Annotated in this window: 57 protein-coding genes (2 of these 57 running past the window's edge); 24 read left to right on the top strand and 33 right to left on the bottom strand. The window is 64.7% G+C overall.

The window, feature by feature from the left end; all coding sequences use genetic code 11:
- Together QQK18_RS14945 and QQK18_RS14950 are read right to left on the bottom strand one after the other, a co-directional pair.
- Positions 1-1,218, bottom strand: the 5' portion of a protein-coding gene (locus QQK18_RS14945) for a sensor histidine kinase (RefSeq protein ID WP_284341154.1). 252 nt of this gene lie to the left of the window's left edge; the window shows 1,218 of its 1,470 coding nt (coding positions 1-1,218); it begins with the start codon at positions 1,216-1,218; its stop codon lies off the left edge, out of view.
- 148 nt (positions 1,219-1,366) lie between these two features.
- On the bottom strand, positions 1,367-2,143 hold the full coding sequence (locus QQK18_RS14950; protein ID WP_284341155.1) for a Crp/Fnr family transcriptional regulator: 777 nt from the start codon (positions 2,141-2,143) through the stop codon (positions 1,367-1,369).
- Between the two features lie 132 nt (positions 2,144-2,275).
- Here QQK18_RS14950 and QQK18_RS14955 point away from each other — a divergent pair, with 132 nt between their 5' ends.
- Positions 2,276-2,659: a response regulator gene (locus QQK18_RS14955; RefSeq protein WP_284341156.1), complete on the top strand. Its 384-nt coding sequence runs from the start codon at positions 2,276-2,278 to the stop codon at positions 2,657-2,659.
- Here QQK18_RS14955 and QQK18_RS14960 read toward each other — a convergent pair.
- Both QQK18_RS14960 and QQK18_RS14965 read right to left on the bottom strand, forming a co-directional pair.
- On the bottom strand, positions 2,647-3,198 hold the full coding sequence (locus tag QQK18_RS14960; RefSeq protein WP_284341157.1) for an RNA polymerase sigma factor: 552 nt from the start codon (positions 3,196-3,198) through the stop codon (positions 2,647-2,649). The two genes, QQK18_RS14955 and QQK18_RS14960, sit on opposite strands and share 13 nt — an antisense overlap.
- A gap of 8 nt (positions 3,199-3,206) precedes the next feature.
- On the bottom strand, positions 3,207-3,410 hold the full coding sequence (locus tag QQK18_RS14965) for a NepR family anti-sigma factor (RefSeq protein ID WP_284341158.1): 204 nt from the start codon (positions 3,408-3,410) through the stop codon (positions 3,207-3,209).
- Between the two features lie 160 nt (positions 3,411-3,570).
- Between QQK18_RS14965 and QQK18_RS14970 the strand changes: the two genes are divergently transcribed.
- Both QQK18_RS14970 and QQK18_RS14975 read left to right on the top strand, forming a co-directional pair.
- A complete protein-coding gene (locus tag QQK18_RS14970; RefSeq protein WP_284341159.1) occupies positions 3,571-4,365 on the top strand; it encodes a response regulator in 795 nt (264 codons plus the stop codon).
- 114 nt (positions 4,366-4,479) lie between these two features.
- Positions 4,480-4,644 (top strand): DUF1328 domain-containing protein, encoded by a 165-nt coding sequence (locus QQK18_RS14975; RefSeq protein WP_284341160.1) that lies wholly within the window; start codon positions 4,480-4,482, stop codon positions 4,642-4,644.
- A gap of 78 nt (positions 4,645-4,722) precedes the next feature.
- On the opposite strand, the gene QQK18_RS14980 is transcribed toward QQK18_RS14975, so the two are convergent.
- Positions 4,723-4,920, bottom strand: coding sequence for a CsbD family protein (locus QQK18_RS14980; protein ID WP_284341161.1), 198 nt, complete (start codon positions 4,918-4,920; stop codon positions 4,723-4,725).
- A 220-nt stretch (positions 4,921-5,140) separates the two neighbouring features.
- Between QQK18_RS14980 and QQK18_RS14985 the strand changes: the two genes are divergently transcribed.
- From QQK18_RS14985 to QQK18_RS15005, 5 genes are read left to right on the top strand one after another with little or no spacing between them, the layout of a single operon-like run.
- A complete protein-coding gene (locus QQK18_RS14985; protein ID WP_284341162.1) occupies positions 5,141-5,938 on the top strand; it encodes an ABC transporter ATP-binding protein in 798 nt (265 codons plus the stop codon).
- Positions 5,939-5,973: 35 nt separating this feature from the next.
- Entirely contained in the window at positions 5,974-6,726 is a 753-nt protein-coding gene (locus QQK18_RS14990) for a transporter substrate-binding domain-containing protein (protein ID WP_284341163.1), read from the top strand.
- Positions 6,727-6,776: 50 nt separating this feature from the next.
- Positions 6,777-7,625, top strand: a complete 849-nt coding sequence (locus tag QQK18_RS14995) for an ABC transporter permease subunit (RefSeq protein WP_284341164.1) — start codon at positions 6,777-6,779, stop codon at positions 7,623-7,625.
- The gene (locus QQK18_RS15000) at positions 7,625-8,359 is read left to right on the top strand and encodes an ABC transporter permease (RefSeq protein WP_284341165.1); all 735 of its coding nucleotides are present in this window, start codon (positions 7,625-7,627) and stop codon (positions 8,357-8,359) included. Before QQK18_RS14995 ends, QQK18_RS15000 begins: the two co-directional genes overlap by 1 nt.
- Entirely contained in the window at positions 8,347-9,507 is a 1,161-nt protein-coding gene (locus QQK18_RS15005; RefSeq protein ID WP_284341166.1) for a succinylglutamate desuccinylase/aspartoacylase family protein, read from the top strand. The genes QQK18_RS15000 and QQK18_RS15005 overlap by 13 nt, the downstream gene beginning before the upstream one ends.
- A gap of 3 nt (positions 9,508-9,510) precedes the next feature.
- Here QQK18_RS15005 and uxuA read toward each other — a convergent pair whose 3' ends face one another.
- The 3 genes from uxuA to QQK18_RS15020 form a co-directional block, all read right to left on the bottom strand.
- Positions 9,511-10,725 carry a mannonate dehydratase gene (gene uxuA, locus QQK18_RS15010; RefSeq protein WP_284341167.1) on the bottom strand — a complete coding sequence of 405 codons (1,215 nt, stop codon included), beginning with the start codon at positions 10,723-10,725 and terminating at the stop codon, positions 9,511-9,513.
- A gap of 75 nt (positions 10,726-10,800) precedes the next feature.
- Positions 10,801-11,418 carry a trimeric intracellular cation channel family protein gene (locus tag QQK18_RS15015; RefSeq protein ID WP_284341168.1) on the bottom strand — a complete coding sequence of 206 codons (618 nt, stop codon included), beginning with the start codon at positions 11,416-11,418 and terminating at the stop codon, positions 10,801-10,803.
- A 7-nt stretch (positions 11,419-11,425) separates the two neighbouring features.
- Positions 11,426-11,881, bottom strand: coding sequence for a hypothetical protein (locus QQK18_RS15020; protein WP_284341169.1), 456 nt, complete (start codon positions 11,879-11,881; stop codon positions 11,426-11,428).
- A 114-nt stretch (positions 11,882-11,995) separates the two neighbouring features.
- Here QQK18_RS15020 and QQK18_RS15025 point away from each other — a divergent pair, with 114 nt between their 5' ends.
- Positions 11,996-12,628, top strand: coding sequence for a hypothetical protein (locus QQK18_RS15025; protein WP_284341170.1), 633 nt, complete (start codon positions 11,996-11,998; stop codon positions 12,626-12,628).
- A 3-nt stretch (positions 12,629-12,631) separates the two neighbouring features.
- On the opposite strand, the gene QQK18_RS15030 is transcribed toward QQK18_RS15025, so the two are convergent.
- Both QQK18_RS15030 and QQK18_RS15035 read right to left on the bottom strand, forming a co-directional pair.
- Positions 12,632-12,976, bottom strand: coding sequence for an antibiotic biosynthesis monooxygenase family protein (locus QQK18_RS15030; protein ID WP_284341171.1), 345 nt, complete (start codon positions 12,974-12,976; stop codon positions 12,632-12,634).
- The gene (locus QQK18_RS15035; RefSeq protein WP_284341172.1) at positions 12,973-13,302 is read right to left on the bottom strand and encodes an NIPSNAP family protein; all 330 of its coding nucleotides are present in this window, start codon (positions 13,300-13,302) and stop codon (positions 12,973-12,975) included. Before QQK18_RS15035 ends, QQK18_RS15030 begins: the two co-directional genes overlap by 4 nt.
- 73 nt (positions 13,303-13,375) lie before the next feature.
- Between QQK18_RS15035 and QQK18_RS15040 the strand changes: the two genes are divergently transcribed.
- The 4 genes from QQK18_RS15040 (at position 13,376) to QQK18_RS15055 (ending at position 16,471) form a co-directional block, all read left to right on the top strand.
- Positions 13,376-14,056 carry an ArsR/SmtB family transcription factor gene (locus QQK18_RS15040; protein ID WP_284341173.1) on the top strand — a complete coding sequence of 227 codons (681 nt, stop codon included), beginning with the start codon at positions 13,376-13,378 and terminating at the stop codon, positions 14,054-14,056.
- Positions 14,057-14,266: 210 nt separating this feature from the next.
- Positions 14,267-14,908: an IMP cyclohydrolase gene (locus QQK18_RS15045; protein ID WP_284341263.1), complete on the top strand. Its 642-nt coding sequence runs from the start codon at positions 14,267-14,269 to the stop codon at positions 14,906-14,908.
- A 109-nt stretch (positions 14,909-15,017) separates the two neighbouring features.
- Positions 15,018-15,875 (top strand): bifunctional 5,10-methylenetetrahydrofolate dehydrogenase/5,10-methenyltetrahydrofolate cyclohydrolase, encoded by an 858-nt coding sequence (locus QQK18_RS15050; RefSeq protein WP_284341264.1) that lies wholly within the window; start codon positions 15,018-15,020, stop codon positions 15,873-15,875.
- A 17-nt stretch (positions 15,876-15,892) separates the two neighbouring features.
- The gene (locus tag QQK18_RS15055) at positions 15,893-16,471 is read left to right on the top strand and encodes a cyclodeaminase/cyclohydrolase family protein (protein ID WP_284341174.1); all 579 of its coding nucleotides are present in this window, start codon (positions 15,893-15,895) and stop codon (positions 16,469-16,471) included.
- Between the two features lie 12 nt (positions 16,472-16,483).
- On the opposite strand, the gene QQK18_RS15060 is transcribed toward QQK18_RS15055, so the two are convergent.
- On the bottom strand, positions 16,484-16,819 hold the full coding sequence (locus QQK18_RS15060) for a cupin domain-containing protein (RefSeq protein ID WP_284341175.1): 336 nt from the start codon (positions 16,817-16,819) through the stop codon (positions 16,484-16,486).
- Positions 16,820-17,045: 226 nt separating this feature from the next.
- Here QQK18_RS15060 and QQK18_RS15065 point away from each other — a divergent pair, with 226 nt between their 5' ends.
- The 4 genes from QQK18_RS15065 (at position 17,046) to QQK18_RS15080 (ending at position 22,828) form a co-directional block, all read left to right on the top strand.
- Positions 17,046-18,146, top strand: a complete 1,101-nt coding sequence (locus tag QQK18_RS15065) for a microcin C ABC transporter permease YejB (RefSeq protein WP_284341176.1) — start codon at positions 17,046-17,048, stop codon at positions 18,144-18,146.
- A complete protein-coding gene (locus QQK18_RS15070) occupies positions 18,143-19,276 on the top strand; it encodes an ABC transporter permease (protein WP_284341177.1) in 1,134 nt (377 codons plus the stop codon). Before QQK18_RS15065 ends, QQK18_RS15070 begins: the two co-directional genes overlap by 4 nt.
- On the top strand, positions 19,273-20,880 hold the full coding sequence (locus QQK18_RS15075; RefSeq protein WP_284341178.1) for an ABC transporter ATP-binding protein: 1,608 nt from the start codon (positions 19,273-19,275) through the stop codon (positions 20,878-20,880). The genes QQK18_RS15070 and QQK18_RS15075 overlap by 4 nt, the downstream gene beginning before the upstream one ends.
- A gap of 127 nt (positions 20,881-21,007) precedes the next feature.
- A complete protein-coding gene (locus QQK18_RS15080; protein ID WP_284341179.1) occupies positions 21,008-22,828 on the top strand; it encodes an extracellular solute-binding protein in 1,821 nt (606 codons plus the stop codon).
- A 343-nt stretch (positions 22,829-23,171) separates the two neighbouring features.
- Here the strand turns inward: QQK18_RS15080 and QQK18_RS15085 are convergent, their stop codons facing one another.
- Positions 23,172-27,527 carry a translocation/assembly module TamB domain-containing protein gene (locus QQK18_RS15085; RefSeq protein WP_284341180.1) on the bottom strand — a complete coding sequence of 1,452 codons (4,356 nt, stop codon included), beginning with the start codon at positions 27,525-27,527 and terminating at the stop codon, positions 23,172-23,174.
- Positions 27,527-29,398, bottom strand: a complete 1,872-nt coding sequence (locus tag QQK18_RS15090) for an autotransporter assembly complex protein TamA (protein WP_284341181.1) — start codon at positions 29,396-29,398, stop codon at positions 27,527-27,529. Before QQK18_RS15090 ends, QQK18_RS15085 begins: the two co-directional genes overlap by 1 nt.
- A gap of 374 nt (positions 29,399-29,772) precedes the next feature.
- Here QQK18_RS15090 and QQK18_RS15095 point away from each other — a divergent pair, with 374 nt between their 5' ends.
- Positions 29,773-30,546 (top strand): SDR family NAD(P)-dependent oxidoreductase, encoded by a 774-nt coding sequence (locus QQK18_RS15095; protein ID WP_284341182.1) that lies wholly within the window; start codon positions 29,773-29,775, stop codon positions 30,544-30,546.
- A gap of 94 nt (positions 30,547-30,640) precedes the next feature.
- On the opposite strand, the gene QQK18_RS15100 is transcribed toward QQK18_RS15095, so the two are convergent.
- On the bottom strand, positions 30,641-31,255 hold the full coding sequence (locus QQK18_RS15100) for a DnaJ domain-containing protein (RefSeq protein ID WP_284341183.1): 615 nt from the start codon (positions 31,253-31,255) through the stop codon (positions 30,641-30,643).
- Between the two features lie 107 nt (positions 31,256-31,362).
- On the opposite strand from QQK18_RS15100, the gene QQK18_RS15105 reads away from it, so the two are divergent.
- Positions 31,363-32,406 carry a LacI family transcriptional regulator gene (locus QQK18_RS15105; protein WP_284341184.1) on the top strand — a complete coding sequence of 348 codons (1,044 nt, stop codon included), beginning with the start codon at positions 31,363-31,365 and terminating at the stop codon, positions 32,404-32,406.
- Between the two features lie 186 nt (positions 32,407-32,592).
- On the opposite strand, the gene QQK18_RS15110 is transcribed toward QQK18_RS15105, so the two are convergent.
- The gene (locus tag QQK18_RS15110) at positions 32,593-34,026 is read right to left on the bottom strand and encodes a M81 family metallopeptidase (RefSeq protein ID WP_284341185.1); all 1,434 of its coding nucleotides are present in this window, start codon (positions 34,024-34,026) and stop codon (positions 32,593-32,595) included.
- Positions 34,027-34,224: 198 nt separating this feature from the next.
- Between QQK18_RS15110 and QQK18_RS15115 the strand changes: the two genes are divergently transcribed.
- The 4 genes from QQK18_RS15115 (at position 34,225) to QQK18_RS15130 (ending at position 37,525) form a co-directional block, all read left to right on the top strand.
- Complete coding sequence (locus QQK18_RS15115; protein ID WP_284341186.1) at positions 34,225-35,367, top strand: ROK family transcriptional regulator; 1,143 nt, start codon at positions 34,225-34,227, stop codon at positions 35,365-35,367.
- A 10-nt stretch (positions 35,368-35,377) separates the two neighbouring features.
- Positions 35,378-36,292, top strand: a complete 915-nt coding sequence (locus tag QQK18_RS15120; protein WP_284341187.1) for an ROK family protein — start codon at positions 35,378-35,380, stop codon at positions 36,290-36,292.
- Complete coding sequence (locus QQK18_RS15125) at positions 36,289-37,056, top strand: copper homeostasis protein CutC (RefSeq protein WP_284341188.1); 768 nt, start codon at positions 36,289-36,291, stop codon at positions 37,054-37,056. The genes QQK18_RS15120 and QQK18_RS15125 overlap by 4 nt, the downstream gene beginning before the upstream one ends.
- A gap of 91 nt (positions 37,057-37,147) precedes the next feature.
- Positions 37,148-37,525: a YciI family protein gene (locus QQK18_RS15130; protein ID WP_284341189.1), complete on the top strand. Its 378-nt coding sequence runs from the start codon at positions 37,148-37,150 to the stop codon at positions 37,523-37,525.
- A 61-nt stretch (positions 37,526-37,586) separates the two neighbouring features.
- Here QQK18_RS15130 and QQK18_RS15135 read toward each other — a convergent pair whose 3' ends face one another.
- From QQK18_RS15135 to QQK18_RS15175, 9 genes are all read right to left on the bottom strand, one after another.
- Complete coding sequence (locus QQK18_RS15135; RefSeq protein ID WP_284341190.1) at positions 37,587-38,786, bottom strand: hypothetical protein; 1,200 nt, start codon at positions 38,784-38,786, stop codon at positions 37,587-37,589.
- 173 nt (positions 38,787-38,959) lie between these two features.
- Entirely contained in the window at positions 38,960-39,718 is a 759-nt protein-coding gene (cobM, locus tag QQK18_RS15140; protein WP_284341191.1) for a precorrin-4 C(11)-methyltransferase, read from the bottom strand.
- Positions 39,715-40,929, bottom strand: coding sequence for a precorrin-6y C5,15-methyltransferase (decarboxylating) subunit CbiE (cbiE, locus tag QQK18_RS15145; RefSeq protein ID WP_284341192.1), 1,215 nt, complete (start codon positions 40,927-40,929; stop codon positions 39,715-39,717). Before cbiE ends, cobM begins: the two co-directional genes overlap by 4 nt.
- Positions 40,926-41,690: a precorrin-3B C(17)-methyltransferase gene (locus QQK18_RS15150; protein WP_284341193.1), complete on the bottom strand. Its 765-nt coding sequence runs from the start codon at positions 41,688-41,690 to the stop codon at positions 40,926-40,928. The genes cbiE and QQK18_RS15150 overlap by 4 nt, the downstream gene beginning before the upstream one ends.
- Positions 41,687-42,424 carry a precorrin-2 C(20)-methyltransferase gene (locus QQK18_RS15155; RefSeq protein WP_284341194.1) on the bottom strand — a complete coding sequence of 246 codons (738 nt, stop codon included), beginning with the start codon at positions 42,422-42,424 and terminating at the stop codon, positions 41,687-41,689. The genes QQK18_RS15150 and QQK18_RS15155 overlap by 4 nt, the downstream gene beginning before the upstream one ends.
- A complete protein-coding gene (locus QQK18_RS15160; RefSeq protein WP_284341195.1) occupies positions 42,421-43,053 on the bottom strand; it encodes a precorrin-8X methylmutase in 633 nt (210 codons plus the stop codon). Before QQK18_RS15160 ends, QQK18_RS15155 begins: the two co-directional genes overlap by 4 nt.
- 1 nt (position 43,054) lies before the next feature.
- The gene (locus QQK18_RS15165; RefSeq protein WP_284341196.1) at positions 43,055-44,320 is read right to left on the bottom strand and encodes a precorrin-3B synthase; all 1,266 of its coding nucleotides are present in this window, start codon (positions 44,318-44,320) and stop codon (positions 43,055-43,057) included.
- Between the two features lie 51 nt (positions 44,321-44,371).
- Positions 44,372-45,127, bottom strand: coding sequence for a precorrin-6A synthase (deacetylating) (cobF, locus tag QQK18_RS15170; protein ID WP_284341197.1), 756 nt, complete (start codon positions 45,125-45,127; stop codon positions 44,372-44,374).
- 43 nt (positions 45,128-45,170) lie between these two features.
- On the bottom strand, positions 45,171-45,782 hold the full coding sequence (locus tag QQK18_RS15175; RefSeq protein ID WP_284341198.1) for a LysE family translocator: 612 nt from the start codon (positions 45,780-45,782) through the stop codon (positions 45,171-45,173).
- Positions 45,783-45,963: 181 nt separating this feature from the next.
- Between QQK18_RS15175 and QQK18_RS15180 the strand changes: the two genes are divergently transcribed.
- Positions 45,964-46,920 (top strand): GNAT family N-acetyltransferase, encoded by a 957-nt coding sequence (locus QQK18_RS15180; RefSeq protein WP_284341199.1) that lies wholly within the window; start codon positions 45,964-45,966, stop codon positions 46,918-46,920.
- A gap of 9 nt (positions 46,921-46,929) precedes the next feature.
- On the opposite strand, the gene QQK18_RS15185 is transcribed toward QQK18_RS15180, so the two are convergent.
- The 9 genes from QQK18_RS15185 to QQK18_RS15225 all read right to left on the bottom strand — a co-directional run.
- Positions 46,930-47,721 carry an AraC family transcriptional regulator gene (locus QQK18_RS15185; protein ID WP_284341200.1) on the bottom strand — a complete coding sequence of 264 codons (792 nt, stop codon included), beginning with the start codon at positions 47,719-47,721 and terminating at the stop codon, positions 46,930-46,932.
- A complete protein-coding gene (locus QQK18_RS15190) occupies positions 47,718-48,368 on the bottom strand; it encodes a glutathione S-transferase family protein (protein ID WP_284341201.1) in 651 nt (216 codons plus the stop codon). Before QQK18_RS15190 ends, QQK18_RS15185 begins: the two co-directional genes overlap by 4 nt.
- Positions 48,365-50,086, bottom strand: coding sequence for a Rieske 2Fe-2S domain-containing protein (locus QQK18_RS15195; RefSeq protein ID WP_284341265.1), 1,722 nt, complete (start codon positions 50,084-50,086; stop codon positions 48,365-48,367). The genes QQK18_RS15190 and QQK18_RS15195 overlap by 4 nt, the downstream gene beginning before the upstream one ends.
- A 199-nt stretch (positions 50,087-50,285) precedes the next feature.
- A complete protein-coding gene (locus QQK18_RS15200) occupies positions 50,286-51,146 on the bottom strand; it encodes an aromatic ring-hydroxylating oxygenase subunit alpha (RefSeq protein ID WP_284341202.1) in 861 nt (286 codons plus the stop codon).
- Between the two features lie 297 nt (positions 51,147-51,443).
- Positions 51,444-52,208: a 2-dehydro-3-deoxy-D-gluconate 5-dehydrogenase KduD gene (kduD, locus tag QQK18_RS15205; RefSeq protein WP_284341203.1), complete on the bottom strand. Its 765-nt coding sequence runs from the start codon at positions 52,206-52,208 to the stop codon at positions 51,444-51,446.
- Positions 52,208-53,050, bottom strand: a complete 843-nt coding sequence (kduI, locus tag QQK18_RS15210) for a 5-dehydro-4-deoxy-D-glucuronate isomerase (RefSeq protein WP_284341204.1) — start codon at positions 53,048-53,050, stop codon at positions 52,208-52,210. Before kduI ends, kduD begins: the two co-directional genes overlap by 1 nt.
- 16 nt (positions 53,051-53,066) lie before the next feature.
- Positions 53,067-53,822, bottom strand: a complete 756-nt coding sequence (locus QQK18_RS15215) for a FadR/GntR family transcriptional regulator (RefSeq protein ID WP_284341205.1) — start codon at positions 53,820-53,822, stop codon at positions 53,067-53,069.
- Positions 53,819-55,111, bottom strand: coding sequence for a TRAP transporter large permease (locus tag QQK18_RS15220; protein ID WP_284341206.1), 1,293 nt, complete (start codon positions 55,109-55,111; stop codon positions 53,819-53,821). Before QQK18_RS15220 ends, QQK18_RS15215 begins: the two co-directional genes overlap by 4 nt.
- Positions 55,111-55,577, bottom strand: the 3' portion of a protein-coding gene (locus QQK18_RS15225) for a TRAP transporter small permease (RefSeq protein WP_284341207.1). Its footprint extends 82 nt past the window's final position; only the last 467 of its 549 coding nucleotides appear in the window; the start codon falls outside the window, past its right edge; its stop codon occupies positions 55,111-55,113. The genes QQK18_RS15220 and QQK18_RS15225 overlap by 1 nt, the downstream gene beginning before the upstream one ends.

Consider the following 55,577-nt stretch of genomic DNA (forward strand, 5'->3'; position numbering starts at 1 on the left):
CAGATGCGCATTGGTGGTCAGTTCGTGGAGAATGAGCCCCAGCCCCAGCGCGTGATCGGCCGGCAGCAATATGTCTTCGCCGGCTACACTGGCCCGGTCCGGTCTGGTGAGGAAGTCGGGGCCTAGCTGTCCGGCAATGACGTCGTAGAGATGCACCCCCGCCCAGTCGCGATCGGCAAGCAGCACATGCGCGTCCGAAAGCGTCCGCAGCCGCCCCGAAAAGGCAGCAATGAACGCCTGCGGCTCGGGATTCTCCCCGATGGTCTGGCGCGCGACCGACTGAATCACCGCCAGCGTATTCTTGACCCGATGATTGAGCTCGCGCAGGAGTGAGCGCGTGCGTTCGGCCGACTCGCGGGCCTCGGTGACGTCGAGGCTGGCGCCCATCATAATCAACGGCTGGCCCGAGGCATCGCGCTGGTAAACACGTCCGCGCACGCTGAGCCACCGTCCCGTTGCCGCGATGCGCATCTCGCAGGCATAGTCGACTCCCGCATCGAACGACGCACCGATCGCCTCGCGCACCTTTGCCATATCGGCCGGCTCGATTGCCGCCAGCACCTCTTCGAAGGAAACGGCACCAGTCTCGGGTAAGCCATGCATACGCCGAAAGGTGTCGTTGCACGACACGTCTCCGTTACGCACGTCCCACACCCAGCTACCGACCTTGCCTGCCTCCAGGGTCAAGGCGTGCCGCCACTCCTCGCGCATCAGCTCGGCCGCGGTGCGGGCCCTCACCCGCGCCTCGTCCTTGAGTTCGATAAGCTTGGCGGCAACGTCCGCCAGGTCGACGAGCTGGGCGATCGCCCCCTGCGGTGCGTTGACCGTGACGCGGTCGAGGACGCAGAGCGTCCCCAGTCGCTGCCCACGCACCACGAGCGGCGCCCCGGCATAGAACCGCAGGCCCGGCGGACCGGCAACCATGGGGTGATGGGCAAAGCGCTTGTCGCTTGCCAGGTCCGTCACGACGAGGTGATCGCTCTCGAGCGCAGCGATCGCGTGGGCGCAGAAGGAATGCTCGACCGCCATCTCGCTGAGCTCAGGCGGTCCGATGCGCGCCTTGGCCCATTGGCGGTGCTCGTCGACGAGCGTAACCAGGGCGAACTCGACGCCGAACAACCGACCGGCCACCCGCGCCAGCCGGTCGAAGTCGCTATCCTCGCCGGTATCCATGATCTCGAGCGCGGCGAGCACTTCCCGACGCGAAATATCGTTCACCACCGCCCTGACAGCATCTGGAAGAGGGGCGCTCGATTCGATCACGGTAGTCCTGTCGTTCTTCGGATTACGCGCCCAACGCTACCATACGGTCTTTGTTCCCAAAGTTGACCTGCAACTATCCCAATTGCGCCGCAGCCGAGGCAGTTCAGATCAGCGGGCGCTTGCGATCCTCGTCAGGCGTCGCCCCTGCCATTTTCATCAAGCCGTGGAAGTCGCTCACTTCGCACGCGCCTCCGTGCCAAACGATGAGCCCGCGCACGGAAAGTTTCCGCAGCGTCTTGTTCGTGTGAACAATCGACAACCCAAGTGTGTCGGCTACCAGGAGTTGAGTGATGGGTATGCGCGGGCTTTTCTTGCTGACCATGCCGACCGCAAGGGCACGCTGGTAAAGGAATGCAATAAGATAGGCGGCCCGCTCGAGCGCGGTGCGACGTCCAAGGCTTAACAGGTGCGCATCGAGCATTCGTTCTTCGCGTGATGCGAGCCAGGTGACATCGAACCCAAGGCCCGGATGACTGGCGAAGAGGTCGTGTAGCCGGTTACGCTGGAAAACGCAGAGGACAAGATTCGACAACGCCTCGACCGAGTGGTCGAGTTCGCCCATGACCGGACCTTGCAGGCCAACCAAATCCCCGGGCAACAGGTAGTTGAGAACCTGCCGTCGCCCATCCTCGAGGGTCTTGTAGCGGAAGGCCCACCCGGAAAGGACGGTATAGAGCGCGGCGTTGTTCGTGCCTTCGGAAAGGATGCCCGCACCCGCCTCGGCGACCAGCTCGCCCGTTTTGAACGACGAGACGAACTCGAGTTCGGACGGCTCGAACGGGCGAAAATGCGGCGTGATGCGTAATGGGCACTCTTCGCACGGAATGCGCTGGCCATTGCCCAGGATACGCCGGCCATTGCCCAACGAGACTTCGTTCATCGCCCCGATCACCTCACCGGCCGAAAGCGCTCTTTCGGCTCCTCCACGCGGCAGGCGTGGTCCGACACGTCAAAGTTAAATGACAAATCCGTCAGGTACGCCCCTTTTGACCCGCAACAATGGCGGAGCGAAATGCTAGAAGACAAGACCATCCTGATCGTCGAGGGGGAAGTGCTGATTGCGCTCGACATCCAGCGCAACCTGGCCGGTGAGAACGCCCGCAACATCATATTCGCCCGTTCGGCCGGTGAGGTGTCCAAGATCGCCGGGTCCTTACCCGCCGTTGACCTGGCCATCATCGAAATTGCACCAAGCGATTCGGACGGACCAGATCTCGCTCGCAGGCTCGTTGCGCATGGGGTCCCCTGCGTGATGACCAGCACCGAGCTGCAGGCGAACCTTCTTCTGGTGGACCTCGAGCATGTACCGGTGCTGCTCAAGCCTTTCAGCCAAGCGCAGTTTCTGGCCGCCCTTCGGGCCACTCTGGCTAAGACGAGCCTGTCTCAGCTGGAATGAGAATGTGTGGTGACCTGCGCCGAGACCGCGTCGGGACCATAGTCAGCCTCGCCGCTGATCTCGAGAAGTTCCTGCAGGCGCACCCGTGCACGACTGACCCGGCTCTTCATGGTGCCGATGGCGCAATCGCAGATCTCGGCCGCTTCCTCGTAAGAAAACCCGGAAGCACCGATGAGGATGATCGCCTCGCGCTGGTCGGCCGGCAGGGAATCGAGCGCCTTCTTGAAATCCTCGAGGTCCATGGCCCCATATTGGGACGGGTGCACCGAAAGTCGCTCGGTAAAGGCACCCTCGCTGTCCTGAACCTCACGGCCACGTTTGCGCATCTGGCTGTAGAATTCATTGCGCAGGATGGTGAACAGCCAGGCCTTGATGTTGGTGCCCATCTCGAAGCTGTCCTGCTTGGCCCAAGCTTTCATGATGGTGTCCTGCACCAAATCGTCCGCCTTGTCGTGTCGTCCCGTGAGCGACACCGCAAAGGCGCGCAGACTCGGCAGCGTCGCCAGCATTTCCCGTTTGAACGAGGAGTTTTCCGCCATTTTTCGGCTCACTCCTGATCGGACGCGCGCTGTGCCATGCGCTGCGCGGCCTCGGCGCTATCGAGTTTCTCGAGCAGATCGAGCAGGCGCTCCGGCACCACCTCTTCCTGCACCGACCCGTAGAGCGCCCTCAGCCGCGAACCGATTTCGGTATTAGGACCCAATCCTTCGTCCCGCTGGCCAGGGAGGAGCTTTCCCCGCCGCTGGATCATCGTTCTATCCTTTATCATATAAACCTAGCCGTCCCGAACCTACACTTCTTCCGACACAGAATGTCCCAGATAGGGGAAAGTTCCGAACGAAGGGAACTATCGTGAACGTCCTGCCGTTAAAAGTGTTCATGACCGAATATGCGTCTCAGGGGAGTCCTTCATGACATTGTCCACGCGGATCGCTCCGCATCTGCCTTACTTGCGCCGTTTTGCCCGCGCGGCTACCGGTTCGCAGAATTCGGGTGACGCCTATGTCGCGGCCACCCTTGAAGCCTTGATCGCCGACGTCTCCCTGTTCCCGGAAGCCTCGAACGACAGGATCGCTCTTTATAAACTCTTTTCGGCTCTGTTCTCGTCTTCGGCGGTCGACGCCCCGGCGGCACTCTCGAGCCTCGGCTGGGAGCAGCAGGCGGCCAGCAACCTCGCCAATCTCGCACCAAGACCGCGCCAGGCCTTCCTGCTGGTGGCCGTGGAAGGGTTCTCACCGAGCCAGGCCGCCGAGGTACTCGATTTGACTGAAGACGAATTCTCCGGACTTCTCGAAGAGGCTTCAGTCGAGATTTCCCGGCAGGTGGCCACCGAGATCATGATCATCGAGGACGAGCCGCTGATCGCCATGGACATCGAGCAGCTCGTCGAGGGTCTGGGACACAAGGTGGTGAGCATCGCACGTACGCATAAGGAAGCGGTCAGCCTCTTCACCAAAACCCAGCCTAAGATGATCCTTGCCGATATCCAGCTTGCTGACGGCAGCTCGGGCATCGATGCGGTCAACGACATCCTCAATTTCCACTCGGTGCCGGTAATCTTCATCACCGCCTTCCCCGAGCGACTGTTGACCGGCGAGCGGCCCGAGCCGACCTTCCTCGTCACCAAGCCGTTCAATCCGGATATGGTCAAGGCCCTGATCAGCCAAGCCCTGTTCTTCAACGAGGGGTCGCGGGCGGCAGCCTGACGTCTCCATCAGCGAATCTGAAAAAGGCCGGAGCGCTCCGGCCTTTTCCTGTTCGGGCAGGAACCCGCGCCGCCACCACCCGTTTAGCCACAAGGCAAATGTAAGGAGGCACCGATGCTTTACTATGCCCTCGTGTTTCTCGTCATCGCCCTCATCGCCGGTGTGCTCGGGTTCGGCGGCATTGCCGGCGCTTCGGCTGGCATTGCGCAGATCCTGTTCTTCCTGTTCCTCGCGTTCCTCGTCATCTCGCTCATCGTTGGCCTGATCCGCCGCACCTGACTCTAGCCTTGAGGCCGCCAGACGAAACGCCCCGCCGGACCGGCGGGGCGTTTCGTTTGATCGGGCGGGGATGCCTGCTCAGTTGCGCGAGAGCCAATCGTCGATTTCGCGGTCGGCCTCTTCCTCGGCCTTGCCGTAACGCTCCTGAAGTTTGCCGGCCAACTGCTTGCGATTCCCCTCGATCATGTCGAGATCGTCGTCGGTCAGCTTACCCCACTGAGTCTGAACCTTGCCCTTCAATTGCGTCCAGTTGCCTTCAACCTGGTTCCAGTTCATGTCTCTTCTCCATTGATTCGCAGAAATCCGCCGCATGACGGTGATGGTTGAAAAACGCCCGCAGGCACGCGCGGTTCCTCGCCATTACCTATGACGCTTGCGTCATTTCGCTTGCCAATGGAGAACTTTTGCATTTGTTTGAGGCGACTGAAGTTGCCCGCACAACCAAGAGGCAACGACCAGAAGGAAACGTCCGCCGGTTGGCGGTAAACAGGTGATGATGTCGCAAGCCCAAGCCGTCGAGACCGCGGCCACGCCGGTCGTGGAGATCAGGGACCTGCACAAGTCCTTCGGAGCGCTCGAAGTCCTCAAGGGTGTTTCCTTCTCGGCAGCCGAAGGAGAAGTCATTTCGCTGATCGGCTCATCCGGTTCCGGCAAATCGACGCTTCTGCGCTGCATCAACATGCTCGAGGTGCCCGATTCCGGCGCGGTCTTCATCGACGGCGAGGAGATCCGCCTGCGTGGCCAGCCGCCGCATCGGGCGATCGCCGACGAACGGCAGATCCGCCACATCCGCTCCGAGCTCGGCATGGTCTTCCAGTCGTTCAACCTGTGGACGCACCTTTCCGTCCTCGACAATGTCATGGAAGCGCCGCTCCATGTGCAGAAGCGCCCACGCGCCGAAGTCGAGGCCGAGGCGCGGGCGCTGCTCGAGAAGGTCGGTATCGGCGCCAAGGCGGACAGTTACCCCGCCCAGCTTTCGGGCGGCCAGCAGCAACGCGCCGCTATCGCCCGCGCGCTCTGCATCCGTCCGCGTGTGATGCTGTTTGACGAACCGACGTCGGCGCTCGATCCAGAGCTCGAGGTCGAAGTCCTGCGTGTGATCAAGCTCCTGGCCGACGAGGGACGCACCATGATCCTCGTTACCCACGACATGGACTTCGCCCGCACGGTATCGGACCGGGTGATCTTCCTGCACCAGGGCCTCGTCGAGGAAGAGGGAACGCCAGAGGAGGTGTTCGGGGCCACCAGATCGGCGCGGCTGCGCCAGTTCCTCAGCGCCGGCGACCACCGCTGACCCGAACGATCAACGACAACAAGGAGACGACAATCATGAAGAAACTCATTCTCGCGACTGCGGCCTTCGCGGCCCTGTCGATGGGCGCCAATGCCCAGGAGACCGTGCGCATCGCCACTGAAGGCGCCTATGCGCCTTGGAATTTCCTCAACGATGCGGGCGAGCCGGCCGGCTACGAGATCGACCTCGCCAACGCCATCTGCGAAGAGGCCGGCATCACCTGCGAGATCGTCATCAACGACTGGGATTCGATCATCCCGAACCTGCTCGCGGGCAATTACGATGTGATCATGGCCGGCATGTCGATTACCGATGAGCGGCTTGAGACCATCGACTTCTCCGACAACTATTTCCCGCCCGATCCCTCCAAGTTCGTCGCCAATGCCGGCGCGGACCTCGATTTCTCCGACCTTTCGGGCGCGCGCGTGGGCGTTCAGGGCGCGACCATCCAGGCGGCATGGGCCGAAGAGAACCTGGGTGACGACAATACCATCGTCGCGTTCGCGACCGCCGACCAGGCCATGGCCGACCTTGCCGCCGGCAACCTCGACACCATCCTTGCCGACGGCGCCTACCTCCAGCCGGTGGTCGATGCTTCGAACGGGGCCATCGAGTTCGTCGGTGAGGAGGTGATGATCGGTAACGGCGTCGGCGCCGGTATTCGCAAGGGCGATGCCGAACTGCTCGAAACCTGGAATACCTCTCTTGCCGCGCTCAAGGCCGATGGCACGGTCGATGCACTGATCGCGCAGTGGTTCGACGGCGCTGGCCCGTTCTTTACCGAATAAATCCGAAGGGCCGGGGCGGCCACCGTCCCGGCCTTGCCTGAAAGGTGCCGATGCTCGACCTGCTGCCAGAATGGATGCGCGATGGGCTCGGCGACGATGCTGCGTTCTGGATCGGCTATCTGACCAATGGCAAGCACCTCGCCTGGTATGCGAGCTTCCAGTTCACCATCTTCGCTGCGCTGATAGGCGGCGCCCTCGCCCTCGTTTTCGGCCTGGTCGGCGCGAGCCTCAAGAACGCGCGTTTCCTGCCGCTGCGCGCCGTGGGTGACTTCTACTCGGCGATCGTGCGCGGCGTGCCGGACGTGCTCTTCTTCCTCTTCTTCCCCCTGGCCTTCGAACAGACCGTCGAATGGTTCGTTTCGAGCCGCGTGTGCACGCCCGACAGCATCGCGGCGAGCGTTGCTCCGTGGCCGCCGTGCCCGCAGGCCAACTGGTTCCTTGGCACCACCGAATACCTGCTGCTCGCCAGTGTCTCGCTCGGCCTCGTCTACGGCGCCTTCGCCACCAACGTCATCCACGGGGCCATGCGCGCCGTGCCGCAAGGACAGCTGGAAGCGGCCCGCGCCTACGGCTTTTCGGCCGCTCAGGTGCGCTGGCGCTTCCAGATCCGCCAGATGTGGGTCTATGCCCTGCCCGGGCTCTCCAATGTCTGGCTGCTGCTGGTCAAGGCAACCTCGCTGCTGTCGCTCCTGCAGATCGCCGATATCGTGCTATGGGCAGACCGGCTGGGCGCCCCCAACTTCCTGCCTGCGGTCGGCCTCGTCCACCCCGACTGGCGCTGGCGTTATTACCTTGCTCTGCTCGTCTTCTATATCCTTGTCACCTGGCTCTCCGAAAAAGGCTTCGAGGCGCTGATGCGCCGCGCCGGGCGCGGTGTCCTTGCCGAGGTGCGCCGCTAATGGAGGTGATCCTCAATGAAATCCTGCGGTTCGCGCCCGCCGCGCTGTTCAACATCTATTTCGCCGCCGCCTCCATACCGATCGGCTTCGGCCTTGCCATCCTCTTCGCCTTCGGCAAGGGGTCGAAAAACCCGCTGATCTCTGCCGTCTCGCGCGGCTACATCTACGCCTTTCGCGGCTCTCCGCTCTTCATCCAGCTCTTCATGTTCTATTCGCTGGCCCTTTCGATGAATATCTCGACCTGGAAGCCGATGGGCATCGACTGGCTGGTGCTGCACCCCTTGTTCCTCGGCCCCCTGGTGCTGGTGCTCAACACCACCGCCTATACCGCCGAGATCTTCTACGGGGCCCTGCGTGCCGTGCCGCACGGCGAGCTGGAAGCCGCCCGTGCCTACGGCATGGGCCCCTGGCAGCAGTTCCGCTCGGTCACCTGGCCGCACATGATCCGCCTCGCCTGGCCAGCCTATACCAACGAGGTGGTCTTCCTCTTTCATGCGACCGCCATCGTCTACTTCGCCTTGCCCGTCATCGGCGAGCAGAAGGACCTGATGATCCGCGCCAAGGAGGCTTTCGAGCGCGACTTCAACGCCTATCTCCATTTTCCCATCGCCGCGCTCTATTTCCTGGCCGTTTCGCTCGTCGTCTTCTTCGTGTTCGGGCGCATCTATGAGCGGCTCGTACGCCATCTCGAGCGCGCGCCGAAAATCCGCTTTTCCCCCAAATGGCTTCGCTGATCTCAATGACCTTCGAGCAGACGACTTTCGTACTTGCCGGCGATACGCCCGGCTCCGCAACCACCCTCTATTCCTATACCGTCGGTCCGCAGGACGCCCCGGTCAAGGTGCACCTGCAGGCCGCGCTCCATGCCGACGAGCAACCGGGAACCATGGCGCTGCATCATCTTCTGGTGATGTTGCGGGACGCCGATGCGATGGGACAATTGCGCGCCCGCTTTGCCGTCTTCCCCTCGGTCAACCCGCTGGGGCTGGCCAACTGGTCGCTGCGCACGCATCTCGGACGCTACGACAACACGACCGGCGTCAACTACAACCGCCGTTGGCCGGACCTCTATGCCGCAGTTTCGGGCGCAGTCGGGGGCCGGCTCGGCGCCGATCCGCGGGCCAACGTCGCCACATTGCGTCATGCAGTACGCGACTGGATTGACGGACAACGGCCCCGGTCGGCGGCCGAGGAACTGCGGCTCGCCGTGCTGCGCTCGGCGCACGATGCCGACATCATGCTCGACCTCCATTGCGACAACGACAGCCTCAAGCACATTTTCACCTCGCCCGAGCTGATGCCCGGCTTCAGGGATCTCGCCGATTGGATGGGCGCCGCGGCGACGCTGACCGCGGAGGACAGCGGCGGTGGTTCTTTCGACGAAGTCCTGCCACAGCTCTACCGCCAGGCAGCACGAGCCAACCCGGACAAGCCCATTCCGATGGCCGCCGAAACCGCAACCCTCGAATATCGCGGACAAGCCGACGTCTTCGACGAGATGGGGCTGGCGGACGCAAAGGGGCTCTTCGGCTTCTTTGCCGGGAGGGGTCTGATCGACGCCGATCCTGGCCCGCGGCCCGCGTCGGCGCCCGCCGCAACGCCCTTCGAAGCAACCGAAGTGCTGCGCGTCGACCGGCCAGGGCTCCTTGCCTATCGGGTCGAGCTGGGCGAAACCGTCAAGACAGGCCAACCCGTCGCCGATCTCATCGCCATGGATGGGCCACAGGCCTTCATCGCCCGCACGCCCGTCCTTGCCGGCACCGACGGCTTCGTGCTCTCCCGGGCACTCGGCAAATACGTGCCGCGCGGCGGCGCCATTGCCAAGATCGTCGGGACGCAACCTCTGGTGTCCCGGTCAGGCGGTTATCTGTTGGAGGACTGAACCTCAGCTCACGCCGTACTCTCGATGCTCGAGCGCGGTGATGACCCCGCGCAGTTCCGCCAGACCCTTCATCCGCCCGATGGTCGGGTAGCCCGGCTGGGCCCGCCGGTTAAGATCGTCGAGGATGTCCTGCCCGTGGTCGGGGCGCATGGGGATCTGGTGGTCCGCACGGCCGGCTGCCTTGCGGCGCTGTTCCTCACGCACGATCTCGGCGATGAGCGCGACCATGTCGGTATCTCCTGCGAGGTGCTCGGCCTCAAAAAAGGAGCCGGCGATGTCGGCGTCGTCCCGCTTGACGTTGCGCAAATGCAGGAAGTGCACGCGATCGCCCAGGCGCCGCATCATACCCGGCAAATCATTGTCCGGCCGTGCGCCGAGCGAGCCCGAGCAGAGCGTCATGCCGTTGGCGGGGCTGTCGACCGCATCGAGCATCGTCTTGTAATCAGCCTCGGTCGACATGATCCGCGGCAGACCGAGCAGCGCGAACGGCGGATCGTCCGGATGGCAGCAGAGCCTGATGCCGAGCTTCTCGGCGGTCGGCACGACGGCTTCGAGGAAATCGATGAAGTGCCCGCGCAAATGGTCGGGCGAGATGCTGCCATACTCGGCAAGGTGGGCCCTGACGTCATCGAGCGTCATCGACTCGCTCGAACCGGGCAGTCCCATGGTGACGTTGCGTGAAAGCTGCTTTTTCGCATCCTCGTCCATATCGGCGAAGCGACGCCCCGCCTCGTCGGCCACCGCGTTGCTGTAATCGGCCCCCGCCCCTGGGCGCGCGAGAATGTGGATGTCGAAGGCGGCGAAATCGGCAATGTCGAAGCGCATGCACGAACCGCCATTGGGCAGGGCCCAGCGGATATCGGTGCGCGTCCAGTCGAGCACCGGCATGAAATTATAGCAGACCACCTCGATGCCGCTTTCGGCAAGACTGGCCATCGAGACCTTGTAGGCCTCGATATGGGCGTGCCAGTCGCCCTTCTGCTTTTTGACGTCCTCGGAAACCGGCAGGCTCTCGACAACGTCCCAGGTGAGGCCCGAAGGCGAGCCGTCCTTGCGGGTGGCGATCTCACGGTGACGCTTGGCGATTTCCTCGCGCGTCCACACCTGCCCGTTGGGAATGTGGTGCAGCGCGCTGACCACGCCCGTCGCGCCCGCTTGGGTGATGTCGTCGATGCTGGTCAGGTCATGCGGCCCGAACCACCGCCAGGTCTGCTTCACGAGGGCGTCTCCAACTGATCTTGTATGGCAGAACCTTTGCCATAACGGCCGGCGGGCGGGAAGCCCCCGGGACTGTTACCGAAGATCCTTGTCGTAGACGAACTTGGGCATTTCCCAACGGAAGACGAGCGCGGCGACGCGCAGCGGAAAGCCGATGAAAATGGCAACGAGGATAACGAGATCAGCGGGCAGGCCTGCTGTCAGGCCAGCATAATAGAGCGTGCCGGTCACGATCGAGACCGTTGCGTAGAGCTCTCCGGTAAAGACCAGCGGGATGTCATTGCAGAGGACATCGCGCAGAATGCCGCCGGTAATGCCGGTCAGCATGCCGGCGACGATGACGATGATCGGATGGTGCCCCGCCTCGATACCGACATTGCAGCCGATGATGGTGAAGGCAACGAGCCCCACCGCGTCGAGCAGCAGGAACGGCCAGCGCAGCCGGTGCGCGACACGGGCAATCGCGACGGTAAAGAGCGCCGCCGCGCACACGATCAGCAGGAGATAAGGGTTCAGGACCCAGGTCAGCGGATAGTGGTCGAGCAGGATGTCGCGCGTCGTGCCGCCGCCGAGCGCGGTGACGCTGGCAATGAGACAGACGCCGAACCAGTCCATGTTGCGCCGCCCGGCAGCCAGCGCCGCCGTCATAGCCTCGACGGTGATGCCGATATAGAAGATGACAGTCAGCAACATTGCCTGCCTATTCCGGGATGTTGATGGCGCGTACGAGCCAGTAGACGGCCTCGCAGGACCTGTCGGTGCAATAGGCGCTCATCCAAACCTCCCCGTCGCCGAACATCACCCCGTCGCCGTTGACGAAGAGATCGGCATAGGCCTGATCCGTGACCGCCGCCTCCACCGGGTCGGTGACGATCTCGTCATAGCGTTCGACGAATTCGGCCTCTTCCTCTATGACGATCCGGCGCCCGTCGATGACGACGTCGAGCGGATAGTCGACGAGCGAGGCGACGGTCTCGGCGTCATGCCCGGCAATTGCATGCTGCAGCACCTCGAAGGCAACCTCGAACGCGTCGGCGTCGCCGAGCAGCGCTTCGATGTGCTCGTTGACCTCGGCAACGCCTTGCGCCGCCACTGAAGACAGCATCGTGCAAAGGCCAACGCCCGCGAGCAGGGACGACCTTGCCAACCAACCCATGATGTTCCCGCGCATTGCCGTCAAAACCGGTTTGCCCCCAAGCCGTTTATATCGCTCAATACAAAGCGTTACAGCTTCGCCGTGATCACTCGGTTAAGATCGGGAGGGAAAGCCGTGCGCAAGCCGACAAGCGTGAGATCGCTGGAAACGTTCGGGCGGGTGCGCCTGTCGAAGAGCTTTTTCATGCGCGACTTCCTCTATTCGGAAATCTCGGCGATACATGCCATCCCCAACCTTCCCGACGATCCCGACCTTGCCATCGCCGCCGGCCGCAGGCTGTGCGACGAATTGCTGGAACCGCTCCAGGAGCGGTTCGGGCGCATCTCCGTCCGCTCCTCCTATCGCTCGCCGGCGGTCAACCGCTTCGGCAACGAGAACAAGCTGAACTGCGGCAGCAACGAGAGCAACTATGCCGTGCATATCTGGGACCGGCGCGATGCGGCCGGCAATATGGGCGCCACCGCCTGCATCGTCGTCAACAGCTTCATCGCCTACTACGAGCGCACCGGTCACTGGGAGGCCCTCGCCTGGTGGGTGCACGACCACCTGCCCTATGACCACATGCAGTTCTTCCCGCACTATGCCGCCTTCAATCTCGGCTGGCGCGACACACCCAGGCGCGGCATCTACAGCTACATTCCGCCACGCCGCGGATGGCTGACCAAACGCGGCATGGCCAATGCCGACGGCGATCACAGCGCCGAGTATGCCGAGATGCTGCGCGAGATCGAGTGCGCCCGAGCCTGAAACCTACCCGTGCGCGGCGCGACTGTCCTGCGGCGCCTGACCGCGCTCATGGAGCCCGTAGTCGCGTACGACCGCCGCCACCCGCAGCCTATAGTGTCGAAAGAGCCCCAAACGCCCCTTCGCCTGCGTGACGCGATGCACCGGATGGTTGCGCCAGGCTTTGACCGCCGCTTCGTCGCGCCAGAAAGAGAGCGAAAGCAGCTTCTCCGGCTCGGTGAGGCTCTGGAAACGCTCGGCGCAGATGAAGCCGTCCATCTCCTGAAGATCTGCCGCCAGAGCGCCGGCGTAGTCGAGATAGTGGCCCATCTTCCCCTCGGCCGGCACGACCTCGAAGATAACCGCGATCATGGCCGCACCGGCTTGGCGTGCGGCGCCGAAACCAGACGGAGGAAAATGCGATCCTCCCGACGGATGAATTTTTCCTGTCGCGCGAAGGTAAAGTTCTCCCTCCCCAACGGATCCTCACGCAACCGCGCGCGATAGGCTTCATAGGCCGAAAGACTCTCGATGTTGTAGATGCCGTAGGCTGTCGTTGCCGAGCCCTCGTGCGGAGCGAAATAACCGATGAGGTCGGCGCCGCAGCGCGGGATCGCCTCGCCCCAGTTGCGGGCGTAGTGTTCGAAGGCGTCGACGCGATCGGGTTCGATGTCATAGCGGATGAAGCAGGTGAGCATGGTCGTTCTCCAGGTCTCGACGCCCCGGTTCTAGCCCATTGCGATGCAATCATGCTTCGGCTACGGTCGAACTATGAAAGACGGCCCTGTCATTGCCCAGGTCGCATCCCTGATCGGCGATCCTGCCCGCGCCAATATGCTCGAGGCGCTGATGGACGGTCGCGCGCTGACCGCTGCGGAACTGGCAGCTATCGCCGGCGTGACGGCACAGACTGCCAGCAGCCATCTCGCCCGGCTCGAAACAGCCAGGCTCCTGACGGCGCGCAAGCAGGGCAGGCACCGTTATTTTGCCTTGTCAGGCACGGATGTCGCCGAGGCACTCGAAGCTTTGATGGGCCTCGCCCAACGCACCGGCGCCACGCGCGTTCGCACCGGACCGCGCGATCCGGCGCTGCGCATGGCGCGCATCTGCTACGACCACCTGGCGGGCGAACGCGGCATTGAACTCCTCGAAGGGCTGAAGAGTCGTGGACTGGTCGCGGGCGACGCCGGCCTCGGACTGACGCCGCAGGGCCGCGAGACCTTTACTCGCTTCGGCATCGATCTTGAAGCCATCGGCGCGACCCGCCGCCCGCTCTGCCGCGCATGCCTCGACTGGAGCGAGCGGCGCAGCCATCTCGCCGGCGCGCTCGGCGCCGCACTCCTCACCGCAATGATCGACAGGGGCTGGGTGAAGCGCGAAGCGGGCCGCGTGCTCACTTTCACCCGGCCGGGTCTTGCCTCGTTCCGGGAGACCTTCGGCACCGAGACCTGACTAGTTTCCGTTCAGGTCGGCGCAAGCAACCAGACCATGAGGAAAACCGCCGATAACCACCGATCGCCTACACCACCTCCAAGGACACGACCTAGTCTTTCCGTCGTGGGCTGGGACGAGGAAGGTTCGCAAATATCTTGAACTTGCTGATGACGAATGCCGCCTATGGCAATAAACGGGCGCATCAGGTGGCGATTGAGGTTGGTGCAGATGTATGTCGGGCGGATTGTAGGGGTGGGGCGTACCCGTAAGGGAGAGCTCGTGGCTGCCTATAGGGTTTCAAGCCGATCATTTCCGAACCGAATTGCGCAGAGAACAGGCCAGGCCGTACAGATAGTTGCTCGGCCTGGCAGTGCGGATGCTGTGTCCGACAGCCCCTATATTGCTTATGAGTGCGTGCTCTGGAACGAACGATATTCTGTAGTCAGCAACGGAACTCATACGCGGCCGATTTATGAGCGGCTGAAATCGGGCAACGACCCCCGAGACGCGATTCTCAGTGTTCTGATAGGCCTCGACCGAGAATTCGACCAGTATGACACTCCACGTATTTGCGGACTGATAGACCGTGCTGAAAATAGGCTCTGGTTAGGTAGTGTGACCGCGACCAGCTTGGTGGTGATGCCGGTTGAGGCTTCCAGTGGCCAAATGGCTTCCATCACCACCTACGAATTCCCGCTTCCGCAAAAGGGGCAGATAGATCCCGACTTCAATGAAACCAAGGCGATTGACGTTTGCCATCACATCACCGCTTCCTCAGTATTTTCAGATTTCGAAAAACCGATTTGCGCGGCGGCTTCCGTAGCAACGAGCGCGGGCGTCGAGGTTGCAACACTCAATGTCTCAGCTTGATGCGGACCTGGAGCTCGTGGATGTCGCTGCCCAGGACCTATGAGAGACGTTGATCTCCGGTGCACTTGTCGATCGGAACAATTGCCCAGCTGTGGGCGGAAAGGTGACGATGGCACCGGTCTTGACGTCGAAGGAGCTGGTAGAGGGCGCGCGCCGGGAAATTGTCGCCCACGTCGCAGAGGAAAAGCAGGCGGGACGGGTACCGTGCATGGCGGTGGTCGTGGCAACCGACGACAGTGCCGCATTGTCATACGCCCGCGTCAAGGACCGGATCGCCAAGGAGCTCGGCATCGAGGTTCGGATCGAAGTTCTTGATGCATCGACGACCCAGGCGGCCCTCAATCAGCGGATGGAGGCATTGTCGAACGATCCCATGGTCCACGGCGTCCTGCTCGAGCTGCCGCTGAGGCGCGGTCTCGATGCAAACATTGCGATCAACTGCCTCGCCCCCCAGAAGGACATCGATGGGCTGAGCGATTTCAACGTCGCGCGGGTCGCCGTAGGAAATGAGGAGGTTGCGATCGCGCCCGCAACGCCGCAAGCCTGCATCGCACCTGCCGAAAGTGAAACCAAGGTTGCAGGAAAGCTCGTCACCGTCATCGGACGCGGACGCACCGTGGGAAGGCCCCTCGCGCATATGCTGATCAACCGCGGAGCCACGGTCATCCACTGTCATTCCGGCACATCCGATTTGCCGTCGCTCACCAGCCAGTGCGACATCCTGTTCACGGCCACCGGTCGAGCTGGCCTTGTTGGTGCCGCGCATGTGAGGGCGGGCCAGGTCGTAGTCGACGCCGGGACAGACTACAGCTCCGGCAAAGTGCTCGGTGACGTGGACGCCGAGGCTGTGGGCCACGTGGTTAAGGCCTACACCCCTGTCCCGGGCGGTGTCGGCCCGCTGACCACGGTGTTTCTCTTCAAGAACCTGTTGAAGGCGATTGCCCTTCAGACCGGGAGCGAGCAGTGACAATCTGGAATACGTCGTTGGCTGATTTCGCCGATGAGGTCGCAAGCAGCAGTCCAACACCCGGCGGCGGCTCGGTGTCGCTGGTGGCGGGAGTCCTTGGTGCCGGGCTGGTCGCGATGGCCATCAACGTATCCCTGAAAGGCAAGGCTGGAGCCGCTCACGGGGCCGTGCTCGGCGAGTCACTGGGCACGATCGAGGCGCTTCGCCGCAAGCTCGCGGACCTGGCCGACGCCGACATTGCCGGGTTCAGCCAATTCATGGCTGCGTACCGATTGCCAATGCAAGACGATGTCCAGAAGTCGACCAGGGATCGGGCTTTGGCTGCAGCCGCCGCAGCGGCCTGCAATGTTCCCCTCGACGCCGGAGAGGTTGTGGTCCAGGCCTTGCATCTTGCCCACGACGTCAAGCCGCTGGTCAGCAAGATGATCGTCAGCGATGTCGAGGCCGGCATGCAGCTGCTGCGCTCCGCCGGGCTTGCTGTCTTGCTCAATGTCGACGCTAATCTAACCTGGCTGCCCATCGAACAGCGCGATACTGTTGTGGCACGAGCCACGCAGCTCAGAGATGCGATCCGCGCTTCGGAGGCAGGCAGCTAGGGTCAGGACCAACTAGAGAAAATCAGCCCGGTGCGGCATGAAGACGTCGATGAGCCGGCCGGCCTCGAGCGCGACCACTCCGTGCTCGAGCCCCGAAGGCACGATGAAGCTGCCGCCCTTGTCGACCACCTGCGTTTTGCCGTCGATCGTCACCTCGAACCGACCTTCGGCGACGTAACTCACCTGCACATGCGGATGCGAATGCAGGGCGCCGACCGCGCCCTTGTCGAATCCGAACTCGACCTGCATCAGGTCGGGAGTGTGGATCAGCACCCGGCGGCGGTTGCCATTGCCGAGATCGGTCCAGGGCGTCTCACCCGGCTGAGCAACGAGCTTTGCGGTGGCCATATATTCTCTCCCTGATGGCGCTATGGGCCGATGCCGGTAGCACATCGCAGGCGCGGTGGCGAGCCCGCCCTGCCCTGCCATCCGATCAAAACGCGCCTGCTTGCCAAGGCCCGGCGAACATGGTGGATTCGGGACAAGCCCTGTCACCGCAAGGTGATTTGCTCCGGGAGCCGGCGAGAGCAAGGCTTTAGAAGTCAGAGCCCGGACCGGTCGGGCGGGAGACGCAATGGCCGCCTATATCCTGCGCCGTTTGGCCCTGATGATACCGACCATCTTCGGCATCATGGTCATCTCCTTCATCGTCGTTCAGTTCGCCCCGGGCGGGCCGGTGGAGCAGGCCATCGCTCAAATGAGCGGCACAGCCGTCGGAGTTTCCGAGCGCATCACCGGCAGCGAGGGAGGCGATTTCGCCGGCCAGGCCCAGCCGGCCCAAGGCGAGCGGAGCGCCTATCGCGGTTCGCGTGGCCTGTCGCCCGAGCTCATCGCGCGCATCGAAGCCCAGTTCGGCTTCGATAAGCCGCCCCTCGAGCGGTTCGTCACCATGCTCGGCAACTACCTGCGCTTCGATTTCGGTCGCAGCTACTACCGCGATATCTCGGTCATCGACCTCATTGCCGAAAAAATGCCGGTCTCGATCTCGCTCGGCCTGTGGATGACCCTGATCGGCTACGGCATCTCCATACCGCTCGGCATCCGCAAGGCCGTCAGGGACGGCTCGCGCTTCGACGTCTGGACCTCGACCATCGTCGTCGTAGGCTACGCGGTACCCGGGTTCCTCGTGGCCATCCTGCTGATCGTGCTCTTTGCCGGCGGCAGCTTCTGGTCGATCTTCCCGCTGCGCGGCCTCACCTCTTCCGGCTGGGAGACGATGCCCTGGTACCGGCAGATCCTTGACTATTTCTGGCATCTGACGCTGCCGATCATCTCCATGGCAATCGGCGCCTTCGCCACGGTGACGCTCCTGACCAAGAATTCCTTCCTCGACGAGATCGGCAAGCAATATGTGGTCACCGCCCGCGCCAAGGGGCTGACCGAACGCCGGGTGCTGTACGGTCACGTCTTCCGCAACGCCATGCTGCTGATCATCGCCAGCTTTCCGGCCGCGTTCGTTTCGGCGTTCTTTACCGGCTCCGTGCTGATCGAGACCATTTTCTCGCTCGACGGGCTGGGGCTGCTCGGCTTCCAGGCGATCACCAACCGCGACTATCCCGTGGTGTTTGCCACCCTCTACATCTTTTCGCTGCTGGGGCTGATCATCGGTCTGATCTCCGATCTCGCTTATATGTGGATCGACCCGCGCATCGATTTCGAGAGCCGAGACGTATGAACGAGGTCCTGAACCCGGCCGAAACCCGGCCCACCGGATGGCTCTCACCGATCAACCGGCGGCGGCTCGACAACTTCCGACGCAACCGGCGCGGCAGATGGTCATTCTGGATATTCCTCGTGCTTTTCGTCGTGACCCTCGGCGCCGAGTTCATCGCCAACGACCGTCCAATCATCGCCATGTATAAGGGGGAATTGCTGGTGCCGGCCCTCGTCAATTATCCCGAGGCCAAGTTCGGCGGGTTCCTCGCCCTGACCGACTACCGCAATCCCCTGAACTACGAGGAAATCGAAGCCAATGGCTGGATGGTCTGGCCGCCCATCCGCTTTTCCTATTCGACCGTCGACACGGCCGTTCCCGTCCCCTTTCCCTCTCCGCCCTCATGGATGATGAGCTGGCAGGAGAACTGCGCCGGTCTGCCTGGCGGCCTCCAGGATCCGTTCTGCATCAACGCCAACATGCACTGGCTCGGCACCGATGCCAGCGGCCGGGACGTCCTCGCCCGGCTGATCTACGGCTTCCGCATCTCGATTCTCTTCGGGTTGACGCTAACCATCATCTCCTCGCTGGTCGGAGTGGCGGCGGGCGCTGTCCAAGGCTATTTCGGCGGCTGGACCGACCTCATCTTCCAGCGCTTCATCGAGATCTGGACGTCGATCCCGTCGCTTTATGTGCTCCTCATCATCTCGAGCGTCATCGCCCCCAGCTTCTGGGTGCTGCTCGGCATCCTGCTGCTGTTTTCCTGGGTGTCGCTGGTCGGTATCGTGCGTGCTGAATTCCTGCGCGCACGCAATTTCGAATACGTCAATGCCGCGCGCGCGCTCGGCGTCTCCAACGCCACTGTGATGGTCCGACACCTGTTGCCCAATGCGATGGTCGCAACCCTCACCTTCATGCCCTTCATCCTCTCCGGGTCGGTCGCAACGCTCACTTCGCTCGACTTCCTCGGCTTCGGCCTGCCGGTCGGATCGCCCTCGCTCGGAGAACTCCTGGCACAGGGCAAGAACAACCTGCAGGCCCCCTGGCTCGGCATCACCGGCTTCGCAACCATCTCGGTGATGCTGACCCTTTTGGTCTTCATCGGCGAAGCCGTGCGCGACGCCTTTGACCCGAGGAAGACGCTGCGATGAGTGCTCTTCTCTCCATCCGTGACCTATACGTTCGCTTCGGGGCGACCGAGGCGGTCAGGGGCGTTTCGCTCGACATCGATCCCGGCGAGACGGTGGCCCTTGTCGGCGAGAGCGGATCGGGCAAGTCGGTGACCGCGCTTTCGGTCCTCAAGCTGTTGCCCTATCCAGCCGCTTCGCACCCGAAAGGCGCGGTGCTGTTCAAGGGCCGGGACCTGATGACGGCGACCGACGCCGAACTGCGCCAGGTGCGCGGCAGCGACATCTCGATGATCTTCCAGGAGCCGATGACCTCGCTCAACCCGGTCCACACTATCGAGCGACAGGTGGGCGAGATCCTTGCCATCCATCGCGGATTGCGGGCAAACGCGGCCCGCGCCAGGACGCTGGAACTCCTTGCGCAGGTCGGCATCACCGATCCGGCAAGCCGGCTCGGCGCCTATCCCCACCAGCTCTCGGGCGGCCAGCGCCAGCGCGTCATGATCGCCATGGCGCTCGCCAACGAGCCGGACCTGCTGATCGCCGACGAGCCGACGACCGCGCTCGACGTGACGGTGCAGGCCCAGATCCTGACGCTGCTCAAGGACCTGCAGCAAAAGCTGGGCATGGCGATGCTGTTCATCACCCATGACCTCGCGATCGTGAAAAAGATCGCCGACCGCACCTGCGTGATGACGGAAGGCGAGATCGTCGAACAAGGACCGACCGAAACAATCTTTTCGGCCCCGCGCCACGCCTATACGCGTCACCTCATCGCCGCCGAGCCGAAGGGGAGGCCCGCTCCCGCCGCAAGCGGCGGGACGATTGTCGAGGCGCAGGACCTGAAGATCTGGTTTCCGATCCGCGCCGGGCTCCTGCGCCGCACTGTTGGTCACGTCAAGGCGGTGGACGGGATCGACATCTCCATCCGCGAGGGCGAAACGCTCGGTATCGTCGGCGAAAGCGGCTCGGGCAAATCGACGCTCGGGCTCGCGCTTCTGCGGCTTGTTTCTTCGACAGGCCGCATCGTCTTTCTGGGTGAGGATATCCAGGGCAAATCCTGGAAAGCCATGCGCCCGCTGCGCGCCAACATGCAGATCGTCTTCCAGGACCCGTATGGATCGCTGAGCCCGCGCATGTCCGTGGCCGAGATCATCGGGGAAGGCTTGAAGGTCCACGCGCGTGGGCTCGGTACAGCCGAACGCGAGGCGCGGGTTGTCGCCGCTCTCGAGGACGTGGGGCTCGAACCCGCCGACCGTCATCGCTATCCGCATGAATTCTCCGGCGGCCAGCGCCAGCGCATCGCCATCGCCCGCGCCATGGTGCTCTCGCCGAGACTCCTGGTCCTCGACGAGCCGACCTCTGCGCTCGACGTCTCGATCCAGGCCCAGATCGTCGACCTGCTGCGCGACCTGCAGGCGGCAAAGGGCCTGACCTACCTCTTCATCTCCCATGACCTGCGAGTGGTGCGCGCACTCGCCAGCCGGGTCGTGGTGATGAAGGACGGCAGGATCGTCGAAGAGGGTTCGGCCGTCGACATCTTCGAGCGACCGCGCGAGCCTTATACCAAATCGCTGCTCGCGGCGGCTCTCAATCTCGCCGTGGTCGAGGGCGGCGCGAAAACCTGAGCGCTCCCGAAACGGTTGCCCCGCGGGCGCGTTGTAGAACTCGCACCGGCTATCCACTAAGCTGAAACAAAAGAACCTGCCCCAGGAAGCCCCGATGAAAGCCGCCCTCGCACTCACTGCCGCCCTGATGATCGCCGCTTTCGTCCCCGCACAACAGAGTCTGGCGCAGGAGCGTCTATGGCATCATGCAACGTCCCTCGGCGTGGAACCGAAATATCCGGAGGGGTTCGCCCACTTCGACCACGTCAATCCGGACGCGCCCAAGGGCGGGCTGGTCCGTCTGGCTGCAACTGGCGGCTTCGACACATTCAACCCCGCTCTGCCGCAGGGCGAACCCGCTGACGGCCTCGGGCTGATTTATGAGACGCTGACGACGCCCTCGTTCGATGAGAACCTGGTCGATTATGGCCTTCTGGCCGACGCGATCAGCTATCCGGATGACTATTCATCGGTCACATTCCGGCTGAATCCTGACGCGCGGTGGCATGATGGCGACCCGGTGACGGCCGAGGACGTGATCTGGTCCTTCGAGACGATCGTGGAGATCAATCCCAATCAGGCCCAGTATTATGCCAATGTCACGGGCGTCGAAGAGACAGCGCCGGGCGAAGTGACCTTCACCTTCGATCAGGCGGGCAACCGCGAGCTGCCCAAGATCGTTGGACAACTCCTCGTTCTGCCAAAGCACTGGTGGGAAGGCACCGACGCCAAGGGCAACAAGCGCGATATCCGTCGCTCGACCCTCGAACCTCCGCTCGGCTCCGGCCCTTATCGCATCAGGAATTTCGAGGCCGGGCGCTCGATCACTTATGAGCGCGTGTCAGATTATTGGGGTCTAGACCATCCGACCCAAATCGGGGCCAACAATTTTGATGAAATCCGATACGAATATTATCTCGATACGACCGTCCAGTTCGAGGCCTTCAAAGGCGACCAATTCGACTGGTGGCTCGAAAATACCGCCCGCCGCTGGGCGACCGGCTACGACTTTCCGGCTGTACGTGAAAACCGCGTGATTAAGGAATTGTTCCCGCAACAGTACAACGGCAGCGGCGTGTTGTTCGGCTTTATCCCTAATCTGCGTCAGCAGCGATTCCAGGACTCGAGGGTCCGGGAAGCGCTGAACTATGCGTTCAATTTCGAGGAGTTGAGCCGCACCCTATTCTACGGGCAGTACGACCGCATCGATTCCTATTTTTTTGGCCTTGATGACCTTCGATGGAAAGGACTGCCTGAAGGCGAGGAACTGGAGATTCTAGAATCGGTGCGCGATCTCGTTCCGCCAGAAGTCTTCACCGAGGAATACAAAAACCCGGCAAGTGAGGACGCCAGGGCACTACGCGAAAACCTGCGCACAGCACTTTCTCTGTTGACGGAAGCTGGATATCGCCTTGAAGGCACCCAGCTCGTAGATGCTAACGGCCAGCAGCTTGCCTTTGAAATCCTCCTCAATGGTCCCGTGATCGAGCCCGTCGCATCCAGCTTCCGTGACCATCTCGCGCAAATCGGCATCGCCGCCACCATCCGCGTCGTCGACTCGCCGCAATACATCAATCGTGTACGCAGCTTTGATTTCGACATGATCTATAGCGCCTGGGCGCAATCGGCTTCCCCGGGTAACGAGCAGCGCTACTTTTTTGGCTCGGTATCAGCCAATGAGGAAGGTTCCAGCAACTACGCCGGCATCGCCGATCCGGGCATCGACGCGCTCATCGACAAGGTCATCTTCGCCGATGATCGCGAAACGCTGGAAGCGGCAACGCGCGCCCTCGACCGCGTGCTTATGGCCCATCATTTCGTCGTCCCCAGCTACACCCTGCGCACCGCCCGCATCGCTCGGTGGGATCGCTTCAGTCATCCGCCGACGCTGCCAGAGTATTCCATCGGCTTTCCGACGATCTGGTGGTACGACGAGGAGAAGGCCGCGCGCACGGGCGTTGCGCGCTAGCCAACGAAGGTGCATCGCGGTCCCCTCCCTCCCCCTTGTGCGGGCTTGTGAGCGGCCCAAAGGGACAAATCGCTCCAGTGGAGCGATTTGAGCGAGCAAGGCCATGAGAGCTACGCTCGAATGGCAGGGGAAGCGAGATAGGACTTAGCGCCAGCTAAGTCCGTGATCGAGCAGGGTGGGAGTATGCCGCAGCAAACGCGATGCGACGGCTCCTGCCGAGGCAGACCCCCACCCCTAGCTTCGCTAGGGGCCTACGGCCCAAGCTGCGCTACCCTCCCCACAAGGGGGAGGGAGGCCAGGACGCATCCAGTGCGCGTAGTGAGGCGCACACGGCGGGATGCAGCTAATAGTCCTTCTCGTAATAGACGCCGAGGCTGGTGTTCCCGTCGGCCCCGGCGGCGCCGGTGACCTTGATATCGTCGGTGACGTCGAGATTGATGGTGACCCGGCTCTGCGCGCCGGTGGCCTCGACCCCGAGATAGACATTGTCCTGGAGATAGGTACCGGCGGCTACACCGACATTGCCCTCGTCGTCCGTGACGATGTCGAGGTCGGCAAGCCCCGCACCTTCGCGCAGGGACCCAAGCAGCCCTCCGCCGCCGCTGCCTCCGGCAAGTTCGGCCGCCGCGGCCGCCAGGCGCGCCACCTGCAGCGGCGTCAGTTCTCCGACCGAGCGGTTGAAGATCAGCCGGGCCAGCACCTCGTCCTGCGGCAGCGCGGGGTTTGAGGTGAAGGTGACCTCGAGATCGGACACGCGTCCGGCAACAGTCACAAAGACAGTAATGCCGTCCCCCTCTGAGCGGGCGACGAAGTTGAGCGCCGGATCGAGATCGCCGAGGAGCGTGACTGAACCGGTCTCGAAGGTGATGCGCTGGCCGAGGATGGCAAGGCGGCCGCGGGTCATTTGGAAGCCGCCGACGGGCTGAATGTTGTTGATCGGGCCGGTGAGCCGCACCGAGCCGCCGACCTCGGCATCGAGCCCACGCCCGCGGATGAAGATCTGGTTGGGTGCATTGACCGTGACGTCAAGCAGGATTCCCGGCGGGCGGGTGCGCGGGGTGGGCGCGCCACCCTCGGCTATGCGCGCCCGGGCCAGCGTGGCCTCGACCGGTCGGGGTGTGTGGACATGCTCCACATCGATGAGCACCGCCCCGCCGCCGAAGGACTCAGGAACAGTGATGTTGGCCTCTTCGATGAGGACGTTGCCCGCAATGAGTGGATTACCCAGAAGATTACCGGTGACGGCGAGGTTCCCCGACGCTGTCGCAACAAAAAGCTCACCGTCTGTATAGCGAGCCGAATTGAGCGACAGGGTAAGATTGGCAGGAAACTGGCCCGAGAGCCCGATCGTGCCCGAGCCCGAGATGCTGCCGCCGGTCGAGAGCCCGGCGGAAAGACTTTCAATCCGCGCCTGCGTCCCGGAAAGCGTGGCGCGCCCGTTGATGCCGACCAACCTCAGGTTGGCCTCGGGGTCAGTATAGCTGGCATCACTGACCGAGACGCTGCCGCTGAACTCTGGGCTGGAGAGACTCCCCGATACACGCGCATCGAGGTTGGCAACGCCCGTCGCCTGCCCGCCGCGATCGGCAAGGTAGCGGTTGGCAAGCGAAAGCGGCGCCGAGCCGGTGAGCGTCAGGGCAAGGCCCCCACCCTCCAGCGGCACCGTGCCGGAGCCGGAAATCTGCAGTCCGCCGGCGCCACTCGCCCGCACGGCAGCGAGCGTGACGGTGTTGCCGGCAAAGCTGCCATTGACCGAGGCAGTGAGCGGAGCAATGCCGATATCGCGAATGGCGGCCGCGTCGAGTCCGGTGCCTTCGGCGGTAAAGCTTACGCGCGGGTCGCTGCCCGTGCCGGTGACCTGCGCCCGCCCGTCGAGCGTGCCCGCAAGGCCGAGGTCAGGCGCTACGGTGTTGGCGATCGACAGCGGCAGCGCGTTGACAGCAAGATCGATCGAAAGCGTTTCGCCGGCTGTACCCGAGGCAGTGATGCTACCCGAACCGACATTGAAGCGCACCGCGTCGAGCGACACGGACGAACCCTCGACAACGAGGACCGTCGGATTGGCAAGCCGCGCCGAAAGCTCGCCCTGCACCAGATTGGCGCGGTCGAGGGCGAGGCGATAGCCTGTGCCCTCCGGTGCGAGCGAGCCGGCAACGTCGACATCGGTGCCGGTCGCAAGGTTGGCCTGTGCATCAAAGCTCGTAGTCTCGCCGCTCTGGCTGGCGGTGGCGGTGAGCTGACTCACCTCGACTCCGGCAGCGGAGATGCCGCTGCCGGTCAGCCGCCCATTGACGGCCGGCACGCCGAAGAGATCGCTCGCGGTCGCGGTGATGTCGGCAGAGGCGACGCGGACGTTCTCGACGGCAAGATCCCGAACGGACCCGACGATCTCGGCGCTCTGTGTCTCCTCGACGATCGAGAGGGTGACGTCGGCATCGACGGCGCCGCTGGCCTCGACCAGCGCCAGCGCGGCGGCATTGGCGATATCGGTGGCGTCGACCGACAGATTGCCTGACATCAGACCGTCGGGGCGTCGGGTGATATCGCCGGTGACGCGTGTCCCGGCGGTCTCGAACGCAATGTTGGAGAGCCGCGTGCCCTGGTTGTTGGCGGCAACGTCTGCTGCAAGGCCCACATTGTGGCCATCGAGCAGGGCGTCCCCGCTGACCCTTCCGGAAATCGCGGATTCGATCAGCGTCCCCTCAAAGCCAAACTGCGCCTGCCGCAACGGACGGCCGACAAGCTCGCCAGACGGCACCGTGGCATCGAGGTCGAGCGCGACGGTGCCTTCCTCGCCGCGCGCGGTGCCAGTGACAGTCAGCCGCCCGGACGCTTCCTCGGAAAGGAGCGCGAGATCGGCGAGATCAAGATCGAAGCCGAAATCGGCAGTGCCGGTGGCGATGGTGCCGTCGGCGGTCAGAAGCAGCTTGTCATTGCCGAGCCGGAAGCCTTCCGCCTCGAGCCCCGCTTCGGTGCGCGCCACGCGTCCGGAAAGGGCGACCTCGCCTTCGAGCAGCCGGTCGGCGATGTCGTCGCTGATGGCAAGGCCCGTGCCGGTGCCGTCGAGCGTGAGGTTGAAGCCGCCGGTCAGCGGGCTGATGGTGCCGCTCGCCGCCAGCGTCAGCCCACCAGAGAGATCGCGGCCCGCAAGATCCGAAAACGGCGCGATGCTGGCGGTCTCGAGGCCGATGTCGCCGTCAAAAACCATATCGTCGAGGGTGCCGCCGAGTGCCATGGTCAGCGCCTCGCCCGCCACACGCAACTCGGCGATCTGGATTGGCTCGCCTGCGGTCCACAGCCCGGCAATGCCGAGCCCGATGGAATCGCCAAGCGCCGCCTTGACTTCCTCGGAAGCCGCGATCCCCGAGAGCGTGCCGTCGCCATTGAGCGTCACGCGCCGGCTGGTTGGATCGTCAAGGTTTGCCGCAACGCCCGAGAGGTTGAGCGCTGTCCTCTCGGCAGCGAACCCGCTGGTGGAGAGTTCCGAGACGACGACGTTTGCGCTCCACGCTTCGGAATCGTCGGCACCGTAGTCGACGGTTATGCGCGCTGACTCGACGGTGGTATCGCCACCCGGAACTGGCAGTGTCACCGACCCGCCTGAAGGGTTGTCGATGACTGCTTCGAGGTCCACACGGCGCAGGAAGTTGTCGGGCGTGGTTTCGAGATTGCCGGAAAGCGCCAGCTGTCCGCCCGTGATCTCCAGGTTGGAGATGGCAAAGCCACCCTCGCTGCGCACCAGAGCATCAGCGGTGAGCCGCGTTTCTTCGCCAAAGAACTGCCGGTAAGGCGCAGCCATCAGATCGGCAAGCGCCCCGGTGAGGTTCGCGCCGACGAGGAAACCTGCCTCCGTTTGGGTGATGGTCGCCGCACCCGCAAGCGCGGTCCGATCGTTGGCAGTGAAGGTCAGCTCCGTCGTCAGATCCGAAACCGGACCGCTGCCCGCCAGCGTCAGCTCCACCGCCGGGCGCCCCTCCAGGTTGAGGAGGTTGGCAAGAATGCCGTTCGGCGGCTCGGTAAGGGTCACACCAATATCGACGTTCTGGTCGGCGCCGGTATAGGCGACATCGAGATCGAGTGTGCCGCCAGGTCCGTCGAGGCGCTCGATGTCGAGCGTGGCGTCGAGATTGCCACCTTCGAGGGTGAAGGCACCGGTGAGCGAGATTTCTGATCCGAGGCCGAAGACGCCTTCCCCGAAGGTGACGCGCGGCACCGAGAGTTGCTCGATGAGGACCGCTACCGGAAACTCCGGCACCTCGAATCCGCCGGCCTCGGGTGACGGCAGGTCCGGCGATGCGTCCCGGCTCGGCACTGCGTTACGGATATATTCGATGGAATCGGCCGTCAGCGAGCGCACCTCCAGCCGACCGACGAACAGTGCCGCCTGGTTCCAGTTGAGACGCGCATTGTTGATGCGCAGCCACACGCCCTCAGCATCGGAAATGGTGATGAGCCGAACCGAAACGTCCGAGCCGAGAATCCCATCGATGTTGGAAAGGCTGATTTGCCGTTCCGGGGTCGACAACCGATCCTGAACGAACTGGGTCAGCCAGTCCTTCTGCTCTTCGTTCGACAAGTCCTGGTAGGCCTCGCCGTCCTGGGCGAAGGCAACGACGAAAGGAACGGCAACGAACAGCGCCAGGCCCGCGAAGACGAGCGCGGCGAAGCGATACGGCAGCAATGTGCGGCGCTTGAGCATCAGAAAGCCTGTCCTATGCCCAGATAGATCGCATAGTCCGGGTCGCCGTCGCGCTTGTTGAGCGGGAAGGCGAGATCGGCCCTGAGCGGTCCGAGACCGGTGTCGTAGCGCACGCCTATGCCGGCACCAAGCCGCAGGTCCTCGAGGCCCGGGAAAGTATCGGCGGCAACATATCCGCCGTCAACGAACCCGACGACGCCGATGTCACCCGTCACCCTGACCCGTGCCTCGAGCGAGCCTTCAAGAAGATAGCGGCCTCCGGTCACGGTATCGCCCGGTCCGTCAACGCCGATCGATTTGAAGGCATAGCCGCGCACCGACCCCCCACCACCGGCAAAGAACAGCCGGTCCGGCGGGATTTCGTCGAGGTCGGGGCCAATCAGCGCCCCCGCTCGCACGCGCGCGGCGAGCACGACATTGTCGGTCTCGCCAAAGCCGAAATAAGTGCGTCCCTCGATCACTGCGCGCGCCGCTGGATTGCCGTAATTGAACTCGTAGAACGGCTCGATCAGCGCCGAGGCATAGAAGCCTTCGGTGGCATCGAGCGGGTTGTCGCGATTGTCGAACGTGATGCCGCCATAGGCGCCGGCGATCATGAAGTCGCGCGTGCCGAAATCATCGTCAAACCGCGACACCTCGAAAAGCGCTCCACCTTCGGCCGTGATGTGATCGGAAAAGACGTGGGTCAAACCCACCCGGCCACCCGCCGAGGTTTCCGTATAAGAATCGAGCACCGTGCGCTCAGCCGAGACGGTCGTCACCAGATCGGTATCGGGCGTGAAGATGCCCGGTTTGGTGAAGGTGCCGCCGAAGAAATAGTCGAACTCTTCGGTCTCGACCGGGAAACCGATACCGGCGACCCGTGCATCGAGCCGCAGCCGCTCGGCCTGACCAAAGAGGTTGCGCCAGAGGTGATAGGCCTCGACCCCGAGCCCGTCGACGGTCGAGAAATTCGCACCCACCCCGAACCGGCGCAGCGGCTGTTCCTGGACGATGAGCGTATAGGGCAGGAGCCCATTTGGGCTTATCGTCTCTGCCGCACTGAGTCGGGCGGCGCGGAAGACTTCCAGCCTGTCGAGGCGCTTCTGGGCGAGCACCAGATCATCGGGGTCGTATTCCTGTCCCTCGACGAGCCCGGTTTGGCGGGCAACGAACGCCGGGTCCATGTGCTCGGTGCCCTGGACCTGGATCGAACCAAAGCGGGCCGGCCGGCCAGGTGCGACGGTGATGGTGACGTCGACAGTATTGGTGGCGTGGTCGGCAACCACTTCCCGACTAACGATCTCGGCCTTGGCATAACCCTGCTGACGCCACGCTTCGAGCGCGACCCCCTCGGCACGGATCACCACTCCCGAACGCGCGACCTGCCCCGTTGCATAGCCGAGCGTTACAGGAGGATCGACATGGTCGGCCGGATCGTCCGTCGGCGGCGCCTGGTTGACGATGGCGAGGCGGTTGAAGCGGAACTCGGGGCCCGGGTTGACGATAACCTGGACGGCAATCGGATCGGGCAGGTTGACGTCGGGCGCAAGGCTCGCCGCTTCCACACCGCCGACGAGGATGTTGACCGTACCGCCATAATAGCCTTCGCCATAGAGCGCGGCGGTGATGCGGCGGTAGTCGCCGCGTGCCTTGGCCAGAAGCCCGGCGGCACCCGAAGCGGGCTCCTCCTGATCGGCAACGAGCATGGAGGCGTTGCGGATGGCGCTGTCGAGATCGCCGGTCGCATTGGTGACGATCTCGGCGCTGTAGGGCTGCGGATCGACGATCACCGCCTCGGCATCGCGGTCGGCGTCGTCTTCGAAGAAGCGGATGCCGAAGAGTTCGAATGCAGCCGCGCGCGGCGTCAGGAGGACGCTTGTTGCGGGCAACGCGATACTCAGGATGCCCAGGCAATAGATCACGCGCGCGAGAGTCAGCTGTCTCGTCCCATCGTGTACTGACCGCGCCAGGAACGCGGCGCGGTATCTGGCGCAGAAAGGCCAGAAAATTCCGTTAACTCTTGCGGCACAGCGGCGCCGACACCTCGCGCCGCAGTCCCCATCCCTTTCGAGGACATGAGCTTACGGCGGATGGAGAGCTTTGAATACCGCAAGTGCACAAAATTGCTGCTTCCGGTCGCCGGCAGTGGCAACGCGGCCACAGGTGGGGCTGAGGATCCCGCAAAAATCCAACACGCCGCCAATGCCTTGCGCGGCCGAACGTGCTATTGCGAACGCCCTTACGCATATCGTTGGAGCCAGCCATGTATCAGACGCTCGATCCCCGCAATTTCACCGTCTTCATCACCGGAGCGACCTCGGGGTTCGGCGCGGCGGCGGCCCGGCGTTATGCCGAGGCCGGATCGCGGATCATTGCCGTCGGGAGGCGGCAGGAACGGCTGGAAGCTCTCGAGAAAGAACTGGGCGAGCGCTGCCATACAGTTGAGCTCGACGTACGCGACCGGGCCGCGCTCGAGACCGCTGTCGCCGCGATCCCCGCCCCCTTCGATGCCATCAATGTGGTGCTCGCCAATGCCGGGCTCGCCCTCGGTTTGCAGCCGGCCGCCGAGACCGACATCACCGACTGGGAGACGATGGTGGAAACCAACGTCAAGGGCGTGATGTATACCGTGCGTGCTCTGCTGCCCGGCCTCATCGCCCGCGGCGGCGGCCACATCGTGACCATGGGGTCCGTTGCCGGCGACTATTCCTATCCGGGCGCCAGCGTCTATGGCGCGAGCAAGGCGTTCGTAAAGCAGTTTGCCCTCAACCTGCGCTCAGATGTTCAGGGCAAGAAGGTGCGGGTCACCAATATCGAGCCAGGGCTGGCCGAGACCGAGTTCTCGGTGGTGCGATACAAGGGCGACGCCGAGCGCGCCGCCAAGCACTACGAGCGCACCCAATCGATGACCGCAGAGGACATTGCGGAGGCCGTGTTCTGGGCGACGACGATGCCGGCGCATGTCAACATCAACCGCATCCAGATGATGGCAACGACCCAAGCCTTCGCGCCATTCGACATCTATCGGGAAGATTGAGGGCAGCGGTTGCGATAGGGTGTGTTGGGATTCAGGTCAGGCCGAGGCGAAAATGGGCATTTGCAGACCGGCATCACCTGAATAGCGACACACCCTAGCCGGTCGCCTCGGACTGCAGCGCCGAAAGCAATTCGACCTCGGTATCGTAGTTGCCGAGTTCGACCATGGCGACCTCGAAGACGTGCACGCGCCGGCGCAACTGCGCCTGCGACTCGGCCTTGGCGGTGATCTGCTCGTCGAGCCGCTCGGCGAACATGTTGGTGCCCTCGTCGTGCCGCCTGATGCGCTGCCTGAGCCCGCCCAGCGCAGCCATCTCGCTTTCGATGCGTTCGGCCTGGTCGCGTGCGTCCTCGGCATTGTTCCGAACCGCGCTGGTCATCATGTCGATGAAATCGACACTCTCGAGCGGAAGCCCAGTATCGACCGCGGTACGCACGGCCGCATCGAACATGTCGGCGAGAACCACAGCCACGTCGCTGCGCAATTTGGTCGCGGCCTGCGGGTCGACGACGCCGGTCTCGTCGAACATGCGCCGTGCGTCCGGGTCCGAAAGCACGTCGAACGCCTTGACGATGGCCATGAACTCGTCGGGGTCGCCTCCCTTGTCGGGATGGGCGGTGCGCACGCGCATGCGATAGGCCGCCTTGACGGCGCCTGCTGCCACTGTCCGCTCGAGGCCGAGCACGAGATAGGGATCGAAATCGGTCATGGCCTGCTGATACCAGTTCGCAACGGCCTGTTGAAGGTGTTCCGGCCAACCGCCGGCAATTGGATTTGTTCCACACCGGTGTAGAATTGTGGCAATAACGAGGAACCATGGCAACCGATACCGACAGCAAGGACGATGGTCCGTCGACAGGCGGGCCGCGCCGCGCCACCCTCAAGACCATTGCCGAGATCACCGGCCTCAGCCTTTCGACCGTTTCGCTGTCGCTTCGCGGCGGCGCCGCGCTCAAGGAGGAGACCCGCCGGCGCGTTGCCGAGGCGGCCGCCCAGGTCGGTTACGTGCCCGACCGAGCCGGCGTGCGCCTGCGAACGGGCAAGACCAATGTCATCACCCTCGTTCTCGACAGCGGTGAGGAGTCGATCGATTTCGCCCGCCACATGCTTCAGGGGATCGGCGAGGCCATCCGCGGCACCCGCTACCACCTGACGGTTGCCCCCGAGTTCGACCGCAACACTTCGGTCGACACCATCCGCTACATCCTCGGCAATCGCACCGCAGACGGCGTCATCATCACCCACACCGCCCCCGAGGACCCGAGGGTGAAGCTGATGATGGAGGCCGGGTTCCCCTTCGTCAGCCACGGGCGCACCCGTTTTGCTGAACCGCACGCCTTCCACGACTTCAACGCGGAAAAGTTCGTCACCATGGCCGTCGAGCGCCTGGCCGCCAGGGGGCGGCGCCGGCAACTGCTGGTTCTGGGGGAAGCCACGACCACCAACTATGTCAACCTCATCGACGCGTTCGAGGTCGCGACGGCAGAGGCGGGCGTCATGGGCTCGATCATCGACGCCAAGGTGCCACACCAGCGTACCTCCGAGATGCGCGACTATGGCCGCTTCCTGGCAGGCGCCGGTGACAGACCCGACGGCATCGTCTGCGACAGCGAGCTGGGCGCCATTGCCCTGATCGGAGGTCTGCAGGACGCGGGGCTCGCCCTCGGTCGCGATGTCGAGGTCATCGCCAAGCAGACCTCGGACGTGCTGCCGACGTTCTTTCCCTCGGTCGATACCCTTTCCGAGGACATCCACGCGGCCGGCGTCGAACTGACCCGCCTGCTGCTGCGCCGCATTGCCGGCGAGCCTGCGACTGCCTTGCAGACACTGGGCGAGCCGCTGCCGCACTGGAGGAGTTGAGAGGCTTGATTGTTGGTGGCTCAGAAAGACCCCTCACCCTGTCCCTCTCCCCAGAGGGGCGAGGGACCCTGTGGATGCGCATGGTACAGCCATAGGCGCCGAGTTCACCTCGCCCCTCCGGGGAGAGAGCCTGCCCCGGACCTGATCCGGGGTCGGTCCGAAGGACCGGGTGAGGGGTTACCACCCCTACCCTGCCCTCGCCGAACGAATAGCCCTCGGCGTCCACTCAAATCCATCATCGAACGGGAAGGTCGGACGTACCTTGTGCTGCCGCGCGAGTCGCTCGACGAACTGATCGACGACGCCGGGCGAGAGCGCCATGAGGCTGGGATTGGCGATCGGGCCAAGTTCGGGCGAAAGATAGCCGGATTTGACCACGACGATGCGCGCGGTTCTCGGATCAAGGCCGAGCCGGGTGAAGTCGGCGATGTTGTGGAACGGCCGCCGCCGGGCCGCGAGCACAAGGTCGATGCCGCCGATCGAGACCACCGCCTCGCGCAGCAAACCATCCTCGACCGGCAGCAGGTTTTTGACCATGGCCGCGGTCCGCACCGGCGTGCTCGACGTATCGAGGGTCGCCCCAATGCTGAGTTCAACCGTCGCTCCGATGCCGGCGGCATAGGCCGCGTCTGTAGCCGGTCGGTCGGTGATGCCGGCAAAGACAACGTCCTCTGCATTGCGCGCGATCAGCGCCGCCAGCACCTCGGCGCGGTCCCCGACCCCACCGCCGGTTGGATTGTCCCCGGATTCGGCCAGTACCACCGGCCCGGTCGCCGAGGCGACGGCCGCATCCACGCACTCCTCGATGCTGCCGGTCGTCGTGCCGAAAACGAAATTGCGCCGGATATTCCAGTAGTCATTGGCGAGGCTCTCGGCGATCCTCTCCTGCAACTCCGGATCAGTACCGGTAACGAGCGCAGCGGCGGTCGCGCGCGGTTCGTCCGCCCAGACATAGCCGACTTGGAACGAAGCGTCCCAGATACCCACCGGCTCCTCGATTTCGCTGAAGCGCGCATAAAAGCTGCGGCCCGGCTCGTCCTGCGTGCTGGTGCGTTCCCCTGGCAGCAGCACCGGCACCGGCACCCAGACCAGCGAGGGCCTGACCCCCGTGCGCAGGGCCCTCACCAGCATGTCGACCGCGCGCCTCATGGTGTCGGGCACGTCGATATGGGGGGCAGTGCGGTAGGTCGAAAACATATCGAGGCTGTCGACGATGCGCTGGCTGGCATTGCCGTGCAGGTCATAGCTCGCCGAAATGAGGACATCAGGCCCCACCACCGAGCGCACCGCTGAGATGAAATCGCCCTCGGCATCGAACATGCCCTCGACAAACATGGCCCCATGCATGGCAAGATACACGCCATCGACCGGCAGCGCCGCCTTCAGCCCCGCCAGGATCTCCGCCTTCCAGGCCTCATAGATGCCGCGTTCCACCGGCCCGCCGGCAATGGCGCGCGCGTGAAGGATGGTGACGAACTCCGCCGGAAAATGCGTCAGGAACTCGAAATACCCATCCTTGGCCATTGCCGCACCCCGCAGCACGCGGAACTCCGGCTCACGGATGAGCACAGGATTATAGGTGCTGCACTCGGTATGCAGGCCGGCAACAGCGATGCGCATGGGAACCTCTCGGGCGGAATGTCAGGTGAATAGTGGCACGCGGATTAGGGCTGTCAACCGCGACCGATGCTACAGGTTTTGTTGCTTCCGAAAACTAAAACGGCACTCTGAGCCTTGCCCTGCAATATAAGTTGACGAACAGACCAAAAACTGGGCGATAAGTTCACTGAACAGGCCGTTGGAGCTCCAATGCCGGCAATGGCGCGCAAATTCAATGCCTCGCAGCAGGCGATGATCCACCTCATCGCCACCATGGGCCCGCTGAGCCGCACGCGCCTGGCGCGGGCCCTCGGCGTCGGGAAACCGGCACTGACGGCGCTGACCCGCACCCTGATCGAGGCGGGCATCGTGCTCGAGGCGCGCGAGGAAGCCGAAGAGCCGCGCCAGGGCCGCCCCTCGATGCTGCTCGCCATGAATCCCGATTATGGTTATTTCGCCGGCGTTTCCATTACGCTCGAGCAGCCGGTGCTGGTGCTGGTCGACCTCGTCGGCCACGTTACGGCCCGCGTCGAACTGCCCTTCTCGCGCGACCCCGATACCGTTGCTGCCCAGATCGCCGAGGGCGTGGATGTGCTGATCGCCGAGGCCGGCATTCCGCGCGAGCGGCTCTTTGGCATCGGCGTTGCCGTTTCAGGGCTGGTCGATGCCGGGCACGAGATCTGCCTCAACTCCACCCATCTCGATTGGCACAACATCCCCCTCGCCCGCCTCATTCGCGAAAAGACGGGCCTGCCCGCCTATCTCGAGAACGACGCCAAGACCGCCGCCACGCGTGAAAAGCTCTTCGGCGAAGCGCGCATCCTCGACGACTTCGCCGTCGTCACCATCGGCGACGGCGTCGGCTGCGCCAGCTTTATCGACGGCAAGCTGAGGCGCGGACACAATGGCGGTGCCGGCGAAATCGCCCACACCACCGTCGAGACGGGCGGCCGGCCGTGCAAATGCGGCAAGCGCGGCTGCCTCGACACTGTCGCTGCTCCCGGCGCGATCCTCCACGACGCCCGTGGCGCGGGCCTCAAGGTCGCGACAATCGCCGAGATCGAGCATCTGGCTGCCCGCAACGATCCCGTGGCGCTGGACGTGCTGCACAGGGCCGGCGCGACGCTCGGTGCCGTCATCGCCCATCTGGTTCAGGTCAACGATCCGGAAGCAGTATTCGTCATCGACACCAGTGCTGCCATTGGCACGCTGATCCGCACCCTCATCCAGCAAACCGTCGGCGCCAACGTACTCCCCGATATGGGCGCCACACTCCGCCTCACCTTCAGCCGCGTCTCGGGCGATTTCTGGTCGCAGACCGCCGCGAGCGTTGCTGCCCACAAATTCTTCGTGCCCGATTGAGGACGCCGCAATGATCGTCTGCTTCGACATCGGCGGCTCGGCCATCAAGACGGCGACCGCGACAAGCCCGGCGGACATGAGGATGCTCGGCCGCCGGCCGACGCCGCTCGATGATTTCGACGCCTTCGTCGCAGCCCTCGCCGGCGCCATCGACGAGGCCCAGGCCCCTGCGGGCGCTCCCGTCGCCATCTCGATCACCGGCGTCGTCGACCCGGCTGACGGCGTCATCAAATGCGCCAACATCCCGGCCGTCGACGGGCTGCGGCTTGCCGACATGCTCTCGCGCCGCCTCGAACGGCCCGTACGGATCGCCAACGACGCCGACTGCTTCGCCTTGGCCGAGGCCGGCATGGGTGCCGGACGCGGCCATTCGATCGTCTTCGGCGCGATCCTTGGGACCGGGGTCGGCGGCGGCCTCGTCATCGACGGCCGGCTGGTGACGGGTGCCGGCGGCTTTGCCGGCGAGTGGGGGCATGGACCGGTGGCCGCGACCCGCGCCGGTAATCCACCCGTCGACATCCCGCGCCTACCCTGCGGCTGCGGGCTCGCGGGGTGCGTCGACACCATCGGCGGCGCGCGCGGCATGGAACGGCTGCACAAGCACCTGCATGCACGTGAACTCATGAGCCATGAGATCGTCACCGCCTGGGACGCCGGAGACGCGGCGGCCACACGCACCGTCGAGGTTCAGGTCGACCTCCTCGCCGGTCCTCTCGCGCTGGTCGCCAATGTGGTTGGCGCCGATATCATTCCGGTCGGTGGAGGTCTCGCCAATTCCGCGCGCTTTGTTGCGGTGCTCGACGAGGCGGTGCGCGCGCGCATTCTGCGCAAGGCCGCCACCCCGCTGGTGGTGCCGGGCACGTGCCGGAACGAACCTGGCCTCATCGGTGCGGCCCTGCTGGGTTTCTCGGGAACCGCCACATGAGCCGCATCCTGCTTGAGATCTGCGTCGCCGACGTCGAAAGCCTCGATGCCGCCATCGAAGGCGGTGCGGACCGCATCGAACTCTGCTCGGCACTGGAGCTTGGCGGTCTCACCCCCTCCCCCGGCCTCATGCGCCGGGCGGCGCAGGCGCCGATCCCCGTCTATGCGATGATCCGCCCGCGCGCCGGCGACTTCGTCTTCGATGCGCGTGAGGCCGAGATCATGCTCGCCGACATTACGGCGGCGGGCGAAGCGGGACTTGCCGGCGTCGTGCTCGGCGCGTCGCAACCGGACGGCACGCTCGATGCCGACCTGCTCGCGCGCCTGACCACCGTTGCCGGCGACCTCGGCACCACGCTCCACCGCGCCTTCGACATGGCCCCCGACCTCGGCGCGGCGCTCGAAATCGCGATCGAAATCGGCTTCGAGCGCATCCTGACTTCGGGTGGCGCCAAGTCGGCGGCCGAGGGCGTCGACAGCCTCAAGCACCTTGTTGTCAGAGCCGGGGAGCGGATTACAGTCATGGCGGGATCGGGCGTGCGTGCGGCCAACGCCGCCGCTCTCCTGACCCACGTGCCGCTGAAGGAAGTCCATGCCTCCTGTGCGCTGCCGGTCGCACAGAATCCTGCAGCTGCCGGTTTCGGCTTTACCACCGCAGCGCGGGGAGTGACGAGCCGCGCCGAAGTGCGGGCGTTGCGTGCCACGCTCGACGCAGCCGCGCCGAGCATTTTTGCGGTTCGAAAACGCGACGGCTCAGCAACTTAGAGCTTCCGTTCTGATACAATAAGAGCGGGAAAAGGCTCTAGCCATCGCGCCACTTTTGCGCATACTCACCAGCCGATCGGAGGAGGACCTCATGCTCTACGCGGTGCTTTGCTACAACGACGAGAACGCCGTCGCCACCTGGACCAAGGAAGAGGACGATGCCTGCATGGCCCGGCTGACGGAGGTCACGCAGCGAATGCAGGTTAAAGGCAAGCTCGGACCTGTCGCGCGTCTCAGGGATACGAACGAAGCGCGCACGCTCCGCAAGAACGGGGAAAGGCCGATGGTCGTCGACGGGCCCTTCGCCGAAACCAAGGAGCAGTTCCTCGGCTTCTACGTCGTCGACTGCGACACCATCGGCGAGGTCGAGGACTTCGCCCGCGAGCTCGCTGCCGCCAACCCCGGCGCGGGCTCCTACGAGATCCGCCCGCTCTCCCTCTATATGCCGAGCGCCCTGCCGGCTGCCTGATTGTTCGCGGCTGTCGCCGCTAAACCGGCCCGCCCGACCGAATGCCGGGCGGACCGCGCTTTTAGTGGCTCTCACCGGAGCCGCCGAGCGCGACGATGTTGTAGGGCATGCCCTCCACGGGAATATCCCTGTCGAGAGCAAAGCTCTCGGTGTCGACGATGTGGATCGTCCCCTCCAGCGGGTCGGTGACGGCGATCTCGCCGCCGGCAGCTGCGATGCGCGGACGCGGCAGGCTCCATTCCCCGTCCATCGAATAGGGCTGCGTGACCGCGAGCGACCGGCTGATCGTACCGGCAACGATGTCGATCTCGTTGAGCACGCCATCCTCGGTCAGGACATAGGCAAAGCCGGCGCGCGCCGGATCGACGACGAAATGCACGCGCCGCGTCGGCAGATCGACGAGACGGAAGGGCGCCTCGTCGGCGGGATCGATGATGGCGACGCGGTCGGCGCCGTAATTGCCGAGCCAGTACTTGAGCCCGACGCCGCCAAGGAGCGTGGTGGTCTTGCCTTCCGGCAGATCCTCACCATAGGCCAGGAAGCTGATCTGCGACCCTTCAGCGCCCTCATCGACGAAGAGGAGGCCGGTCGCGCAGGCGATGGCGAGCGTGTGGCCGGAAGTGGCCTCGCCGTGGAGGTTCGGGCACTCGTGGAGCTCGCCGATCGGTTTGCCCTCGGCATCGAAGACATCGACGCCGACCGGTAGAGCCGTGGGATCGTCGACATTGGGCCGGCTCATCAGGATATGATCCCCGACCGGCGCGGCAACGCCGTGATGCGGCGCTGCGGTGGCGAACGTGCGCACGGCAGCGTCGTCCGCCAGCAAGTCGCGCTCCGTAACGAGCTGCGCCGTGCCCTCGCCATCGAAGAACACGGCGATCTCGCCATCGTGCTCGACGAAGTGCACGGGCCGGTCGCCTTCAATAGCGATGTCGAGCAGTTCCGGATTGGCTACTTCGAGATCGCCGTGATCCCCATGGTCCTCGAAAGTGAGGCCCGAAGAGATGACCGAGACACGGCCGCCGGCTCCCTGGACAGCGTAGACGGCAGCCTTGCTTTCGGTGATGTAGAGGGCGGCGGGCGAGGAAACTGCGAAGGCGCCGAGTTCGTCTCCCGTTTCGAGGTCGATGGCGCGCACGACCGGTTCGCCATGGTCGGCAACGAACAACCTCCAGGTGGAAACGGCTTCCTGTGCAGGGGCCGCGAGCGTCGCGGCGACAAGCACCAGTGCCGCGCCTGCCGTCAACGTGGTCAGTCGCATCGATATCTCCTAATGTTATTACATTACAGATCTAGTTCGAGGTTCGCCCAGGAAGGCGGATAGAACGATACTTCCTATCTGTAATGTTATTACATAATCAAGCGAGAGTTGGACTTTTCCGCAAGTACGTGGACGGCCCCATCGCGTGTGACAGGAGCTGTTGCGTCGCCTGGTTAGTCTCTACCGCGAAACCGGCGCTGGTAATCCGAATCGTAGAGAGCGCTCTCGCGGAAGCCTTCGGCCGAGAGCGTGCGACCGACGAGGATCAGGGCAGTGCGCGCGATGGGGTCGGCGGCGAGTTTGCCGACGATATCGGCAAGCGTGCCCATGATGATCGTCTCGTCGGGCCAGGATGCGCGGGCAACCACCGCAACGGGGCAGTCGGGCCCATAGAGGGGCGTGAGTTCGGCAACGACATCGTCGATCGCGTGGATGGCGAGGTGGATGGCGAGGGTCGCGCCCGACCGGGCGAAAGTGGCAAGCGTCTCGCCCCCTGGCATGGGCGAGGCGCGGCCGGAAACGCGGGTGAGCACCAGGCTTTGCGCAATACCAGGAAGGGTGAGCTCACGTCTCAGTGCCGCGGCGGCGGCGGCAAAAGCGGGAACGCCAGGCGTCATCGTATAGGCGATGCCATGCTTTTCGAGGCGCCGGACTTGTTCGGCGACAGCGCTCCACACGGAGAGGTCCCCCGAGTGCAGCCGGGCGACGTCCTGCCCGGCGGCATCGGCCTTGAGGTACTCGGCCTCGATCTCATCGAGAGAAAGCGGCGCGGTGTCGACGAGGCGGGCGTCGGCCGGGCACCAGGCCAGCATCTCGCGCGGCACGATGGAGCCGGCGTAGAGGCAGACCGGGCAACGCACCAGAAGGTCACGGCCGCGCACGGTGATGAGATCGGCGGCTCCGGGCCCTGCGCCGATGAAGTGGACGGTCACGGGGCCTCTCCCTTGACCCACACCCATTGCGTGACGGGCATTGCCGGACGCCAGCCAGTCATGGTGCCGACAGGGTCAGCGCGAGCGATGGCCACGCGGGTTAGCGATCCGCCAAGGGCGGCCTGGCGAGCAAGGAGAAGCGCTTCGAATTCGACGGTGACAGCGTTGGCAACCAGCACGCCGCCGGGCTTCAACGCGGCGACCGCTGCCTCGACCACCCCGGGATCGCTGCCGCCGCCACCGATGAAGACGGCGTCGGGCGCGGAAAGGTCGGCCAGCGCCTGCGGCGCCTCGCCGTGAACGACCTCGAGATCCGGCGCGCCGAAAGCAAGTGCGTTGCGGCGGATGCGCATCGCGCGCTCACCATCGGCCTCGACCGCAATGGCGCGCATGGCCGGATCGGCAAGCATCCACTCGATAGCGACTGAGCCCGCACCCGCTCCAATATCCCAGAGCAACTGCCCGCGTTTGGGGGCAAGGGACGAGATCGTCAGCGCGCGGATCTCGCGCTTGGTAATCTGCCCGTCATGCTCGAAGAGATCGTCGGCAAGACCCGGAGCGCGGATCAGCACACGCGCGTCGGAGTCCGCGGCAACCTCGATGGCGACGAGATTGAGCGGGTTGACCGTGGCAGAAGCGAAATCCTCGGCATGATGCTGGCTGATGCGCTCGTCGGGCCCGCCCAGAGCCTCGAGCAGGATGAGACTCGACGGACCGAAGCCGTTGGCTGAGAGCAGTTGCGCGATGGCGGCCGGCCCGTCCTCGTCGGAGGTAAGCATCAGCAGGTGCCGGCCGGGCTGCAGGTGCGGCAGGATGAGCTCGATCGGGCGGCCATGCGCCGAGACGGTCGTCACGTTCTGAAGCGGCCAGCCGAGCCGGGCTGCCGCAAGGCTGAAGGCCGAGGGCGCCGGCACGACATGCATCTCCTCGACCGGCACGGTGCGTGCCAGCGTCGCCCCGATGCCGAAAAGGAAAGGATCTCCCGAGGCGAGGACGCAGACCCTGCGCCCCCGCTCGGCCGCAAGTACTTCGAGCGACCGGGTGAGCGGGGACAGCCAGGCATGGCGTTCGCCGGCGATCAGCGAATCGGCAAGGCCTAAATGCCGTTCGCCGCCAAAGACGATCTCTGCGTTGGCGATCACGGCCCGGGCATGCTCGCCGAGGCCTGCAACCCCGTCTTCACCAATACCGACGACCGACAGCCACCTCATGCCGGCGAGCCCTTCGAAAACCGCGGTGTGTAGACGAGGTCGGGCAGGTCCGCGCGGGGGACGCGGCGGGTTTCGGGAGAGCCGACGATGATGCAGGTGGCCATGTCGGCCAGCGCCGGGTCGGCCTCGGCGAGGGTGGTGACGACGATATTCTCGTCCGGGCGCCCGGCCGCGCGGCCGAAGACGATAGGGGTTTCGGCGGTGAGAATGGCGCGCAGGATCTCGAGCGCCTCGCCCAGCTGCCATGGCCGGTGGCGGCTGACGGGATTGTAGAGCGCGATGACGAAGCCGGCCGCGGCCACGGCCTTGAGGCGGCCGGTGATGACCGGCCAGGGCTTCAGGTTATCCGAGAGCGACATAGCGCAGAAATCATGGCCGAGCGGCGCCCCGACACGGGCGGCGACGGCCAGCATGGCGGTGACACCGGGCACGATGTGGATGTCGAGCGCGCGCCATTCGGGCGGTCCCGCCTCGACCGCCTCGCAGACGGCGGCGGCCATGGCAAAGACCCCCGGATCTCCGCCGGAAACGAGGCAGGCGACATTGCCCGCTGCAGCACTTTTGAGCGCAGCATCGGCGCGCGAGAGCTCCTGCCGGTTGTCAGAGGCGATGCGGCGCTGGTCGGGCCGCAGTTCGAGCCGATCGACATAAGGGCCATAGCCGTAGATCTCGCTGCAGGCGGCAACGGCGGCAAGCGCCTCGGGCGTGACCTCATCGGGATTGCCGGGACCGAGGCCGACAACATAGAGCCTGCCGCTCATGGCGTCGCCTCTCCCCGCCCGCGCCAGCCGGGCACCAGTACCAGGGCGAAATAGGGCGCGATATCGTCGGCTTTCTCGGCGAGCGGCAGTTGGCGGGCGGCAGCCATGGTACCGCGCTCGACATAGATGGCGCCTTCGAGCCGCCCGGCGGCGGCGAGCGCCCGGCGGACCTTGGGAAGGTTGCGCCCGAGCTTCATGACGACGACCGCCTCGCTCTCGCCAAGCCGGCGGGCAAGGTCGGCCTCGGGCAAGGTGCCGGGAAGCACGATCATCACATCGTCCCCCTGCACCATCGGAACGCCCGCAGACGACCAGCAGCCGGACATGGCGGTGACACCGGGAATGACCTCAGTCTCGAAGCGGTGAGCAAGGCGCACATGCATGTGCATGTAGGAGCCATAAAAGAGCGGATCGCCCTCGCTCAGTGCCGCAACACTGCGGTCGGCAGCGAGGTGGGCGGCAAGGCGTTCTGCGGCGGCATCGTAGAAACCAGTGATAGCCGAGACATAACCGGGATCGTTCCGCTCGATCTCTGTGGTGACGGGATACAGCAGTGCTTCCTCCACCTGCTCGGGGCCAATGAGATCGGCAACGATGGCGCGCGCATTGCTGCCATTGCCGGCCTTGGCGAAGTACGCCACGACGTCGGCCGATCGGACGGCGCGCACGGCCTTCAGCGTCAAAAGCTCCGGATCACCCGGGCCGGTGCCGACACCGATGAGGCGACCGCTCATAGTCCCGGCCTCGCCAGTGCGTTGAGGGCGGCGGCGGTCATGGCGCTGCCGCCGAGCCGGCCGGTGACCACGGCGTAGGGTACGCCATAGGCATTCTCGGCCAGTGCTGCTTTGGACTCGGCGGCGCCGACGAACCCGACCGGCATGCCGAGAATGGCAGCAGGCTTGGGCGCGCCGTCCCGTAGGAGCTCGAGCAGATGGAAGAGCGCCGTCGGAGCATTGCCGATGGCAACGACCGCTCCCGCGAGGCGCTCGCCCCAGAGGTGCAGCGCAGCGGCAGACCGCGTGTTGCCAAGTTGCTGGGCGATCTCCGGTACCGCCGGGTTGCGCAGGGTGCAGATCACATCGTTGCTGGCCGGCAGGCGCGCGCGGGTAACGCCGTGGGCAACCATTTCCGCATCGCAGAAAATAGGGGCACCCGCTGCGAGCGCCGCGCGAGCGGCGGCGACGAACCCGGACGAAAAAACGATACTGGCGGCAGCTTCCACCATGCCGGCGGCATGGATCATGCGCACGGCCACATCCGCCTCCTCCGGCAAGAAACGGGCGAGGTCCGCCTCGGCGCGGATGATGGCAAAGGACCGCTCGTAAATGGCGGCGCCGTCCTTGATGTAGTCGTAGTGCGTCATCCTATCCCCGCAAGGCCGCCGCGATCCCCTCGGGACCGAGTCGGACGAGCCATTCGGCCGCGCTCTCTTGTGCATGCTCGCGCGCGCGATACAAGCGCTCGAGCATGAGAAAGCCTGCGGGAATGGCTCCAGCAGGAAAGACGGCGGCCGGTTCGGCCGAGGCGGAGCCGGCAAAGACGAGGCCGCAGGTGCCATCCGGCTGACCGACAAGCACCAGCGAGGCCGGGCGCGGATGGGCGCAACCCTTGGCGCAGCCGGAGACGTGGAGGGCGATGCTGCCGTCGAGGAAAGACGGAGCGGCTTGCGCAAGGCGAGCGGCTAGAGCACGCGTCGCGATCCCGCCCGAGGCGCAGCCGTCACGGCCGGCGCAGGCGGCGATCGCGAGGCGCGGGTCGGCAGGGTCGGCAACGAAGCCGAGCGCAGCGGCGCGTTGGCGCAGTCGGGTCACGGCCCCCGCGCCAGGGCCGACGACATAGAACCCGCGGCGGGGGGCGAGGCGCACCTCGCGTGCGCCAGCGTTGCCGGCAGCCTCGGCAAAGGCGGCAAGCGCCGGGGCCTCGATACTGCCAAACGGGAGCGCGAGGCCGAGAGCATGAGTGCCGTCGGCAAGCTCCAACGTGCCGATAGGTGCAGGGATGGAAGCGGCCGGTGCGGGGCGGCGAGCGCGGGCCAAGGGTCCCCGAGCGGCGATAGCGTCGAGTTTACCAAGGGTCGCGGCGATGGCGGCCGCTTCGCCAAGAGCTTCGCCTGCATCAATCCGCCAGCCGCCTTCGGCGGCTTCGACCCGAATGTCGGCGGCAAGGCTCGCGAGGATCATGCCGCCATCGACAATGACGGTGACTTTCGGCGACAGGCGTTCGGCAAGGCCCGCATTGGCGATGGCCCTGCGCAGCGCAGCGGCGAGCGGCCGCGGATCGGCGCGCTCGGCGGGATCCAGCCCGGCGAGCGGCGCCGTTTCGATCGGCACCCCCTCTTCGACCGCAACCGCCGCCCTTATGGCACGGGCAAGCGGGGCAGCGGTCGCCGCCGTGAGCCCGCGCACCTGCAGGCTGCCGCGCGCGGTGATCTCGATGAGGCCGTTGCCGTACGCTTCTGCGGCGCGGGCGACTGCGGTGAGAGCCGCAGGGGTCAGCGTACTGTCGATCGGGCGGAAGCGGGCGAGGAGGCCATCACCGGTCGGCATCGGCTCGCGCAGCGTCGGGCAAGCCCCGCGCCGCGATGGCGCGGGCGGTTCGGCACGGACAGCAGTGGCAGGCGTCTGCGGCAAGGGTCTTGTTCCCGAAACGAGCGAATGTTCTAGCCTGCGCTGCCGCGCGTGTCATGCACCAGCGCGGCGGCGCAGCAGATAGGTGTCCATGATCCAGCCATGGCGGGAGCGGGCTTCCGCACGCCGGCGCTCGATGTCTTCGGCAACGTCCGAGAGACGCCCGGAGACGAGGACCTCGTCCGGCGTGCCGAGATAAGCGCCCCAGTGGATGTCGTAATCCTCGCCCTCGAGCGCCTTGAACGCCAGCTGGCCGTCGAGCATGACCACCGTGTCGGTTCCGATAGGAGCCCCGGCGAGGCGCCGGCCGGTGGTGACGAGCACCGGCTCACCGACGCGGTTCAAGGGGATGGCGTGGGCGGCGGTGAGCGCCTGCAGGCTGGTGATGCCGGGGATGACTGCGACCTCGAACGGCGGCGCACCGATCTCTTTGACGCGGGCGAGGATGCGCAACGTGCTGTCGTAGAGGGAGGGATCTCCCCAGACGAGAAAGGCGCCGGTGCCGTCTTCCTCCAACTCCTCGGCGATGAGACGGGCATGGATCGCGGCGATGGTCTGGTGCCAGTCGGCCACACGGGCGGCATAGGAAGCGGTCGTCTCGTCGCGCACCGGCATGGCAAAGGGCACGAGCCGCCCGGCACCGGTGACGTAGCGAGCGACGATCTCGCGGCGCAGATCCGCCAGGTCCGCCTTGTCGGCGCCCTTTTCGGGAATGAACAGCGCATCGGCCCGGTTGAGGGCGTTGATCGCCTCGATGGTGATCTGTTCGGGATTGCCGGGACCGATGCCGACGACGAGAAGCCTGCGCATGGACGAGAGCGTTACCGTAAGCAGCGCCTCTCGCCAAGTCCGGCTATCTACCCGAAAAGGCGAGCCTCAGGCCAAGCAGTGCAAAGGCACCGGCAAAGCCGCGCCGCAGCCAGGCCATGATCTGCGGCCGGCCGATGACATGCCGTCGCGCCGCCGCAGCGAAGGCGCCGTAGACAATGAAGACGGCGAACGTCAGCACCATGAAAATGGCACCGAGGGCCAGCATTTGAAACGTCGCCCCGTCGGCATCCATGGCGACGAATTGCGGCAGGAACGCAAGGAAGAACAGCGAAAGCTTGGGGTTGAGGACGTTGATGAGCAGGCCCTCAATGACGATGCGCAGCCCAGAACGTTCGCCCCGGCTTTCGCTGATTGTCAGCGCTCCGCCATTTCGCAACACCCCCCAGGCCATCCAGAAGAGATAGGCAACGCCCAGGTACCGCACGAACTCGAAGGCGAGCGCGCTGGCATGGAGAAGCGCCGCAAGCCCGGCAACGCTCGCCACGATATGCGGGAGGATACCGAGCGTGCAGCCAAATGCCGCGAGAACACTCGCCCGCAGGCCGCGCGAAAGGCCGAAGGCAAGGGTATAGAGCACGCCCGTGCCTGGCAGCAGAATGACGATGAGGCTGGTCAGCAGATATTCGACGGTCATGACGGGTTCTCCAGTGGACACCCCATTCAATCGCCGACTAGATGACCGCGTCTTGAACGCAATTGCGGGAACGGCACGCAACGTCCCGGAGGCACGTCTCCCGTTGATGAAGAACGCGCCGCCCTCCAAGCCCAACCCCAGCAAAGCAATGAACGAAACAACACAGTTCTTGGAACTCCCTGTGCACGCGTTCGGATCGGTCGCGCCGCTCTTTGCCGACCAGACCATGCACTTGAGCGTAGCGGCGGTTCTGGCCGGATCTGCCGAGGGCGCCGTTTACGTGGACGACATCGCGGCGCCGCGCCTCGCCGTGCTGGAGGGACCCGAGGGTTACTATATCGGTCGGGACACCTCGTCGGCCGCTGCGCGCGGCGGAATCGACGAGATCATTCCACCCTGGGCCTATGTCTACGCGCCACCGCAGGAGGAACATGGCATCCCGTCGACCGCCCAGATCTACCCTTGCATGCTGCGCCATCCGCGCGTCTGTCTGACGCTCGATCTGTCGCGCTGGGAGGCGCCGCCGACACCTCACGGCAATGATTATCTGGTCGAGGTGACATCCGAAGGTGTCAGTATTCTCAAGGAAACTGGGATCGTTGCCTGGTGCCGACGCGACGTCATACTGCATGAGCGTGCCGAGATCGGTGTTGGAACATCGGCCGCCTTTCGCCGACTTGGGCTCGCGAAACACGCCGCTGCGGTTTACCTCCAATTCCTTCAAGGCGAGGGAATCCGCAGCGTAGGCTGGCACTGCCATCTCTCCAACCGGGGCTCCCGCCGCCTTGCCGAAAGCCTCGGCTTCATTCCGTTGCGCCAGTATTATGCGTTCAGCGCCAGCCTGCCGGCGGAAAATCCCGGTGATCTCGAAACGTCCGAGCTGGAAGCCTTCGGCCACCACTTCGCCGAAGCTGCCACAAACGTGAACTGGCTGGATTTCCATGCCGCTGCCGCCTACGCCCAGGCCGGCCGGACCGACCTTGCCCTTACCTGTCTGGAGCGGCTCGTCACGGGAAACTGGCAGGGCCAGGCCTCTTGGCTGGTCGCACATTGGGCGCTGGCGCCACTTGCAGGCGAGCCGCGATTTCAGGCCTGCGTCACCGAGCAGGCCCAGAGGCGCAAAGTACCGGCCGTATAGACGGGGTTACTAAACGCGGGCGGCTGCGTAGGCTCCCGGCGTCAACCCGTATCTGCGCACGAATGCTCGCGTCATATGGCTCTGGTCGGCAAAGCCGGCGGTCGACGCCGCCTCGGCGAGCGGCATGCGCCGGGCGATCAGGCGGCGGACGAGATCGATGCGGCGCTGCACCTGGTAGGCGTGCGGGGTGAGCCCCGTCTCCCGAGCGAAGGCGCGTAGGAGCTGGAAGCGGGTAACACCGGCAGTTCGCGCGAGCTCGGCGAGCGACACCGCAGCGGCCGGATCGTCATCGATGCGGCCGCGGGCAGCGGCGATGCTTGCCAGAGAGCGGGTGCCGAGCCCCTGCCCCGTCTGCCGGCGCAGGATGTCGCCAACGAGCGCCAGCAACGCGGCCTCGCTCCCCGGATCGGCGATGGTGGATAGGAGCCGCGCAACCCGCGCAACCACACGCGGATCGGCGAGGACGGGATCATGGAACTCGAAGGCACGGGCGGCCGGATCGATATCGGCGACCGCCCCGGCGATTACCTCCGGATCGACATAGAGCATGCGCCAGGCACGGCCGGCGTCGCCGATCGGGGCGCCGTCATGCACTTCGCCCGGATTGACGGTAATGACGTCGCCTGCCCCGGCCTCGACGGTGCCCCGACCGCTCAGGGATCTCTGCGCCCCGCGCTCGACAACTCCGATACCGAAGGCCTCGTGCGTGTGGCGGGCAAACACCTGGGCGGAATCGGCTGCGACAACTTGGATGCCGGCAAGGGCACTTGAGAGAACTCGAAACTGCCCGCGGGCAGTCACGATGCCTCCCGCGCGCGGCTCGCCGGAAAGACGCCGGACATGGCGGTGAAGCCTTCGATGCGGCGGACGCGGTCGAGCCAGCGGCGGATGGCCGGATAATCCTGGCGGGAAATGCCGCCTTCCTCGGAAAGCGCCGTATAGGGAAAGCAGGCGATGTCCGCGGTCGTCGGATGATCGGCCTTGCACAGCCATTCCCGACCCTCTCTTTCCGCGAACCACAAATGTTCGTCCATGGTGCGGAACAGTTGGTGCGCTCCCGACTGGGCTTTCTCCAGGTCGAAGTCATAGTTCATGGTGATCGTGAGCCGTGCCGCCGAGGCGGTGCCGGTGATGCGATTGGCAAAATCGTGCCAGATCTCGATCTCGGCCGTGAGCGCCGGATCATCGACCGGAAACCACTTGCCGGTCGTATCGTACTTGCGCGCCAGGTAAACGAGGATCGCCTGGCTGTCGCGCAGCACCAGGCCGTCGTCGACCAGCACCGGAAGTTCGCCGAACGGATTGAGCTTGAGGAACCAGTCCGACTTGTGTTCGCGGCCGGGATAGAAATCGACCGGCACGATGTCGTACCGGACCCCCAGGATGCTCATCATCAGTCGGAGTTTGTAGCAGTTGCCCGAGAGCTCGAAGTCGTAGAGCGTGATCATATGTCGAGCACCAGCCGGTCGGATTTGGCGCGCGACACGCAGGTCATCATGCAGCTGTTGGAGCGCCGCTCGGTGTCGTTGAGGTAGACGTCCTGGTGGTCGGGGATGCCCTCGAGGACCGTGGTCAGGCACGTGCCGCACGCGCCCTGTTCGCAGGACGACGGCGCATCCACCCCATTCTCGCGCATGACCTCGAGGATCGACTTGCCCGAGGGAATGGCCAGCGTCAGCGCCGAGCGGGCGAGCTCGACGGTGAAGGTCGAGGAGAGATCGATCTCGTTGACATTCTTGAAATACTCGAAATGCACCGCCTCTTCCGGCCAGCCGGCTTCGGCGGTGCGGCGCCGTACGAGATCGAGCATGGGGCCGGGTCCGCAGACGTAGAGGTGCCGTGCAAAGCCATAGCCCGAGACGAGCTGCTCGATTTCGGCTGCGGTACCGGCCGGATCGAGCCCGATATGCGGGACAACGCTCTCCCCCAGCTTGTCGAGCGCCTCCGGGAAAGCGACGTGCTCGGGTGACCGGGCGAAGACGTGGAGCTCGAACGGCAGCCGCGAGGAGGCAAGGGTCTTGGCCATGGCCAGCAGCGGCGTGATGCCGATACCGCCGGCGATGAGGATCGTTCTCGTCGCGTCGCGCCGCAGCGGGAAGTTGTTGCGCGGTTCCGAAATGGCAACGACATCGCCCTCGCGCAGCTCGTCGGCGATGGCGACCGACCCGCCGCGCGAGTCCGGCTCACGCTTGACGCCGACGGTGTAGCTCAGAAGTTCGCCCGGACCATTGGTGATCGAATATTGCCGGATAAGCCCGTTAGGCAGGAAGAGGTCGAGATGCGCGCCCGGCTGGAAGGTCGGTAGGTGCCCCTCGAGCGCGGCGAGTTCCAGCCCCGTCACATCCGCCCCCGCCTGCCACTTGCGCGCCACGCGAACCCTGAGCTTCGCTTGCCGGCCAAAACGCAGATCCGGCATGGTGGCGAGCTCGAGCGAGACCGGCTCGTAGACAGGGACCAGCGGCTCGGGCGCCTCTTCCAGCGCCATCTCGGCCTCAACCTGCCGGCGCAGGGTCGAAAGGCGCTCGTTGAAGAGGCGCAGGAGTGAAAGCTGGTCATCCCAGGATTCCGCTTCCACGACGCCGCGGATGACGGCCCGCCCGGAATCGACCGGCTGCACGAAGAACACGGCAGCCCGACCGTCGACGCCGGTGAGAACGAGCCGCGCACCGAGTGGCGGCAGGCTCTCGACGTCGCTTTCCGCCTCGCGCGCCGCCGTCAATGCGGCGAGAACCGCGCCGGGGCGGGCGTTGACCGGGAGCGGGCGCAGCGGCATCCAGTTACCTTCGGGCAGCGGCGGCGCGAAGGGCGTGACATCGCCCATGGCCGACCAGACGAGGCCGAGGCTCTCGACCGCCGGGAAGGTGCGGTTGGTGATGCGCCGGGCCGGGGCATCGGCCGGATGGGCCGGAATATAGGTGCAGCCCGCCGAACGGTTGGCATAGCGCCAGCCGTGGTACTGGCACTTCAGTTCCGCACCTTCGTTGAGGCCGATGGAAAGTCTGACCCCCCGGTGGAGGCAGCGGTTCTCCCAGACATTGACGTTGCCGTCATCGGCCCGCCACACGGCGAATTCCTGGCCGAGCAGTTGGCCGTGATAGACGTGGCGGAAAGGCAGGTCTTCGCTCGAGGCGATCGGGTGCCAGGCGGGATGGCGGATGTCGGTCATGGTCTGGGTCACGGGGCAGGTGCCTCGAAAGGTGCGAAGCGGGCGGGATCACCCCCCTCCCGGCCTCCCCCACAAGGGGGGAGGTGCTGGTCCCGTGGCTTTGACGGGATCGGGTCAAAAGCACAATGCGGCACCTCCCCCCTTGTGGGGGAGGCTGGAAGGGGGGTTCTACCGTGAGTGCTCAAGTTCAAAGCCGTCCTCACGCCGCCTGCGGGATGACGCCGTAGTTCACGCCCTTCTGGCTCAGCCACCGGCGGTAGGCGATGGCTGACTTGTCGGCGCGGATCGGGGTTTCGGCGCGCGGATCCAGCGGCAGCCTCTTCGGGTACTGGTTCTCGAGGATGGGCTTGTCCTGCCCGAAGATGGTCTGTTGGAAGCGGCGCATCGCCGTGATGGTGTTCTCGTCGTCGATCATCGACTGCAGGAGATGGGCGCGGATCGTCTCTTCGGTCATCGGCTGGCAGAAGATACCGATCACATCGAGCCGGCTCTCGTCGGCCGGGCACGACTTGTAGAGCACCGAGCAATAGGGGTGCGGCACGCGGTAGATATACTCGACATCCTGTCCCTCGTCGGCCGAAAGGGCCGCGCGCGGCTGATAGAAGCGACAGCGGGTGGCCAGGATCTCGTCGCGCTCATAGGAGATCTCGACATCGTATTCCTTGACTTCCGTGTGCGGCTCTTCGCCGAGGATCCCCGTATGGACATAGGGGAAGTGCCCCATGTCGAGGAAGTTCTCGACGGCGCGCGGGGCCGAGACGTTCACGCCCAGTGAGCCGCAGCTCATGTTCTTGCGGTCGGGTTCGTAGAACTCCGGGATGGAAAACAGATCGTCGGGCGGACTGCCGAGGCTCGTCCAGGCAAAACCGTAGCGCTCGATGACCAGAAGAGCCGCGCCGGTATCGCGCCGGCGCACCTCGACCTCGCCATTGGTCCCGCGCCGATAGTCGAGGCGCGTGTCGAGCAGCAGCGTCGAGCGGTAGGGACCGGGGCCGATCTCGGCGGCAGCCGAAAAGACGTGCCAGGCATCGAGAATGGCGGCGCTGGGCGCGATGGGCATGAGAGAGCCTCAGGCGAATAGGTGATTCCGAGGCCGGCGCGATGACCGGCCAAACATGCAGTTATTCATGCATGGGGGTGCGGGTCAACGGTGAGGGTGTGTCGCCCAGACGCTGGAAGGCCCCTCACCCGCCGGCTCCGCCGTCGACCTCTCCCCAGAGGGGCGAGGTGAACTCGAGTTGTGCTCGTGCTAGGATCACGCGCACCCACAGGGTCCCCTCGCCCCTCTGAGGAGAGGGACAGGGTGAGGGGAGTGGGGGTAGCGGGGGGTGAGGGGCCTTCTGCCTCGGCCTTTCACCTACCGCGCCAGCCACCCGCCATCGACCGGCACCACCGCGCCATGCATATAGTCGGAAGCAGGCGCAAGGAGGAACGAGACGGCATCACCGATATCGGAGGGTTCACCCCAGCGTCCGGCGGGAATGCGGGCAAGGATCGCGGCGGAGCGGTCCGGATCAGCGCGCAGCGCCTGGGTATTGTTGGTCTCGATGTAGCCGGGCGCGACGGCGTTGACGTTGATGCCCCTCGCCGCCCATTCGCAGGCGAGAAGCCGGGTGACGCCGAGGACGCCGCTCTTCGACGCAGTATAGGAAGCGACACGGATGCCGCCCTGGAAGCTCAGCATCGAGGCGATGTTGACGATCTTGCCGCGCCGGCCGGCGGCGAGGGTGCGGCGGGCGAAAGCCTGGCAGAGGAAGAACAGGGACTTGAGGTTGACGTCCATGACGCTGTCCCAGTCCTCCTCGGAAAAGTCGAGCGCGTCGACACGGCGGATGATGCCGGCGTTGTTGACGAGCCCGTCGATGGGACCATGCGCCTCCCAGGCGGCGTCGAACATCGCCTGGGCATCGGCCGCAACCGAAAGATCGGCCTCGAGCGCAGTGAAGCGCCCGCCGAGACCGGCAACGAGACTCGCGGTCTCGCCCATCGCGGAGCGGCCGGCGCCGAGCACGTGCCCGCCGGCACGCGCGAGGGAAAGGGCGATGCCCTGCCCGATACCCGTATTGGCGCCGGTGACGAGGACGGCTTTCCCTTCGAGGCTGAATGCGGAAAGATCTGCCATTAGAGAAGCGCGCTCATCTCGACCTTCTCGACATCGGTGTAGTCGACATTGTCGCCGGCCATGGCCCAGATGAACGTGTAGCCCGCGGTGCCGGCACCTGCGTGGATCGACCAGGGCGGCGAGATCACCGCCTGCTCGTTGCGCATGACGATGTGGCGCGTCTCGTCGGGTTCGCCCATCAGGTGGATGACGAAGGCATCGGCCGGCAGGTCGAAATAGAGATAAGCTTCCATGCGCCGGTCGTGGACATGGGCGGGCATGGTGTTCCACACCGAGCCCGGCGCAAAGGTCGTCATGCCGACGACGAGCTGGCAGGTCTTTGCCCCTTCCGCGTGGATGAACTGGAAGATCGAACGCTCGTTGCAGGTTTCGCGCGCACCGAGGTCGAGACGCTTCGCTTCCCCGATGCGGATGAGGCGGGTTTCGTGCGTAGCGTGCGCCGGGGCGCTCAACAGATAGAACTTGGCCGGATTGGCGGCATCGGCCGAAGCGAACGATATCGCGCGCGTGCCCATGCCGACATAGGCCATGTCGCGTGCGGCCATGTCGAACGCCGACCCGTCGGCGTTAATGGTGCCGGCCCCGCCGATATTGACGGCGATGAGCTCGCGCCGATCGAGGAAGTTGGCGGTGCCCGTCGGCTTGATCGCCTCCAGCGCCAAGGGGCCGGCGACCGGAACGGCGCTGCCGACCGCCATGCGGTCGTAATGGGTATAGGTCCAGTTGACGCGGTCGGACGCAAACAGGTCGTCGACGAGGAAATTCTCGCGCAGTTCGCCCGTGGTCATCATGGCGGCGCTCGCCGGATCGACGGCAAAGCGGATGTCGTAATCGGTGGTCATAACGCAGTCCTGACTGTCACGTGTTGCGGGAGGTGGCGCGCAGGTCTTTGAGGCGCTGCCGGTAGCGATCCTGACTGCGCGTCAGGTGCTCGCGCATGGCCCTCCGGGCCGCGTCCGCATCCTGCCGGGAGATGGCCGAGACGATCTGCCAGTGCTCGGCCTGCAGGCCGGCCTGATAGTCGTAGGTCAATGCGCTTTCTGTACCCCAGGGCGAGGCGATGTCGCAGGGGATGGTACGGCTGCCCAGCGCGTCGAGCACCTGGACGTAGAAGGGATTGTTGGTCGCCACCGCAATGGCCCGGTGAATGGCGAAATCCGTCTTGCCGGTGGGCACCCCGACGTCGAGGAGCCGGTCAAACTCGCCATAGGCTTCATGGATGGCGGCATCCTGGGAACTCGTGCGGCGCATCGCTGCGAGGCCGGCGCTCTCGATCTCGATGCCCATACGCACCTCGAGAACGTTGATGGCGTCCGAGATGCGATTGCCGGTTTCCGCGCCGATGGAGCGAATGGCCGCGTTGGGATTGGCGATGACGAAAACGCCCGCGCCCTGTCGGGCTTCGACGATCCCGTCGGCGGCAAGCGTGGCGATCGCCTCGCGGATAACCGTGCGGCTGACCTTGTAGTGCGCGGTCAACTGGCTTTCCGTCGGCAGCTTGTCGCCACGGGCAAACTCGCCAGCAGCGAACTGCTTGCGCAGTTGGCTGACGACCAGAGCTGCGAGCTTGGGCTTGCGGACCGCTATGCGGTCGATTTCGGCTTCGACGGTCATCGCGGCACCCGTGTGAAAACCGACGGCAGCCAGAGCGAAAGCGCCGGGATATAGGTGACGAGGATGAGGACGATGATGCCGGCAAGGTAGAAGGGCCAGATCGAGCGCATGGCGCGCCAGATGGAGATGCGCCCGACCGCGGCGGCGACGAACTGCACCGGCCCGAGCGGCGGCGTGTTGAGGCCGATGCCGAGATTGAGGATCAGGATCACCCCGAAATGGATGGGATTGACGCCGAAGGCAACGACGACGGGAAGGAAGATGGGCGTCGTGATGATGATGAGCGGCGCCATGTCCATGAACGTGCCCAGAAACAGCAGCAGCACATTGATCAGCATGAGGACGACGAGCGGATTGTCCGAGATCGTCTGCATGGCCGCGATCATATGCGCGGGCACCCTGAGAAAGGCCATGAGCCAGCCGAACGAGGCGGCCGTGCCGATGATGATGAGTACCATGGCCGTGGTCCGCACCGCCCCGAGCGTGGCGTCGACGAAGGCGCGCCAGCCGAGGGTGCGATAGACGAGCAGCGTCACGAGCAGCGCGTAGAGGACGGCGATGCACGAGCTTTCGGTGGCGGTAAAGACGCCCGAACGCACGCCCCCGAAGATGATGGCGATGAGCAGAAGGCCTGGCACGGCGACAATGAAGTACCAGCCTGTTCTTCGGAAGCCCGGAAAAGGCTCGGTGGGATAGCCACGCCTGCGGGCGACGAAATATGCGGTGATCATCAACGCGAGGGCGAGCAGGAGCCCGGGTATGATGCCGGCGGTGAAGAGATCGGCGATGGAGATGCGACCGCCCCCGGAGATCGAATAGATGATCATGTTGTGGCTGGGCGGCAGCAGAAGTGCGATGAGCGCTGCCATCGAAGTGACGTTGACCGCGTAGGCGGGGTCGTAGCCGCGCTGTTGCATCTGCGGGATCATGATGCCGCCGACGGCCGCCGCTTCGGCGACCGCCGATCCCGAGATGCCGCCGAAAAGGGTCGAGGCGGCGATATTGACCTGCCCGAGTCCGCCGCGCACGTGACCGATGAGCGAGCCGGCGAAGGCCACGATGCGCGAGGCGATGCCGCCGCGCACCATCAGGTCTCCGGCATAGATGAAGAACGGGATCGCCATCAAGGTGAAGACCGAGACGCCCGCGTTCAGGCGCTGGAAGACGACGAGCGGCGGAATACCCAGATAAAGGACGGTGGCAAAGCTCGAGATGCCGAGGCAGAAGGCGATCGGCGTACCGATCAGCATGAGGACGATGAAGGTGCCGAAGAGGACAACGAGTTCCATCACTGCGCCTCACTGACATGGGCGACATCGGCCTCGCTGTCGACGTCGACGCCGGCAAGGCGCAGCACTATCCGCTCGAGGGTGAAGATGCAGATGAGGAGCCCTCCGGTCGTGACCGGCATGTAGTTGAAGCCGCCTGGCAGCCCGAGGACGGGAATGATCGCTGACCACGTCTGGATGATGAGCTGGAGTCCGTAACCGACCATGCCCACCCCGAAGGCAAAGACCGCGAGGTCGGCCAGTCCCCGAAGCCAGACCTTGGCGCTCGGCGGCAGGACATAGAGCAGCACGTCGAACCCCATGTGGAAACGCTCGCGCACGCCGACGGCAGCGCCGAGGAAGATGAACCAGCTCATAACCTGGATGGAGGTTGCCTCTGTCCAACTCGGCGAATTGTTGAGCACGTAACGCGAAAAGACCTGCCAGGCGACGACCGCGGTCATGGTGACGAGGCCGAGGCCGGCGA

The sequence above is a fragment of the Devosia nitrariae genome (assembly GCF_030160115.1).
Lineage (GTDB): Bacteria > Pseudomonadota > Alphaproteobacteria > Rhizobiales > Devosiaceae > Devosia > Devosia nitrariae.

Coding starts and splice junctions, on each gene's coding strand:
- QQK18_RS14990 (WP_284341163.1), top strand. CDS start 5,974: ATGAAGAAACTCATTCTCGCGACTGCGGCCTTCGCGGCCCTGTCGATG.
- QQK18_RS15085 (WP_284341180.1), bottom strand. CDS start 27,527: ATGCTCAAGCGCCGCACATTGCTGCCGTATCGCTTCGCCGCGCTCGTC.
- QQK18_RS15160 (WP_284341195.1), bottom strand. CDS start 43,053: ATGACGCACTACGACTACATCAAGGACGGCGCCGCCATTTACGAGCGG.
- QQK18_RS15105 (WP_284341184.1), top strand. CDS start 31,363: ATGGCAACCGATACCGACAGCAAGGACGATGGTCCGTCGACAGGCGGG.
- QQK18_RS15200 (WP_284341202.1), bottom strand. CDS start 51,146: ATGCCCATCGCGCCCAGCGCCGCCATTCTCGATGCCTGGCACGTCTTT.
- QQK18_RS15135 (WP_284341190.1), bottom strand. CDS start 38,786: ATGCGACTGACCACGTTGACGGCAGGCGCGGCACTGGTGCTTGTCGCC.
- QQK18_RS15045 (WP_284341263.1), top strand. CDS start 14,267: ATGTATGTCGGGCGGATTGTAGGGGTGGGGCGTACCCGTAAGGGAGAG.
- QQK18_RS15040 (WP_284341173.1), top strand. CDS start 13,376: ATGAAAGACGGCCCTGTCATTGCCCAGGTCGCATCCCTGATCGGCGAT.
- QQK18_RS15020 (WP_284341169.1), bottom strand. CDS start 11,881: ATGGGTTGGTTGGCAAGGTCGTCCCTGCTCGCGGGCGTTGGCCTTTGC.
- QQK18_RS15000 (WP_284341165.1), top strand. CDS start 7,625: ATGGAGGTGATCCTCAATGAAATCCTGCGGTTCGCGCCCGCCGCGCTG.
- QQK18_RS14970 (WP_284341159.1), top strand. CDS start 3,571: ATGACATTGTCCACGCGGATCGCTCCGCATCTGCCTTACTTGCGCCGT.
- QQK18_RS14985 (WP_284341162.1), top strand. CDS start 5,141: ATGTCGCAAGCCCAAGCCGTCGAGACCGCGGCCACGCCGGTCGTGGAG.
- QQK18_RS15110 (WP_284341185.1), bottom strand. CDS start 34,026: ATGCGCATCGCTGTTGCCGGCCTGCATACCGAGTGCAGCACCTATAAT.
- QQK18_RS15190 (WP_284341201.1), bottom strand. CDS start 48,368: ATGATCACGCTCTACGACTTCGAGCTCTCGGGCAACTGCTACAAACTC.
- QQK18_RS15115 (WP_284341186.1), top strand. CDS start 34,225: ATGGCGCGCAAATTCAATGCCTCGCAGCAGGCGATGATCCACCTCATC.
- cobF (WP_284341197.1), bottom strand. CDS start 45,127: ATGCGCAGGCTTCTCGTCGTCGGCATCGGTCCCGGCAATCCCGAACAG.
- cbiE (WP_284341192.1), bottom strand. CDS start 40,929: ATGAGGTGGCTGTCGGTCGTCGGTATTGGTGAAGACGGGGTTGCAGGC.
- QQK18_RS15065 (WP_284341176.1), top strand. CDS start 17,046: ATGGCCGCCTATATCCTGCGCCGTTTGGCCCTGATGATACCGACCATC.
- QQK18_RS15120 (WP_284341187.1), top strand. CDS start 35,378: ATGATCGTCTGCTTCGACATCGGCGGCTCGGCCATCAAGACGGCGACC.
- kduI (WP_284341204.1), bottom strand. CDS start 53,050: ATGACCACCGATTACGACATCCGCTTTGCCGTCGATCCGGCGAGCGCC.
- QQK18_RS15060 (WP_284341175.1), bottom strand. CDS start 16,819: ATGGCCACCGCAAAGCTCGTTGCTCAGCCGGGTGAGACGCCCTGGACC.
- QQK18_RS15195 (WP_284341265.1), bottom strand. CDS start 50,086: ATGACCGACATCCGCCATCCCGCCTGGCACCCGATCGCCTCGAGCGAA.
- QQK18_RS14955 (WP_284341156.1), top strand. CDS start 2,276: ATGCTAGAAGACAAGACCATCCTGATCGTCGAGGGGGAAGTGCTGATT.
- QQK18_RS15005 (WP_284341166.1), top strand. CDS start 8,347: ATGGCTTCGCTGATCTCAATGACCTTCGAGCAGACGACTTTCGTACTT.
- QQK18_RS15015 (WP_284341168.1), bottom strand. CDS start 11,418: ATGTTGCTGACTGTCATCTTCTATATCGGCATCACCGTCGAGGCTATG.
- QQK18_RS15100 (WP_284341183.1), bottom strand. CDS start 31,255: ATGACCGATTTCGATCCCTATCTCGTGCTCGGCCTCGAGCGGACAGTG.
- QQK18_RS14995 (WP_284341164.1), top strand. CDS start 6,777: ATGCTCGACCTGCTGCCAGAATGGATGCGCGATGGGCTCGGCGACGAT.
- QQK18_RS15175 (WP_284341198.1), bottom strand. CDS start 45,782: ATGACCGTCGAATATCTGCTGACCAGCCTCATCGTCATTCTGCTGCCA.
- QQK18_RS14965 (WP_284341158.1), bottom strand. CDS start 3,410: ATGATCCAGCGGCGGGGAAAGCTCCTCCCTGGCCAGCGGGACGAAGGA.
- kduD (WP_284341203.1), bottom strand. CDS start 52,208: ATGGCAGATCTTTCCGCATTCAGCCTCGAAGGGAAAGCCGTCCTCGTC.
- QQK18_RS15155 (WP_284341194.1), bottom strand. CDS start 42,424: ATGAGCGGTCGCCTCATCGGTGTCGGCACCGGCCCGGGTGATCCGGAG.
- QQK18_RS15150 (WP_284341193.1), bottom strand. CDS start 41,690: ATGAGCGGCAGGCTCTATGTTGTCGGCCTCGGTCCCGGCAATCCCGAT.
- QQK18_RS14980 (WP_284341161.1), bottom strand. CDS start 4,920: ATGAACTGGAACCAGGTTGAAGGCAACTGGACGCAATTGAAGGGCAAG.
- QQK18_RS15130 (WP_284341189.1), top strand. CDS start 37,148: ATGCTCTACGCGGTGCTTTGCTACAACGACGAGAACGCCGTCGCCACC.
- QQK18_RS15080 (WP_284341179.1), top strand. CDS start 21,008: ATGATCGCCGCTTTCGTCCCCGCACAACAGAGTCTGGCGCAGGAGCGT.
- QQK18_RS14960 (WP_284341157.1), bottom strand. CDS start 3,198: ATGGCGGAAAACTCCTCGTTCAAACGGGAAATGCTGGCGACGCTGCCG.
- QQK18_RS15030 (WP_284341171.1), bottom strand. CDS start 12,976: ATGATCGCGGTTATCTTCGAGGTCGTGCCGGCCGAGGGGAAGATGGGC.
- QQK18_RS14975 (WP_284341160.1), top strand. CDS start 4,480: ATGCTTTACTATGCCCTCGTGTTTCTCGTCATCGCCCTCATCGCCGGT.
- QQK18_RS15125 (WP_284341188.1), top strand. CDS start 36,289: ATGAGCCGCATCCTGCTTGAGATCTGCGTCGCCGACGTCGAAAGCCTC.
- QQK18_RS15075 (WP_284341178.1), top strand. CDS start 19,273: ATGAGTGCTCTTCTCTCCATCCGTGACCTATACGTTCGCTTCGGGGCG.
- QQK18_RS15095 (WP_284341182.1), top strand. CDS start 29,773: ATGTATCAGACGCTCGATCCCCGCAATTTCACCGTCTTCATCACCGGA.
- QQK18_RS15035 (WP_284341172.1), bottom strand. CDS start 13,302: ATGCTCACCTGCTTCATCCGCTATGACATCGAACCCGATCGCGTCGAC.
- QQK18_RS15070 (WP_284341177.1), top strand. CDS start 18,143: ATGAACGAGGTCCTGAACCCGGCCGAAACCCGGCCCACCGGATGGCTC.
- QQK18_RS14950 (WP_284341155.1), bottom strand. CDS start 2,143: ATGAACGAAGTCTCGTTGGGCAATGGCCGGCGTATCCTGGGCAATGGC.
- QQK18_RS15220 (WP_284341206.1), bottom strand. CDS start 55,111: ATGGAACTCGTTGTCCTCTTCGGCACCTTCATCGTCCTCATGCTGATC.
- QQK18_RS15050 (WP_284341264.1), top strand. CDS start 15,018: ATGGCACCGGTCTTGACGTCGAAGGAGCTGGTAGAGGGCGCGCGCCGG.
- QQK18_RS15215 (WP_284341205.1), bottom strand. CDS start 53,822: ATGACCGTCGAAGCCGAAATCGACCGCATAGCGGTCCGCAAGCCCAAG.